The 57,671-nt window shown below is 27.8% G+C and carries 57 protein-coding genes, 1 tRNA gene and 1 rRNA gene (2 of these 59 running past the window's edge); 26 read left to right on the forward strand and 33 right to left on the reverse strand.

Annotated elements, in window-relative coordinates; genetic code table 4:
- The 8 genes in view from tsaB to rsmD are tightly spaced (at most 39 nt apart) and all read right to left on the reverse strand, a layout consistent with a single transcriptional unit that may run on beyond the window.
- Positions 1 to 227: the 5' portion of a tRNA (adenosine(37)-N6)-threonylcarbamoyltransferase complex dimerization subunit type 1 TsaB gene (gene tsaB, locus JV175_RS00535; protein ID WP_205498273.1), read on the reverse strand. It extends 310 nt beyond the left edge of the window; 227 of the gene's 537 nt are visible here — the first part of the coding sequence; its start codon is at positions 225 to 227; its stop codon lies off the left edge, out of view.
- Positions 227 to 613: a tRNA (adenosine(37)-N6)-threonylcarbamoyltransferase complex ATPase subunit type 1 TsaE gene (gene tsaE / locus JV175_RS00540; protein WP_205498274.1), complete on the reverse strand. Its 387-nt coding sequence runs from the start codon at positions 611 to 613 to the stop codon at positions 227 to 229. The genes tsaB and tsaE overlap by 1 nt, the downstream gene beginning before the upstream one ends.
- A 1-nt stretch (position 614) precedes the next feature.
- Positions 615 to 1,259, reverse strand: a complete 645-nt coding sequence (locus JV175_RS00545) for a ribulose-phosphate 3-epimerase (protein ID WP_205498275.1) — start codon at positions 1,257 to 1,259, stop codon at positions 615 to 617.
- Positions 1,259 to 2,101 (reverse strand): ribosome small subunit-dependent GTPase A, encoded by an 843-nt coding sequence (rsgA, locus tag JV175_RS00550; RefSeq protein WP_205498276.1) that lies wholly within the window; start codon positions 2,099 to 2,101, stop codon positions 1,259 to 1,261. Before rsgA ends, JV175_RS00545 begins: the two co-directional genes overlap by 1 nt.
- A complete protein-coding gene (locus JV175_RS00555; RefSeq protein ID WP_205498277.1) occupies positions 2,101 to 3,084 on the reverse strand; it encodes a serine/threonine-protein kinase in 984 nt (327 codons plus the stop codon). Before JV175_RS00555 ends, rsgA begins: the two co-directional genes overlap by 1 nt.
- Positions 3,084 to 3,836, reverse strand: a complete 753-nt coding sequence (locus tag JV175_RS00560) for a PP2C family protein-serine/threonine phosphatase (protein ID WP_205498279.1) — start codon at positions 3,834 to 3,836, stop codon at positions 3,084 to 3,086. Before JV175_RS00560 ends, JV175_RS00555 begins: the two co-directional genes overlap by 1 nt.
- Positions 3,837 to 3,838: 2 nt before the next feature.
- Positions 3,839 to 4,435, reverse strand: coding sequence for a guanylate kinase (gene gmk, locus JV175_RS00565; protein ID WP_205498280.1), 597 nt, complete (start codon positions 4,433 to 4,435; stop codon positions 3,839 to 3,841).
- A 39-nt stretch (positions 4,436 to 4,474) separates the two neighbouring features.
- Complete coding sequence (gene rsmD / locus JV175_RS00570) at positions 4,475 to 5,026, reverse strand: 16S rRNA (guanine(966)-N(2))-methyltransferase RsmD (protein WP_205498283.1); 552 nt, start codon at positions 5,024 to 5,026, stop codon at positions 4,475 to 4,477.
- Between the two features lie 60 nt (positions 5,027 to 5,086).
- Between rsmD and def the strand changes: the two genes are divergently transcribed.
- From def to secA, 3 genes are all read left to right on the forward strand, one after another.
- On the forward strand, positions 5,087 to 5,638 hold the full coding sequence (gene def / locus JV175_RS00575; RefSeq protein ID WP_205498285.1) for a peptide deformylase: 552 nt from the start codon (positions 5,087 to 5,089) through the stop codon (positions 5,636 to 5,638).
- 12 nt (positions 5,639 to 5,650) lie between these two features.
- A complete protein-coding gene (locus JV175_RS00580) occupies positions 5,651 to 8,149 on the forward strand; it encodes a hypothetical protein (RefSeq protein ID WP_205498287.1) in 2,499 nt (832 codons plus the stop codon).
- 211 nt (positions 8,150 to 8,360) lie between these two features.
- Complete coding sequence (gene secA / locus JV175_RS00585; RefSeq protein ID WP_240337599.1) at positions 8,361 to 10,844, forward strand: preprotein translocase subunit SecA; 2,484 nt, start codon at positions 8,361 to 8,363, stop codon at positions 10,842 to 10,844.
- Between the two features lie 37 nt (positions 10,845 to 10,881).
- Here secA and JV175_RS00590 read toward each other — a convergent pair whose 3' ends face one another.
- The 15 genes from JV175_RS00590 to JV175_RS00660 all read right to left on the reverse strand — a co-directional run bounded on the left by JV175_RS00590 (position 10,882) and on the right by JV175_RS00660 (position 24,057).
- Positions 10,882 to 12,036 (reverse strand): restriction endonuclease subunit S domain-containing protein, encoded by a 1,155-nt coding sequence (locus tag JV175_RS00590; protein ID WP_205498291.1) that lies wholly within the window; start codon positions 12,034 to 12,036, stop codon positions 10,882 to 10,884.
- A gap of 84 nt (positions 12,037 to 12,120) precedes the next feature.
- Entirely contained in the window at positions 12,121 to 12,867 is a 747-nt protein-coding gene (locus tag JV175_RS00595; RefSeq protein ID WP_205498293.1) for an aminoglycoside phosphotransferase family protein, read from the reverse strand.
- 66 nt (positions 12,868 to 12,933) lie between these two features.
- Positions 12,934 to 14,571, reverse strand: coding sequence for a type 2 periplasmic-binding domain-containing protein (locus JV175_RS00600; RefSeq protein ID WP_205498295.1), 1,638 nt, complete (start codon positions 14,569 to 14,571; stop codon positions 12,934 to 12,936).
- Positions 14,572 to 15,444: an ABC transporter permease gene (locus JV175_RS00605; protein WP_205498297.1), complete on the reverse strand. Its 873-nt coding sequence runs from the start codon at positions 15,442 to 15,444 to the stop codon at positions 14,572 to 14,574.
- The gene (locus JV175_RS00610) at positions 15,437 to 16,273 is read right to left on the reverse strand and encodes an ABC transporter permease (RefSeq protein WP_205498299.1); all 837 of its coding nucleotides are present in this window, start codon (positions 16,271 to 16,273) and stop codon (positions 15,437 to 15,439) included. The genes JV175_RS00605 and JV175_RS00610 overlap by 8 nt, the downstream gene beginning before the upstream one ends.
- Positions 16,273 to 17,637, reverse strand: coding sequence for an ABC transporter ATP-binding protein (locus tag JV175_RS00615; RefSeq protein ID WP_205498301.1), 1,365 nt, complete (start codon positions 17,635 to 17,637; stop codon positions 16,273 to 16,275). Before JV175_RS00615 ends, JV175_RS00610 begins: the two co-directional genes overlap by 1 nt.
- Before the next feature lie 280 nt (positions 17,638 to 17,917).
- Entirely contained in the window at positions 17,918 to 18,211 is a 294-nt protein-coding gene (locus JV175_RS00620) for a hypothetical protein (protein ID WP_205498304.1), read from the reverse strand.
- Positions 18,212 to 18,237: 26 nt separating this feature from the next.
- A complete protein-coding gene (locus tag JV175_RS00625; protein WP_205498306.1) occupies positions 18,238 to 19,473 on the reverse strand; it encodes a type 2 periplasmic-binding domain-containing protein in 1,236 nt (411 codons plus the stop codon).
- The gene (gene era / locus JV175_RS00630; protein WP_205498308.1) at positions 19,473 to 20,357 is read right to left on the reverse strand and encodes a GTPase Era; all 885 of its coding nucleotides are present in this window, start codon (positions 20,355 to 20,357) and stop codon (positions 19,473 to 19,475) included. Before era ends, JV175_RS00625 begins: the two co-directional genes overlap by 1 nt.
- Positions 20,357 to 20,812, reverse strand: a complete 456-nt coding sequence (ybeY, locus tag JV175_RS00635) for an rRNA maturation RNase YbeY (protein WP_205498310.1) — start codon at positions 20,810 to 20,812, stop codon at positions 20,357 to 20,359. The genes era and ybeY overlap by 1 nt, the downstream gene beginning before the upstream one ends.
- A 26-nt stretch (positions 20,813 to 20,838) precedes the next feature.
- Positions 20,839 to 21,210 carry a hypothetical protein gene (locus tag JV175_RS00640; RefSeq protein WP_205498312.1) on the reverse strand — a complete coding sequence of 124 codons (372 nt, stop codon included), beginning with the start codon at positions 21,208 to 21,210 and terminating at the stop codon, positions 20,839 to 20,841.
- Positions 21,211 to 21,302: 92 nt separating this feature from the next.
- Positions 21,303 to 22,850 carry an ATP-binding cassette domain-containing protein gene (locus tag JV175_RS04275; protein WP_205498314.1) on the reverse strand — a complete coding sequence of 516 codons (1,548 nt, stop codon included), beginning with the start codon at positions 22,848 to 22,850 and terminating at the stop codon, positions 21,303 to 21,305.
- Between the two features lie 2 nt (positions 22,851 to 22,852).
- Complete coding sequence (locus tag JV175_RS00650; protein WP_205498316.1) at positions 22,853 to 23,239, reverse strand: cysteine peptidase family C39 domain-containing protein; 387 nt, start codon at positions 23,237 to 23,239, stop codon at positions 22,853 to 22,855.
- 71 nt (positions 23,240 to 23,310) lie between these two features.
- Entirely contained in the window at positions 23,311 to 23,907 is a 597-nt protein-coding gene (locus JV175_RS00655; RefSeq protein ID WP_205498318.1) for an FMN-dependent NADH-azoreductase, read from the reverse strand.
- A 76-nt stretch (positions 23,908 to 23,983) separates the two neighbouring features.
- A tRNA-Gly gene (locus JV175_RS00660) sits at positions 23,984 to 24,057 on the reverse strand.
- Between the two features lie 142 nt (positions 24,058 to 24,199).
- Here JV175_RS00660 and JV175_RS04280 point away from each other — a divergent pair.
- Both JV175_RS04280 and glyA read left to right on the forward strand, forming a co-directional pair.
- Entirely contained in the window at positions 24,200 to 26,989 is a 2,790-nt protein-coding gene (locus tag JV175_RS04280) for an AAA family ATPase (RefSeq protein ID WP_205498320.1), read from the forward strand.
- A gap of 34 nt (positions 26,990 to 27,023) precedes the next feature.
- Entirely contained in the window at positions 27,024 to 28,268 is a 1,245-nt protein-coding gene (gene glyA, locus JV175_RS00670; RefSeq protein ID WP_205498322.1) for a serine hydroxymethyltransferase, read from the forward strand.
- A 60-nt stretch (positions 28,269 to 28,328) separates the two neighbouring features.
- Here glyA and JV175_RS00675 read toward each other — a convergent pair whose 3' ends face one another.
- The 5 genes from JV175_RS00675 to rpoE form a co-directional block, all read right to left on the reverse strand.
- Positions 28,329 to 28,469: a hypothetical protein gene (locus tag JV175_RS00675; protein ID WP_205498324.1), complete on the reverse strand. Its 141-nt coding sequence runs from the start codon at positions 28,467 to 28,469 to the stop codon at positions 28,329 to 28,331.
- A gap of 158 nt (positions 28,470 to 28,627) precedes the next feature.
- Positions 28,628 to 30,070, reverse strand: coding sequence for a hypothetical protein (locus JV175_RS00680; protein WP_205498326.1), 1,443 nt, complete (start codon positions 30,068 to 30,070; stop codon positions 28,628 to 28,630).
- Between the two features lie 39 nt (positions 30,071 to 30,109).
- Positions 30,110 to 30,319, reverse strand: coding sequence for a 50S ribosomal protein L31 (gene rpmE / locus JV175_RS00685; protein WP_205498328.1), 210 nt, complete (start codon positions 30,317 to 30,319; stop codon positions 30,110 to 30,112).
- 174 nt (positions 30,320 to 30,493) lie between these two features.
- Positions 30,494 to 31,081, reverse strand: a complete 588-nt coding sequence (locus JV175_RS00690; protein WP_205498330.1) for a thermonuclease family protein — start codon at positions 31,079 to 31,081, stop codon at positions 30,494 to 30,496.
- 83 nt (positions 31,082 to 31,164) lie between these two features.
- Positions 31,165 to 31,440, reverse strand: coding sequence for a DNA-directed RNA polymerase subunit delta (rpoE, locus tag JV175_RS00695; RefSeq protein WP_240337558.1), 276 nt, complete (start codon positions 31,438 to 31,440; stop codon positions 31,165 to 31,167).
- A 451-nt stretch (positions 31,441 to 31,891) separates the two neighbouring features.
- On the opposite strand from rpoE, the gene arcA reads away from it, so the two are divergent.
- From arcA to JV175_RS00720, 5 genes are all read left to right on the forward strand, one after another.
- Positions 31,892 to 33,112 (forward strand): arginine deiminase, encoded by a 1,221-nt coding sequence (gene arcA / locus JV175_RS00700; protein ID WP_205498332.1) that lies wholly within the window; start codon positions 31,892 to 31,894, stop codon positions 33,110 to 33,112.
- A gap of 157 nt (positions 33,113 to 33,269) precedes the next feature.
- Positions 33,270 to 35,045 (forward strand): APC family permease, encoded by a 1,776-nt coding sequence (locus tag JV175_RS00705; RefSeq protein WP_205498334.1) that lies wholly within the window; start codon positions 33,270 to 33,272, stop codon positions 35,043 to 35,045.
- Positions 35,046 to 35,211: 166 nt separating this feature from the next.
- Positions 35,212 to 36,258, forward strand: coding sequence for an ornithine carbamoyltransferase (argF, locus tag JV175_RS00710; protein WP_205498336.1), 1,047 nt, complete (start codon positions 35,212 to 35,214; stop codon positions 36,256 to 36,258).
- Positions 36,259 to 36,260: 2 nt separating this feature from the next.
- Positions 36,261 to 37,196, forward strand: a complete 936-nt coding sequence (gene arcC / locus JV175_RS00715) for a carbamate kinase (RefSeq protein ID WP_205498338.1) — start codon at positions 36,261 to 36,263, stop codon at positions 37,194 to 37,196.
- A gap of 121 nt (positions 37,197 to 37,317) precedes the next feature.
- On the forward strand, positions 37,318 to 38,328 hold the full coding sequence (locus JV175_RS00720; RefSeq protein WP_205498340.1) for a DUF6892 domain-containing protein: 1,011 nt from the start codon (positions 37,318 to 37,320) through the stop codon (positions 38,326 to 38,328).
- Positions 38,329 to 38,602: 274 nt separating this feature from the next.
- Here JV175_RS00720 and JV175_RS00725 read toward each other — a convergent pair whose 3' ends face one another.
- The 5 genes from JV175_RS00725 to rpsT form a co-directional block, all read right to left on the reverse strand.
- Positions 38,603 to 39,883 carry an HNH endonuclease signature motif containing protein gene (locus JV175_RS00725; RefSeq protein WP_205498342.1) on the reverse strand — a complete coding sequence of 427 codons (1,281 nt, stop codon included), beginning with the start codon at positions 39,881 to 39,883 and terminating at the stop codon, positions 38,603 to 38,605.
- Between the two features lies 1 nt (position 39,884).
- Positions 39,885 to 40,553, reverse strand: a complete 669-nt coding sequence (locus JV175_RS00730; RefSeq protein ID WP_205498344.1) for a methyltransferase — start codon at positions 40,551 to 40,553, stop codon at positions 39,885 to 39,887.
- A 16-nt stretch (positions 40,554 to 40,569) separates the two neighbouring features.
- A complete protein-coding gene (locus JV175_RS00735) occupies positions 40,570 to 41,658 on the reverse strand; it encodes a zinc-binding metallopeptidase family protein (protein ID WP_205498346.1) in 1,089 nt (362 codons plus the stop codon).
- A gap of 41 nt (positions 41,659 to 41,699) precedes the next feature.
- On the reverse strand, positions 41,700 to 42,248 hold the full coding sequence (locus JV175_RS00740) for an inorganic diphosphatase (protein WP_205498348.1): 549 nt from the start codon (positions 42,246 to 42,248) through the stop codon (positions 41,700 to 41,702).
- A 124-nt stretch (positions 42,249 to 42,372) separates the two neighbouring features.
- Positions 42,373 to 42,645 (reverse strand): 30S ribosomal protein S20, encoded by a 273-nt coding sequence (gene rpsT, locus JV175_RS00745; protein WP_205498350.1) that lies wholly within the window; start codon positions 42,643 to 42,645, stop codon positions 42,373 to 42,375.
- 79 nt (positions 42,646 to 42,724) lie between these two features.
- On the opposite strand from rpsT, the gene JV175_RS00750 reads away from it, so the two are divergent.
- The 16 genes from JV175_RS00750 to JV175_RS00825 all read left to right on the forward strand — a co-directional run.
- Positions 42,725 to 43,531, forward strand: a complete 807-nt coding sequence (locus JV175_RS00750; RefSeq protein ID WP_205498352.1) for a M48 metallopeptidase family protein — start codon at positions 42,725 to 42,727, stop codon at positions 43,529 to 43,531.
- 3 nt (positions 43,532 to 43,534) lie between these two features.
- On the forward strand, positions 43,535 to 44,248 hold the full coding sequence (locus tag JV175_RS00755; protein WP_205498354.1) for a nuclease-related domain-containing protein: 714 nt from the start codon (positions 43,535 to 43,537) through the stop codon (positions 44,246 to 44,248).
- A gap of 144 nt (positions 44,249 to 44,392) precedes the next feature.
- Complete coding sequence (locus JV175_RS00760) at positions 44,393 to 44,902, forward strand: hypothetical protein (protein WP_205498356.1); 510 nt, start codon at positions 44,393 to 44,395, stop codon at positions 44,900 to 44,902.
- A gap of 76 nt (positions 44,903 to 44,978) precedes the next feature.
- On the forward strand, positions 44,979 to 46,193 hold the full coding sequence (locus JV175_RS04170) for a replication-associated recombination protein A (RefSeq protein ID WP_205498358.1): 1,215 nt from the start codon (positions 44,979 to 44,981) through the stop codon (positions 46,191 to 46,193).
- Positions 46,183 to 47,127, forward strand: a complete 945-nt coding sequence (gene pheS, locus JV175_RS00770; protein ID WP_205498360.1) for a phenylalanine--tRNA ligase subunit alpha — start codon at positions 46,183 to 46,185, stop codon at positions 47,125 to 47,127. Before JV175_RS04170 ends, pheS begins: the two co-directional genes overlap by 11 nt.
- 10 nt (positions 47,128 to 47,137) lie before the next feature.
- Positions 47,138 to 49,306: a phenylalanine--tRNA ligase subunit beta gene (locus tag JV175_RS00775; RefSeq protein ID WP_205498362.1), complete on the forward strand. Its 2,169-nt coding sequence runs from the start codon at positions 47,138 to 47,140 to the stop codon at positions 49,304 to 49,306.
- 65 nt (positions 49,307 to 49,371) lie between these two features.
- Positions 49,372 to 50,364: a recombinase RecA gene (recA, locus tag JV175_RS00780; protein WP_205498364.1), complete on the forward strand. Its 993-nt coding sequence runs from the start codon at positions 49,372 to 49,374 to the stop codon at positions 50,362 to 50,364.
- Positions 50,365 to 50,410: 46 nt separating this feature from the next.
- Entirely contained in the window at positions 50,411 to 51,220 is an 810-nt protein-coding gene (locus JV175_RS00785; protein ID WP_205498366.1) for a TIGR00282 family metallophosphoesterase, read from the forward strand.
- 18 nt (positions 51,221 to 51,238) lie between these two features.
- On the forward strand, positions 51,239 to 51,670 hold the full coding sequence (locus tag JV175_RS00790; protein WP_205498368.1) for a transcription antitermination protein NusB: 432 nt from the start codon (positions 51,239 to 51,241) through the stop codon (positions 51,668 to 51,670).
- A 2-nt stretch (positions 51,671 to 51,672) separates the two neighbouring features.
- A complete protein-coding gene (locus tag JV175_RS00795; protein WP_205498370.1) occupies positions 51,673 to 52,167 on the forward strand; it encodes a hypothetical protein in 495 nt (164 codons plus the stop codon).
- The gene (locus JV175_RS00800) at positions 52,155 to 52,892 is read left to right on the forward strand and encodes a TlyA family RNA methyltransferase (protein ID WP_205498372.1); all 738 of its coding nucleotides are present in this window, start codon (positions 52,155 to 52,157) and stop codon (positions 52,890 to 52,892) included. The genes JV175_RS00795 and JV175_RS00800 overlap by 13 nt, the downstream gene beginning before the upstream one ends.
- 27 nt (positions 52,893 to 52,919) lie before the next feature.
- Entirely contained in the window at positions 52,920 to 54,077 is a 1,158-nt protein-coding gene (locus JV175_RS00805; protein WP_205498374.1) for a cysteine desulfurase, read from the forward strand.
- On the forward strand, positions 54,064 to 54,492 hold the full coding sequence (gene sufU / locus JV175_RS00810) for a Fe-S cluster assembly sulfur transfer protein SufU (RefSeq protein ID WP_205498376.1): 429 nt from the start codon (positions 54,064 to 54,066) through the stop codon (positions 54,490 to 54,492). Before JV175_RS00805 ends, sufU begins: the two co-directional genes overlap by 14 nt.
- The gene (locus JV175_RS00815) at positions 54,482 to 55,735 is read left to right on the forward strand and encodes a Y-family DNA polymerase (protein WP_205498378.1); all 1,254 of its coding nucleotides are present in this window, start codon (positions 54,482 to 54,484) and stop codon (positions 55,733 to 55,735) included. Before sufU ends, JV175_RS00815 begins: the two co-directional genes overlap by 11 nt.
- A 13-nt stretch (positions 55,736 to 55,748) precedes the next feature.
- Positions 55,749 to 56,834: a nicotinate-nucleotide adenylyltransferase gene (locus tag JV175_RS00820; protein WP_205498380.1), complete on the forward strand. Its 1,086-nt coding sequence runs from the start codon at positions 55,749 to 55,751 to the stop codon at positions 56,832 to 56,834.
- A gap of 243 nt (positions 56,835 to 57,077) precedes the next feature.
- Positions 57,078 to 57,671: ribosomal RNA gene (locus JV175_RS00825) — 16S ribosomal RNA — on the forward strand; it runs 925 nt beyond the window's last position.

Raw genomic sequence — 57,671 nt, forward strand, 5'->3', positions numbered from 1 at the left:
ACGGCTATTCTTGAACCAGTAAAAGACCCGGGACCACGATTTATTCATAGTGATTCAATTTCATTCATGCTTAGATTGTATTTTTTAAGTAAATCTTTAATAGCAAATGGAGTGTCATCAACTTTTTTTGTTAGTGATTTGATAATTTTATAATCAAGTAGTTGATTTTCTTTATCCAGTAAAGCAACAACAAAATCATCTAAACACATATCAATATAAAATTTCATTATTCTTTAACCTCAATTTCAAAAACGTGTTTGTCATTATCTAAATAAGCATTTAAAATCACATAACAACTAAAGGGGTGGGAAATGTTTTGTGATCATTCAATAACAACTAAATTATCTTCAAAAAAATCTTCATAAGCGGTCAAATCACCTTTTAACTTGTAGGCATCAATATGAACTAAACCGTCATAAATTAAAATTGTGTTAAATGTTGGTGAAACAATATTGTCGCGAATTCCTAGCTCTTTTGCAATTGCTTTAGTTAGGGTTGTTTTGCCGGCCCCTAATTCACCGTCCATTAAAATAGCTTCAACATTAAGATTAACTAAAAACTTTGCTAATTCTTCAAGCGATTGATTATGGTTAAAAGTAAAAGTTTTTTGCATTTTATTTTAATAAGTCCGCAATGGTTTCTTGAGAAAAGTTTTTAACAAGATAAGAACCAACAACAGCTAAATTACATCCGTGTTCAAAAACATTTTTAATGTTAAAATCTTTGATTCCACCATCCATTTGAATGATAGTATCAAGATTATTATCTTTAATATATTGGGCGATTTCTTGAGTTTTTTGCAATGTTGATTCAATAAAAGATTGTCCACCGAAACCAGGTTCAACACTCATAACTAAGATTAGTTTAAAGTGTTTAATGATATCTTTAATTTGGCTTACATCAGTACCTGGTTTAATTGCTAAACCTAATTTTTTTGTTGATGAATATTTGGTAATAATTGCTTCTAATCTTTGTTTTGACACAGCTTCATAGTGAAATGTAACAATGTTTGCAAATTTTAAAAATTTTTCAAGGTTAGTTTCCACATCCTCAACCATTAAGTGAATATCCATAGTGTGAGGTTTGGTATTTTGATATATTTTTTCAATTGTTTCATAACTTAAAGCAGTGTTAGGAACAAATTTGTTGTCCATAACATCATAGTGAACATTTGTAACATTTCAATCAATTAATTGGTTTACATATTCAACATAATTATCTTTATTAACATCTAGAATTGAAGGTGCGATTTTTTTCATTATTTATTTTCCTTTGCTTGATTTAAAAAGTTTAAGTAATTTTCGTAGCGTTCTTTCTTGATAATTCCCTGTTCAACAAGTCTTTTTATTTCACAATCTTTAACGCTTTCGTGATTGTGAAAACAAGATCTGAATTTACATTTAACAGCATTTTCACGGAAAGTTTTAAAAGCAATTGGCATATCCTCATAAGTGATATCAAACTCAATTGAAGAAAAACCAGGTGTGTCAATAATTTCACCACCATTAAAATTTATTAAACTTACTTCACGGGTGGTATGTTTTCCACGGTTTAAAGCTTTTGAAATTGCCTGAGTTTCAAAATTTGTTTTAGCAAGGTGATTGATTAAAGTTGTTTTACCCACACCAGTTTGACCAACAAAAAAGCTGGTTTTATCTTTAAAAATATTTTCAAGACCTTCGAAAGAAATTGGTTGTGAGTAGTCAATTTCAAAAACAGTATAACCTTGTTTTTTGTAGAAATGGATTTTTGAATCATTAGTCAGATCTTTTTTTGTCAAAACAATAACAGGCTCCACCGATTTGGCTTCAATTATCATTAAAAATTTATCAATTAATGAGTAAGAAAACTCAGGTTCAACCAGTGACATAACAACAATTGCTTGATCAACATTTGCGATTTTTGGTCGAATAAAAAGATTTTTTCTTTCATAAATTTTGTGAATTAAACCATCAGGAATGAAATCTACTCAATCTCCAACAGTGGGTTTAATATCTAAAAGTCTTAATTTTCCACTTCCCCTAGTTCTATAAACGGTCCCATCTTTAGTTTTAATGTCGTAAAAACCAGCAAGCGATTTAATAATTTTTCCGTATAACATTATTTTTTTCCACTTACTTCAATAATTAGCATAATTAAAGCTGTAACAAGGATAATGGCGCTAACACTAATAATGGCGATTCAAAATTTCTTACTGTTTATTTTTGAAATTTTTGAACCTTTATTTTTTTTGTTGTAATCTACTGGTTTTTCAAAGACTTTTTCCGGGTTAAGACAAGTTGAAAGATCTTGATAAAGAGCATATGCATCTTCATAACGATCTGTGGGGTTTTTTGCACAACATTTATTGATAATATTTTGCACACTTTGTGGAACAGTAACATTTATTCTTGTTAATTTAGGAATTTCGTCATTTGAATGACTTAGAAGTTGAGCTTTTACTCCTCCACTAAAAGGGCTTGTACCTTCGAGCATTTCATAAAGCAAGATTCCAAAAGAATAAATATCACTTTGAGCTGAAGGTCCAGCAGTTTTATTAATTAATTCTGGGGCAATATATTCAGGGGTGCCAATAACTTTACCAGTTTGAGTATAACGAGGAGTAACTTCATCTAGGGCAATACCAAAATCAATAATTTTGATATTTGAATTATCTGAAACAATAATGTTTGAACTTTTTAAATCACGATGAACAATTCCGGCACGATGAATATCAACAAGACCTTGCACAATCATTTTTGCAAAATTAATTGCTAATTCAGTTTGTAAGTAACCATTTTTTTTAATCATGCGTTTTAGAACGCTACCTTGAACATATTCCATTGCAATTCAACGTTCATCTTCTTCAAATTCGGCTTCATAGTATTTGACAACATACTGTGAATTGATTGAACGCATTGCCTTTACTTCATTTCGAAAACGTAATTTTTCAACCTCAGTACAACCAGTTTTAATGATTTTAATTGCAACATCTTTATCGTCACTTAAACGTTTACAGTGGTGCACCGAACCCATTCCACCATCACCTAATTTCGCAATAATGCGATATTTTTTATTTAATTTTTCAAGTGATTGATTTTCCATTATTCAATCTCCATAATTAAACAAGTTAGATTGTCATTTGATTTATTAATCATTGCATAATCAATTAAATGATCACATTTTTGTTCAAGGTTGTAGTTGGAGTTTTGTAATATTTGCTCAAAAGCAGGTTTAGAAATGAAATCATGAATTCCATCGGTTGTTAAGATAAACATGCGTGGGTTTGAGTCTTTATGAATTAAAAAGATATCAGCATTTTTTGATTTATTTGGTCCTAAAGCTGATGTAAGTCGATCTCAACCTTTTGCTTTTTTTGCTTCTTCTGGTTTTCAGCTTTCAACATCAATTAAGTAATTTAGAATATTTTGATCTTTTGTTACTTGATGTAAAAAACCATTGTAAAGATATGTTCTTGAATCGCCGATATTAAAAATATATGTGCTTTTAGTTTTTTCAAAATATAAGAACATTGTAAGAGTTGTTCCCATGTCAGAATTAGTTGCATTTTCTTCAACTAAAGCACGCATTTTTTGATCAACAATTGTCAGTCCTTTATAAAATCATTTTTGAATTGCATTTTTGTTTTGATCACTAATCAATGAAAAGTCAGTTTCTTCAAAATATTTTTTGAATTCTGTTACTGCTGTTTTAGAAGCAAGAAGACCGTTGTAATGTCCTCCCATTCCATCGCATAAAATTCCCAGTGCAACATTGTTTTTATAAGCATAAGAAACAAAATCTTGATTTTCAGAACGAACTAAACCGATATCACTTTTTGCTGCAAATTTAAGCATAATTAAAGATTGAATTCCTTTTCAATTATTCCTTTAACTTGTTGGTATGTTCCTTCAACACTATCATTTGTTACAACATAATCAAATACTGTTGAGTAACGAATTTCTTCAAAAGCTTTTTCCATTCTTTTTTTAATTGTTTCTTCTGTTTCTGAACCACGTTCAATAATACGACGTTTAAGTTCTTCAAATGAAGGTGGTAAAACAAAGATTGATACAATTTTATTTTCCAGTCCTAATTTTTTATATTGTTCAAGAATTTGAAGTGCTCCGTTTGTTTCAATTTCTAGGAAGGGAATATAACCTTCTGAAGAAATTCTTTTTAAATCACTAAAAAGAGTTCCGTAGTAATTGTCGAAGTGTTGTGATCATTCCAATAGATCACCATTAGCAATATGTTTTTCAAATTCTTCTTTTGAAATAAAGTAGTAGTGAACGCCTTCTTCTTCGCCTACTCTTGGCTTTCTTGTAGTTGCTGATACAGAAAGTTTTAGTTTTAAAGCAACATCTTTAAAAAGTTGTTTTTCAATAGTACCTTTTCCTACTCCTGAAGGACCAGTGAAAATGATAATTTTTTTGTTAAATACTGTTTCTTGCATTATTACCCCTTTTATTATTTAAAATTATATTTTAAATTTCTATTTTTTAAAGACAGGAATTAAAAAAAAGATATATGAAATCCCATATTTTTTGGTTTTAACAATTTCGTAATTATTGCCACAATTAAAAGTTTCATTATCGGTTTCTACAATAATCATTGTATCTTGATTAATTCAGTCATTTTGAAAAAGAAGTTGCAGTGATTTTGTATATAAATCACTCATTTTATAAGGCGGATCAACAAAGACGAAATCAAAAGTTTTTGTAGCTTTATTTGTTAAAAATTTGATTGCGTCTTTATTGTGTATTTCGATGTCTTCAGCACTGAATTTTGCCTTGTTTTGTTTAATGGTTTTAAAAGCTAAAAAGTTTTTTTCAACAATAGTTGCAGACTTGATTCCGCGACTAATTGCTTCAAAACAAAAAGCCCCTGAGCCCCCAAATAAATCAAGAAATGTTTTACCTTCAATGTCAAATTGAAGAGAAGAAAAAATTGCTTCACGCAATTTTTCGCTTGATGCACGAGTAATTTCTTTAGGAGGTTGTTCTAAACGAGTGTTTTTATATTTTCCTGCGACGATTCTTAACATTTCTAATAATTATAACAAACTGCAAAAAAATGCTATTTATGTAATGGTATAATAATTATTATGTTTGATGTTAAATTAGTAAAATTACCGAATAAAGTTTTAAGACAAAAATCACAAGATGTACCATTACCACTAACAGAAGAAGATGATTTATTAATTCAGAAAATGATTTATCACATTGACGACTCACAAAAAGAAGGTTCAAAATTTAGAGCAGGAGTTGGAGTCGCTGCAGTGCAATATGGGATTTTAAAAAATATTTTCTATATCATGATTCAAGATGAAGATGGTGAATATATTTTTCGAGATGCACTAGTAAATCCAGTGATGATTGGTCATTCTGAATATAAACAGTCACTTGCAGAAGGTGAAGGGTGTTTAAGCGTATCCGAATCTTGACCAAAACAAGAAGGATATGTTCCAAGGTATAAACGTGTAAAAGTTAAAGCTTATTCATATTTTGAAAAAAAAGAAAAAATTTACGACGTAAGTGGTTATGTTGCTATTGTTATGCAACATGAATATGACCACTTGCAAGGAAAATTATTTTTAGATAGAATAAATCAAAAAAATCCTTGAAAAGATGATCCAAAAATGGATTTATTAGGATAAAAGAAGGCAAAAGTGAAAGCATTTTTAGACTCAATGTTGAACAGTTCAAGTTCGCTTTGAATTGTAGGGTTAATAGTAACTCTTGTAGTTTCAATCTTGTTAGGATTTATCTTAGGTTGAATAAAGGGTTGAATTTGATCATTAGTTATTTTTATCATTCAGTTTTTAATACTGATTGCATGTGCATTTGGAAGTGATGCACTTGCCAAAACAATTGATGTTGATAGTAAATTAGGAGAGTTTGGACTGACGGTGTCAGATGTTAGTTCGTATACTATCCCAATCATGCAATTGTTAATTTTATTAATATTCAATATTATTTCTTTCATTATTTTCTTAATAGCAATTATTTTTGTTGTCAAAAAAAGAAGATCAAGAAAAATAAATTTAGGTAAAAAAAGAAGTTTAATTGGTAAAATTGCAGGTTCAGTGCTAACAATTGGTTATCTGCTTCCATTTGGTCTTTTAGTTTCAAACGTAACTTCAATCACAAGTGAAAATAAAACCTACTTGGAAAAAATTATTCAACCTTCAGTAAAAGCATTAAGCTTTGGTAAAGGTGATTCAATTGGTTATGATGGTCAAGCAGTCAAAATGATAGTTCAGCTGTTTGTAATTCATGAAGAAGAAGGTAATCAAGTCGTTGATGATATTCAAAAAATATTTTCATCTTTAGTAGATGGAACAAAAAATACACCACTCGAATTAAATGAAAAAACAAAACCATTTTTAAAAACAATTTTGGAATCAAGTCAAAAATTCAATTCAATAATTGAAAAAGTTTTTAATAAAATGGCAGATCAAACAGCGCTAATCAGTAAAGAAAATATCGAAGACTTTAAACGTCTTCCAGACGGCTTTTTATCAATGCGTGCTAAATTGTTAGATGTAAAAATTGATTTAAACACTGTTGGAAAAACTAATCTTGAAAAATTAATTCGCAATTCATTGACCTCAAAATCATTAAAAGAAGAAATTAAAAATAATCAAGAATTATCAACAGATTACAACAGATTTGTTTCTGAATTAGTTAAAGCCCTTACAATTACACAAGAAGCTCCAGATTTTGATAGTAATGAAGCTGAACTCGTTTCAAAAATTGCTTTAAATCCTGAATACCAAACAAGACTTTCGCATAACTTACAATCAGTATTTGAAGACTTAAGCAATGGCTCAATAACTGAATCAAAACCTCAATATCAAGATATTAAAAACGATTTAAGTACAATTTTATCAAGCGACATAACTATGGATTTATTTGTAAGAAATAAAGATGAAATAGGTGCTGAAAATATTGCATATTCAGATATTGAACAAATTGATACTTTACCTAATGATTTTTTAGCAATAAGAACAAGATTATTGGGTTTAGATATGACACTAAATCAAAAACAAAAAGAAAATTTAGACAAACTTTTAAATGTTTTTATCCTTAATGAAGGATTAAAAAAAGAAATTGAAAATAATGCAATTAAATCTCAAAAAGTTAATAATCTAATTACTAGCTTAAAAAATGCTTTTGATTCGGAGTCTGAAATTTCAGTAAAAAATCATGATGAACAGTTAAAAATTTCTAATTTCTTCTTAGTAGAGTCAAAACGTAATGAATATATTAATGCTGTCTCACAAATAACTCAAGCGCTTGTTGATGGTAAACAAAAATCACCAAGTACAGCAATAAATCAAGCAAAACAAAAAGCATTAGAAATGCTTAAAAACGACATGATTATGTCATTTATTATTAATCCAAAAACTGTCGCTCAATATGCAACTAAGGTTGATTACATCTCAGTTCAAGATTTACAAGACTATAATATGGTTCCAGAAAGATTTTTTGACATAAGAGTAAGTCTTCTTGATTTGAGTTTAAATTTAAATTCTAAACAAACTGAAAATTTTGAAAGATTTTTAAAATCATATATTCTAACTCCACAAACCAAGAACAATGTTGAAAATAATTCGAAACTAGCATCTTTATTTAATAAGATGACACATGACATTGCTCATTCGTTATCAAGTCAACAAGAAACTAATTTTAGTCGTGATGAATTAAGATTAACATCAGATTTCATCTTAGATGATGCTTACAGAATGAAATTCTTAACTCAAGCATCACATTATTTAGAACAAACATTTGATCTTAATTCACAACAACGAATTACAGTTAGTGAAGACTTTAAAAGAGATCTTTCAACTCTTCTAAACAGTAAATATATTAGCGAACAATTACTTGAAGATAAATTTAATGATTTAATTTCAATGGAACATTTTGTTAATGAAGACTTAATTAATAAATTGAGTGAAAACCCAAATAGTGAAACTCTTCATAATTTATTTGTCAAAAAAAATGCAACTCTAAATTTAAAAAACCAAGGTATTGATTCAATTAAAAAATTAATTGAAAATCATGCTTTGACATTTGATTTAGAAAACAAGGCTAAAACTGATCAAAACACAAAACAAAAAATCACTTTAGTTCTATTGCTTATTTCACAAGCCGTTTCAATATAAATCAGTACCGGTAAAATAATTCCGGTACTTTTTGTTATCAATAATAATAAGAATAATATATGACTATATTTAGTATATAATTAATTAATCTATGAAAAAGCTTTTAAAACAAGATAATATTGAACAAAAAACTGAAAATGAGAACTATGTAATTCCAGTTCGTAAGCCAGAAAAATCAAAATTTTTAATTCCAAAACCACAGAGTGCTGAAATGCGCATCGCTTATAATACTCTTAATGAAATAAATCGCTGAGAAAGCATTATATCACCTCTAACTGATGAGCAATTAAAGGCAAAAACTGATGAATTCAAAATGCGTTTAAAAAACGGTGAAACAACTGAAGATATTCGCTCAGAAGTTTTTGCTGTCTCAAGGGAAGCTACTAAACGTGTTTTAGGCAAAAGACCTTATGATGTGCAAATGCTTGGGGGGATTATTCTTGACTTAGGTTCTGTTGCAGAAATGAAGACAGGAGAAGGAAAAACTATTACTTCGATCGCCCCTGTTTATCTAAATGCTTTGACTGGCGAAAATGTTATTGTTTCAACTGTTAATGAATATCTAGCAGAACGGGATGCAACTGAAATGGGTGAAGTATTCCAATGATTAGGTATGAGTGTTGGAATTAACAAAGCACAAATGGCTACTGATTTAAAACGTCAAGCATACAATTGTGACATCACTTATTCAATTCACTCAGAGTTAGGTTTTGACTATCTTCGTGACAATATGGTTTTAAGAAAAGAAGAAAAAGTTCAAAGAGGACTTAACTTTATTTTACTTGATGAAGTTGACTCGATCTTAATTGATGAAGCTAAAACCCCGTTAATTATTTCCGGAGGAGATAATTCAGAAAGTTATTTATATAACACAGCTGATCTTTTTGTAAGAACTTTAAATGAAGAAGATTTTTATATTGACGAAGAAACAAAATCTGTTTATTTAACTGATGAAGGTATTGATAAAGCTAACTTATACTTTGGATTTAATAATCTTTATGATATTGAAAATTCAGAACTAGTACACCGAATTCAAAATTCGCTAAGAGCTCACAAAGTTATGAAAATTGACGTTGAATACATTGTTAGAGACGATAAAATTGAGTTGGTTGATTCATTTACAGGGCGGATTATGGAAGGCCGTGCTTATTCAGAAGGATTACAACAAGCAATTCAAGCTAAAGAGCAAATTGAAATTGAACCAGAAAATAAAACATTGGCAACAATTACTTATCAAAACTTTTTTAGATTATTTAAAAAACTAAGTGGTATGACTGGTACTGCTAAAACTGAAGAAAAAGAATTCATTGATATTTACAATATGCGTGTTAATGTTGTTCCAACTAACCGTCCACTTCAAAGATATGATGATCAAGATGTAATTTACGTTGATATGCACTCCAAATATATGGGTATTGTTGAAGAAGTTAAAAAAGTTTATGCTCGCAAACAACCTATTTTAATTGGTACTGCACAAGTTGAAGACTCAGAAAGATTACATGAATATCTAGTTCAAGCCAATATTCCTCATACTGTCTTAAATGCTAAACAAAACGCTGAAGAAGCTGATATTATCGCTAATGCCGGACAACTGGGAGCAGTAACAATTGCAACTAACATGGCTGGACGGGGAACTGACATTAAACCTTCGGAAGAAGCTAAAGCAGTTGGTGGTTTATACGTTCTTGGTACTGATCGTGCAGAATCTCGTCGGATTGATAATCAATTAATTGGACGTTCAGGTCGTCAAGGTGATGTTGGTTATTCAAAATTCTTTTTAAGTCTTGATGATCAATTAATTTTACGTTTTAGTGTTCAAGATAAATGGAAAGAAATGTTTAAAAACTATGGTTCAAAACCCATCGAAGGAAAATCTATTCAACAAGCCTTCCAAAGAGCTCAGAAGAAAATCGAAGGATTCAATTACGATAACCGTAAAAGCGTTTTAAATTACGATGACGTTATTCGTCAACAACGTGACTTAATTTACCAACAACGTGACTGAATTCTGGATCGTGATGATCTCGGTGGAATAATCAATAAAATGATTGTATCTACTGCTAAACAAGTAGTATCTAATAGTTTTTTCATGTTAAAAAATAATGCTATTGATTATGAAAAATTCACAAAATACTTAAATGATAACTGATTAAAAAACTCTGACTTTAAATTTGATATTGACGAATTATCAAAATATGAAAAACAAGAATTAATTGACTATATTGCCACAAATTTAAACGAAGAATACGAAAAAATGCGTGAAGTAATTATTGATAAATTTGGTATCGGAGCTTTAATTGATTCAGAAAGAACAATCATTTTAAAAGTTTTTGACCAAGCATGACAAGATCACATTAACATCATGGATAAACTTCGTCAATCATCTAACTTGGTTCAATATTCGCAAAAAAATCCTTATCAAGTTTATACTCAAGAAGGTTCTAAACGCTTCAATGAATTAACAGATCGAATTGCAATTGAAAGTAGTGTTAACTTAATGAACAACCCTGAAGCTCAACAATCTTCATCACAAACAATTAATCCAGAAGATTTACAAAATAAATTCGGAATCATTGAACAAGTGTTAACTCAACACACTATTTCTTTAAGAAACGATGGATACTCAGAAGAAGAAATTCAAAAAACTATTTCTTCAATGCGCGAAATTCTTAAAGAACAATTAGGATTAAAATAATCGTACAAAAAAAGACATCGTTATAAACGGTGTCTTTTTAAATAAACATTTTTTCGAGTAAAGCTTTTTTGATTGCTTCTTGCTTTTGTTGTTTAATCTCATAAAGTTGAATTAATCTGTCTAGTTTTTGGAAGAATGAACCAATTTTTTGCTGCTCATTATATTTTGGTATTTTACAAAAAGAAGGTTGAATTACAGAAATTCAGTGTCTACCATGTAAAAGTGTATCGGTTTTAATTGTAAACAGCAATGAGTGCAAAAACTCTAAAACAAACTCTTTAGGATTTGAAGAAGTAAGAATTTTTATAGCTGATGATTTCACCATATATTCAAAATTGACATATTTAAAATCTTTTGTAAAATCATCAAAAATTATTGAATCATTTTTATAAGTTCTATTTTCAAATGTATATCCAAGTATAAATGATTTATTAGCTGTTAAAACTGGGGTTTTTGTTTTATTAATTTCTATTTCATTTTTTACTATATAATTGTCAGGTCTTTCAAAACTAAAAATATCTTTAATGGTTTTTTTGTGCCACTCTTCACTAAACCCCTTAAATCTAATTTCTGGGATTTTTTTATTATTTTCGGGAAACATTTTTTGCAGTAAAAAATTCTTTACTGATTGTATTTTTTGAGTCTTTTGCTCAGTATTTTTTAGTAAGATATCAATATTTTGAAATAGTGAACCAATTTTTTGTTGCTCTGTTACATGTGAATAACAGTAATAAATATCAGACAAGGAAGAATATTTTAAACCTAGACGCACTCCTCCTTGTAAATTTTTGGACATTATTTTATTAAATAAATTGCTTTTTAATCACATTAAAAATAAATTTTTATCAAAATCATAATTGATAGAAAAAGTTTCATAAAAAGGACTGATTAATATTTCTTCGTCTTTATTTCAAAATGAAATTGAACCCACATTTATTCTTGAAGGATTATAAGCAAAAATACCATTTACTATTTTATTTGATTTCGATTTATCTCCATTAACGGCTTTGCCCCCATTTTCAAAAAGTTTATTTTGTAAAACAAAACCTTTTTTATTCGTTACAGAATAACTTTTCAGAGTTCCATTATTTTCCTTATTTATATTTACATATTTTTGAGTAAAATTACCTATTTTATTTTTTATCCATTCTTCACTAAATCCTTTAAATCTTATTTTTGGTTTATTATTCATCCCTACTCCTATAAATTAAAATTATAAGTTATTTTGATCTATATAAATATTAAAAAAACTCTGCAAATTGCAGAGAATTAAATATTAATTTTTGAATAAATTATTTTGTTTTTTGTAATGATAGTTATTTCATTCATCGTTAATGCGTTTAAGTCAGTAATTAATATCAATAGGCATTTTGTCAAGAGAGTAAGCTCAAATAATAATGAAGTAACAAATAACCATTTTGTATTTTGTGTATTGTTCTTCTGAATAGTCTTGATATTCATCTAAGAATCATTTTTCTCTTTCTTCATTATGAATACTTGCAACAATGAAGAAAGCAAGATCAAAGTGTTTATCACCCATTGTTGCATATTCTCAATCTACAAAATAGATTTTATTATCAACTGATGTCATTACGTTTGAACCGTATAAATCATTGTGTACAGGTCATAGGTCTCGAGCATTATTTAAAATATCATTAACTCTATCTTTAAATTCTCAAACTTCTTTAGTGTCAATACCCTTTTCTTTTAAAATTCTACGATAATTTTCATAACGTTGAGTAAGATTTTTGGGAGGTAGTTGTAATTTGGAATTATGGAATTTTTTTAAATTTTTTGCAACTTCGCGAATTGTATATTCATCTCAAACATTTTTTTTGTTGTCAATTCACTGTCAACTGACTGAGTTTGGGGTATTTTCAATTAATTTAGGAATAAAATCCAAATCTTTAAAAATTGTGTAATCAATTTGGTGATTTCAACCATTGTGTTTCTTTTCTTGGTAGAAAACATTATTGTCTCGATATGATGTATTGGTATATCCGTCTTTGATTTTTTCTTTCATTTTAACTCCTTAATGCTAATTAAAATTTTAACAAATTAAATAAAAAAATACTGAATAAACAGTATTTTATGATTTGGTTAGTTCGTAGTAATATTTACTAATTTTTGTTCTTAGTTTACTATCGATGATTTGGTATAGATGTGTTTTATATTCAGTACTTGGTTCAGGTTGTTCAAACAACTGAATAGCAAATTCATCTGAACCAAAATATCATTTTTTAATAAAGTCATAAACTTCTTTGATTATAGGAGTGTAATTAATGTAGTCAAAGTTAATGATTTGACTATTTTCTGAATCGAAGAAAATTTCTGAAAGATACTCACTAATTTCATCTTCATTATCCATGTACAGTTGATAGAATTGATCAATTAATTTTTGAATTTCAGTGTCATCTTGAGTTTGAAGAATTTGAGTTGTTCAAGAGTTAATTGAGTTTTGCAATTCAGTATTTTTTGACTCAAAACCATTTTCTTTAAAGTAATTTGCAACTTCAAGAATAAATCCTTTTTCAAGATTGAAGTATCTTTTTTGGTAAGGATTTTTAACACTTATATTTGGATAAATGTTTTCAGCAATGACTTTAGTAAATTCAAGACTTTGTTGGTCGGTTAACTCTTTTGTTTGAATTCATCCATCCATTAATAAGAAATTATTTTTAGGACGAATAAATCTAATGTAACCATCTGGTGCGTTTGCGAAGTTGTCGCTTGAATAATAAGCATCAATTGCATCACCGTTATACATGACTGCAACATCAGCACGTTCTAAACGTGGTTCGATGACTGAATTCGCTAATTCTAGTCCATCACCGATTAAGAAATTACGTTTTGTATTTTTTAAATCAAAACCAGTTTCATCTTTAACAAATGATTCAAAACCTTTAATAGCAGATTCATAATTTTGTTCATCAAAAGGTTTAAGATTTTGATTTTTATCCAGTCAAGAACCAGGCTTTTTATAATCATTATAAAAAGCACCAATCATCATATTGTCATAATAAGCATTATTTCAAGCAAAAACACGGTAGTTGTGTTGTTTTAAGGTTTTAATGATTGTTTCTCAACTGTTATCCTTAAATTCGATACCGTTTTCAATTTCATCTTCTGTTAATTTTAAATAAGGACGAAATTCTTTGTTAACGTTATAAGCAATAACTTTGTCTTGAATATAATAAGGGATAATGTATTCTCAGAAATGATCAGGTTTTTTATCACCGTCAATATCATATTCAGTATTATTTAACAATTTATCTGGATATTGTTTTTTAATAATATTTAGAATTTTGTTGTCGTATTCCTGTAAATGAGTAATGACATTAGGTAGATAAATTTGTTTAAGTTGGTCAATTAAATTTGTGTTTTTATCAGTATCAAAAAGAGTTGTAAAGTCAAACTTTTTAAGTTTATCTTCAATGATAAGTTGAGCGGTTTGAAAATCACTTCCAACCCCTCCTACAGTTTTTTTATTGTTGATAGCAACACTAAATTCGTTGATATCGTTAAAAACTTTGTAGTTGTAATTTGTTTTGATTTTTTGAATTATTTTTGGACTTAAGTAAGAACCATAATTATAGACACTAGGTTTAAAACCATGATTAGATTTAAAAGTAAAAGCCAATAAAACTAATAAGCCAACAAATAAACAAACTAATAAGCTTATTAGAACAGATTTCAATCTTTTTAAAAAGTCGATGAGCTTTTTCAATTACATCTTTTCCTTTTTTTGTTTATTTTTTTGTTCTTGAAATCTGTTTTTTAATGGTTTTAAGCATTTTAAATTTAATAATGTTGAAACTTTTACTTGAGTTAGGATATAGACAATATTTGCAACAATAACAATTAATAAACAAATTGCTCCTAAAGCAAGCGATCATGCTTGGAATTGTCCTTCATATAATTTTGTTCCTAATGTTTCAGTATTTGAAACAATTCTAGTAACGATAAAGTCATCGAAACTTAGTACCATTGAAACAACAAAGACAAAACCAATTGATCCTAACATATAAATGAAGTATGTTTTAAATCAAGTACGAATTTTTGAATATCCAAGATCTTGACTAGCTTCAAAAATATTTTTTGAAAATTTGTCACTTTTTGGAAGCATAATCATAATTCCGTAAGGAAGAATAACAACAGTATGAGAAATAATTACCCGTACAAATCCTTCGTTTGTGGCTTTTAAAACCCCGAAGAAAGTAGTAAGAACAATTGTTAATGTTAAGGCAGTAATAATTTCTGAGTTAATCATTGGAATATTAACACTACCTTGAACGAATTGACGGGTTCTTTTTTGCTTTTGTTTTCAAAGACCATAAACAGTAATTAAAGAAATAGCAATTACTAAAAGTGAAGCACAAACTCCAATTAAAAATGAGTTAATAAATGCTGAAAATTGGTTTTGTGAAAATAATTCTGCATAAGCTTTGTATGTGAATTTATTTCAAGTTGTAACACTGAATACTCCCTTATCACTTGGCGCGTTAAATGAATAAATGGTTCCAAAAATGATTGGGATATAGAAAAGAATAATGATAATTCCGATATAAGATTTTTTAATAAAACTTCAAAGTCTATTCATCTTTTCCCCCTTTGAAACGATATTTGTTTAATAGATAAGGAATTAAATAAACAATACCATAAAGAGTCATTAAGATTCCTAGTGTTAGTAGAACAAGAGTTGAAGCATTAGCTAAATCAAATGGATTAGAAGCATTAGCGAAGTGGTTGATAATATTTCCAATAAGTTGGTGTTGACTTCCGTTTGGTAACATTCTGTCACTAATAATGATTGAAGTTGCAGTAATTAAGAAAACAACACTAAATCCACTTAAGATTGCTTTTAAACAGTATGGAACAACAACTTTAAAAATTGTTTTTGTTTTTGAATATCCAAGATCTTGACTAGCTTCAATAATATTTTTTGGCATGTCTTTTAAGACTTGATAAATTGGCATAATAACAAAAGGTAGGTAAAGATACACAACCCCTAAAATCATAAAAGCTTCATTATTTAAAGAGTTTTCGTCAAAGATAGCACTGAAGAATCCTCTTAAACTTAAAGCTTTAGAGATGGTAAAAATGAATAAAGGTGAAAATATTAAACTTAGACCAACATTTTTAGCAACTTTTGATTTTGACATACAAACAATATAAGTGTATGGAAAACCAATTAAAACACAAAACATTCCCCCTAAAGCACCAACCCATATTGAACGTCACATAATTGTTCATGTTGATTTTGACGCTGCAATTTGTCAGTTGTTAAGTTGTCCTTCAAGTGGTGTAAAAGCCTTAATTATTACTAAAATAAGGGGTAAAATAATGAAAAGTAATGCAAAGATAACGTAAGGAATAACTAAAGAAAGTCTTAAGTTTCATCCAAGCTTTTTGTTAATTTTTTCTAACATTATTCTTCGTTTGGATTTTCTTTAGGATCTTTTTTCATTAAGTGAATTGCATCAACATCTCATGTTAAGTAAACTGTTGTTCCAGGTTCATATTTATTGGTTGTTTCAACAAAGACAATTCTGCCATCGACTTCAACGTCGATAAAGTAGTAGCTACCTTTATAAACAATTTTGGAAACAACTCCAGTAAGTTTTGCAGTAGATTTATTTCTAGAAATATTAATATCTTCAGGACGAATTAAAGCATCTAATTTTTGTCCTGGTTCAAATTCTTTGTGGATTGTCATAAAGTTTTTACCCATGAATGAAACCATTCTTTTTTGAACATAAGTAGCTTCAAAAAAGTTTGAGTCTCCAATAAAATTAGCAACTCATTTATTAACTGGATAATCATAAAGTTCTACAGGTGTTGTAAATTGTTCAACTTGCCCGTTTCTGATAACAGCGATTCTGTCACTTAATTGAAGTGCTTCATCACGGTCATGAGTAACAAAAATAAATGTTAGGCCAAGTTTTTGTTGGATACTTCTTAAAAGAATTTGCATTTTTTCACGGATTTTTGCATCAAGAGCACTAAGTGGTTCATCTAATAGAAGTATTTCAGGGTCAATAATTAAAGAACGCGCAAGAGCAACTCTTTGACGCATCCCCCCACTAAGTGAATTAATCGGCTTTGACGCATTTCCTTCAAGCCCAACTAGTTTAATCATTTCTTGAACTTCTTCATCCATTTCTTTAGCAGTAATTTTTCTGGTTGTGTGATTTTTTTCATATGATTCTGTTTTTAAGTCAACATAGTTTTCTCAGTATGAATAGTTAAAATCACTGTCATCAATTCAAGATTGTAGTTTTTTACGTTTTTTTGAACTAATTTTTTCTTTTTGTAGTTCTTTTTTGTATTCAATCATCTGATTGTCAAGTTTTTTCATTTGACTATCAGCATAAGCTTTTCATTTTTGTTTTAAAACTTCAAGTTTTTTGAAAACAGCAGGATTGACATTATCTTTTGGTTTTCTTTTTAAACGAAGACCATATTTAATATTATTTTCAACATTTAAATGTGGGAATAAAGCATAGTCTTGAAAAATAGTTGAAACATTTCTTTTGTGAGGTGAAAGGTCTTTGATGTCTTTTCCGTCAAATTTTAATTCTCCCCGTGTTGTTCATTCAAAACCAGCAATAATTCTTAAAATAGTTGTTTTTCCACTACCTGAAGGTCCAAGTAATGAAATAAATTCTCCCCGATTAATTTTTAGATTAACGTTATCAAGAACAATTCTTTGATCGTATTCTTTAGTAACATCAACTAATTCGATAACAGGAAAATTCTTTTTATCTTTTTTTGTATTTTCTGTATTATTCATCGTGATTCCTTTACATTTGAATTTAAAAATAGTTAACCAAACTGGAATGTAAATCACTTAATAGTAATTTAATTCCGACTAAAGGAGGGCAAGATCATAAGCGTTTTCAGAATACTCTTCAACGCAACATTCTAAAGTGCAAAAAGTTAAATAAAAAAATTCAATGAAGAAAATTCATTTAATTAGGTTTTTAAGTTTTAATTTTTCGCTTTTTAACATAGTAAATATTTTAACAAGTTTTTATACCAAAGGTATAAAAAAAGCTACTTTTTTTGTAGCTTTATGAATTAATCTTTTCAAGATAATTTCGATTTAATTGTGAACGAACTTTATTATCAAGAGGAACATAAAAGGCGTGGGTAATATTTTGGGGAATTTCATAAATATCCAATGCCTTTGTATCGTTTGTTTTTTCTTGTGTAAGGAAGTAATATTTTTTAATAAAATTATAGACGTTTTTTTGTGCTGGTGTGTAATTAATTGCATCAAAATTTTCGATAGAATTATTAAAATCTCAGTTATTTTTAAAATCTTCGTAATATTTGCTGTAAGTTTCTTCAGTGATTTGACTCAAACTTGTAACACCATTTAATTCTTTAGCTAATTCAGGATTTTTCAGTTTAAATAACTTAAGAATTCTTTTTCTATATCTATATTTTCTGCGGAAAATAAATTATCTCTTAAGAATTTTTGTAGTTTTTGAGCATCTTTTTTTTCAACATTTTTAGAAATTATTCAACCATCAAGTAGCAATAAGTTTAATTGTGGTCGAACAAAGTTAATGTTTTCACCATCATTTAATTCAGAAAAATTGTCATGTGAATAGTATGAATCCAAAACATCTCCATTGTACATGAGTCCAACATCTAGCTTATTAGGATTTGGATCAATTAAATCATTAACAAGTTCTAAACCGTTAGTGATTAGACGATTATGTCTTGTGTCCTTGATGCTTCAAGAAGTTGTATTTTTCACAAAATCAGTAAACCCATTAGTTATTTGATCAATTTCTTTTGTTAAATTTGTACTTTCCTTTGAAAGATTCATAAATTTTTGAATTGATTCATTTTTAATTTGATTAACAGTTTCATTTGATTTGTTATTGCTATAAAATTGACCAATCATTAAATTATCCAGAAAAGAATTTGTTCACCCAAATGTATGATAATTATTTTGTTTTAATGTTTTATAAATATTTTGTCAACTTAAATCATTGTTGAAGTTTTCGTCAAAGGGTTTTATATAATTACGATATTTTTTATTAATGTTATATGCAACGATTTTATCTTGTATAAAGTAAGGAATCATGTATTGGTAGAATCTATCTGCTACACCATCTCCATCAACATCATATTCAGAATCACTCAGGATTTTACTTTTAGAACCTTTTGAAGATTGAATTTTTTGATAAATTCAGTTATCAAAATTTTTCATATGTTGTCAAGTGATATCAGTAAAGTGATTTTTAATTTTTTCTTCTTTTTGATCTTCATTTGCTAAAGCAACATCATTAAAAATCAAGCTATAATCAATTTTTTGTAATTTATTTTCGTAAATTAAGGTAGCAATTTGGTAATCGCTTCCCACTCCACCAACAGTTTTACCTTGGTCAATTGCACGAGTAAACTGATTAATTTCGCTAAATAAACGGTATGAATATTGCTTATTAATTTTTTGGATAATTGGTTTTGCTAAGTATGATTCATAGTTATAAATACTTACTCGATAGGGAGAAGATACTTTTAAACCAATAGCTATGCAAGTAAACGCTCCAATAAGAACAAATAATAGTGCCAAAAGAAATTTTTTAAGCTTTTTCAATTTTAATTTCTTCATTAATAACCCATTTTTTTAATTTGTTTTTCATCATCAACTCAATCTTGATTAACTTTAACTCTTAATTCTAAAACGATTGGATGTTGAAATTGATTAGCAATTTTGTGTCTTGAATTCATTGAAATTTTTTTAATCATAGAACCACCTTTACCAACAACAATACCTTTTTGTGATTCTCTTTTAACAAAGATTGTTGCTCTTATTACATAAGGAGCATCTTCGTTTTCTTCAAAATCATCAACAACAACAGCTATTGAGTGTGGTAGTTCTTCTTTTAAATAATTTATTGCAGTTTCACGAATTGTTTCTTTTGCAATAAAGCGCATTGAAACGTCAGTAATTAATTCAGGATCGTAAAAAGGTTCTTCATTCTCTTCTAATTTATCAGCATATTCGTGCTTAATGATGCTAATTAAATCTTCGTATGTTTGATTCAAGGTTAATCCAACACCAACGACAGTATTAAAACCAAGATTTTTAAGCTCTGATGCTTTTTGATTGGCTGCTTCTATTTCTCCTAAATCCATTTTAGTGATAACAGCAATTTTATTGTCAAAATCTTTAAGTTTTTCAATTATAAATTTATCTCCACGACCAATTTCTTCGTTGATTGGTTGCAAAAATAAAATAAGATCGGCTTCTTCGAGAGAATCATAAGAAGATTTATTTAATTTTTCATTAAGTAGGTGGTTAGCTTTATGAATTCCTGGTGTGTCAATAAAAATTAGCTGATATTCATCATCAGTATAAATTCCGCGAATTTGATCTCTTGTAGTTTGTGGGGTATTGGTAATAATTGATAAATCATAACCAATGATATTGTTAAGTAATGTTGATTTTCCTGTGTTAGGTCTACCGATAAGTGCAATGTTACAAATTTTCATTATTCTCTTGTTATCCCTAAATTATTCATTATTTGATCAACATAACTATTCATTTCTTTTTCTTCTTCTTCTGTTTGGTGATCAAAACCAAAAAGGTGAGCAATACCATGAGCAAAAATATAGCTAAACTCTCTTTTTATTGAGTGCCCATACTCTACAGCTTGTGATTCAATTTTTTCTCAAGACATAATTATTTGTCCCAGAGGTCTGACATCAAGAATTTTAATTAATTCGTCTTCTTCAAAAGGGAAAGAAAGTATATCAGTTGGGTAGTCTTTCTTACGATATTTTTTATTGAATTTTTGCATTTTTTCGTTGTTTGTTAGCAATAAGTCAACACTTAAGTTTTTCTTTGAATTAAAAACCTTTTGTGCTTCATCTAAAATTTGATTAAATAGTTCTAAAAACTGAAAATCATATTTTGTCTGATTTGTAAAAATAATTTCGTTTTTCATAGAACAAAATTATAAAGTAATAAATGTTATTTATTAAAGAAAAATCAGAAATAATTTTGAGATAGATTTTTATCAATAATTTTGAACTGATTTTCGTTATAAAAATTTATTTTTTCAAAAAAATGAAGCTTTAAACTATACGTTACAAAATCATTTGTTTTAATTCAAATTATTTTTGCTTTTTGATTTTGATTATTAACGAAAACGTTGATTATTTCATTGTTTTGAAATTTAACTTCATCATTAACTTTAAACTCAAAAATCATTTCCTTTTGATTGATTAACTTTAACTCAATTTTATTATCATATTTTGAATTATAGAAAAACAAAAGATAAAAAATAACTGAAAACAAAATGATGCAAATAACAGTCAAAAAAATTATTTTTTTACTATTCATAAATAAAATTATTAAAATCAACTTTTTGAGATTCAAAAATATATTTTTTTGAGTGCGAAATTTCAATAACTATTTTATTTTCAAGATATTTTCTAATAATATTTTTTATTTTTTCAAATACAATTGAATCAAAATTTTCAAAAGCTTCGTCAAAAATAATTAATGCATTTGGTGAAGAAAAAATTTTTTAAAATATTGACAAGTTGTTTTTGTCCTGAAGAAAGATTTTGACCGTTGGCAGAAATCTTGTCGGTAAGTGATAGATTGAAATATTTTAAAACATCTTCTAAATGTAAATATTCATAATTGTTTTTAAAAATAGAAGCAAAATAATCATCGCGGAAACAAATATTTTCAAAAACACTTCCTTCAAAAAGATTCACTTCATTCGAAACATAATTTACTTTATATCTTAGTTCTTCAATATTGAAATTTTTAAGTTCTATATTATTTAATTGAACACTTCCATTGTAATCATAAAGATTAGTAAAAATTTTTAAAAAAGTGGATTTTCCAATTCCGTTTTTGCCTTCAATAATTATTTTTTTATCAATTTCCAAATCCCTTATTTTTAAAAGTATTTTCGACGGAACGTAACCAAAACTAAAATCTTTAATTTTTATTTTTTTAATATCACTAATTTGATTAAAAGGTTGATTAATATTTTCATTTTCAATTTCAAAGAAATAATTCAATTTATTAATATTTTTTGTGTAGTTTGAATAGTTTGAAATAATATAACTAATATTTTTTGTTGGCGGAATGAGATAGTTAAAAAATGTTGTAAAAAGCATAATATCACCAATCTGAAAATTGCTTTGTTCGGTTTTGTGCAACGATAAGTAAATAATTAAAATAGGAGATAATTGCAACATAAAATTTATGATTTCTTCAAAAATTGATATTTTTTCAAAAATATTATTTTGTTGATCAAAGATAGTTATGTTTTCTTGTTGAAATTTTGAATGTCAAAAGTTTTTCAAGCCACCCAATCGATTAGTTTTAAAATTATTAACAATATTTATAATAGACAAGTTAAAATTCTCAGAGTTTTTTAATATTTGTTCATATTTTTTTGAATAGTAATAATTTGAGGCTAAAGAAACTAAAAAGATGACTATTACTGAAAATACAACAATAAAAGTAATATTTTTGTTCAAATAAAATAAATAACTAAAACAAGCTACAAAACAAAATGCTTGCGAATATAAAGAGCAAAAAATCAGTGATTGATAAGAAGAAACTGCATGAATAATTTGGAATCTTGCAAAAATATCTCCCTTGGAAAGTTTTTCAATTTGACTTACTTTACCGTTGAATAATTTATTCACCATTATTGAATTTATATTTTTAAAAATAGTTGTTTCAATTTTATTTTTTATGAAATTATTCGTGTAATTAAATAAAGATTTTGTAAAAACAATCCATATAAAGAATAATGACAAAAATTCTAAATCACTAAAGTTTTTGTCTAATGTTATTTCATTAAAAATTGTTTTGATTATTTGCGAGCAAATAATGCTAAAGACAAAAATTGTTATTGACAAAAAAATTGAAAGAATCACCGTTTTTGGTTTTTGCAGAATATAAGAACTAGTATTGCGGATTTTGTCAATAATTTCGTTTTGAGATTTTGTCACTTTTATAACAATATTAGTGTATTTTTTTCGAATTCAGAAATTGTTTCTGTTATTTTGCCTTTTTGAGGATCCGTGTATGTTATAAATTTGTCGTCTTTATTTTCCAAAATTACATAATGAAAAATATTGTTATTATTTAATAACAAAATCATTTTTTGGTCAATTTTTCAATTTAAAAAACTTTGAAAATCTCCTTGTAAAATTTGTAATTTTATTCCATATTTGTTTGCTAAGTTTTTAAGTTCAACAAGATTTAAACCATTTTCAGAAAAGTTAGCATTTTTTCTTAATTCATTAATGGAAATTCATTGTTTATAAAAATAATAGAAAAAACCTTGTAAACAAACCAAGCCACAATCTTTTTGTTCTTGTTGTTTTTTTATTCTCATACTATTTTAAGTATGAAAATTAGTCACTAATTAAAAAAAACATTCCCTATTTTTGGGAATGTTAAACTAAATTAAAAACTTTTAACAGCTTCTTTAATTTCTTTGATGTGTTTTTCAACGAAATCAGCTGGACTTAATTCAGCATTTTCTTTTAATTTGGTTCCATCAATAAGAATAGATTTATTGATTTTTGCACCAACAAACTCAAAAGTACCTTCTAGATATTTAACGTGATTTCCCCATAGGTATCATCCATATGGAGCACCTTGAGTTGCAAGAATTTGCACTTTAAGGTGATCTAGTAAACCAATTGCGTCTCCTTTTTTAGAATATTTATATGAAAATGTTTTGTTTGCAACTAAAACATGATCTAAATAATTTTTTAATGTTGCAGGAACATTAAAATTGTACATTGGTGCAGAAACGATAACTTTATCAACATTTTTCAATTGATTAATATATTTATCGCTATCTTCTTCATTGAAGAAGCCACTAAAATTTTGGCTTGATAAAGTTGTGTTAGACATTTTTAAGTCATTAACATTTAAAAATTCAAATTCTGCTTCATGATCTTGTGAGTATAGTTCAACAAAAGTTTTTGCTAATTTTGTTGAAATTGATTTTTCTTCTGGATTTATAGAAGAAATAATAACTAAGATTTTTTCCATTTTTTTCTCCTTAAACATTCAAAAATTATAACAAAAAAACAGCAAATGCTGTTTATTTGAGGTCAATTTCTTGAAATGGTGCAAGCGAAGGGAATCGAACCCTCACAGTCAGCTTGGAAGGCTGAAGTTCTACCATTAAACTACACTCGCATTTATTTGTTGCTTTAATATTATACACAATTTTTTATTTTGTGAAAATATTTTTTTATTTTTTGTTTTTAGTTCTCAAAAGAACAAAAAAATTATATAAGAAATCATAAAAGGAGTCAATAAATTAATTTAAAATTTTATTATGGAAAACTTTTATTTAAATCAAATGACTTTTGAACAAGAAAATATTGTTAAAGCTGTCCAAAAACATAATCTTATTGTTCAAGCTTATGCTGGCAGTGGGAAAACAACCACTATTTTACATATAGCTAAAAATTATCCTAATTTAAAAATCTTGATTTTAACTTATAATAAACGTCTTCAAAACGAAACTAAGACAAAACTGGAATACTTAAAAATTACAAATTCAGAAATTTATACAATTCATGGTTTTGCTTCAAAAGTTTTTAAAAAAATTATCAATGATGATCAAAAAATGATTAAGTCGCTTGAAAATGTTACTGAAATTACAAACTTTAACTACGACTTAATTATTGTTGATGAAGCTCAAGATTTAAATAAAGAATATTTGGAACTTATTAGTGTAATAAGTAAAAAAAATTGTGTTCAAGATTATCGAATTATCTTTTTCGGCGATAAATTTCAAACTATTTATCAATATTTAGGTTCAAGCTCAAAATTTTTCTTAAGTGCAGATGAAATTTTTAAAAATAATTTTAGTTGAAAAACTATGAGTTTAACAACATCATTTCGTTTGTCTCAAAATATCAGCGATTTTGTTAATAATTATATGTTTGGCAAGCAATTGATTGTTGCTAATCCCAAAGTAGATTCAACAATTAATTATCAACTAGTTTCTATTGATGATAATGAATCAATAGCTTCTGAAATAATTAAATGTGCGAAAAAATATGGGCCGCAAAATGTTTTTGTAATCGCACCAAGTGTTAGAGGTCTTAAATCACCAATTCGTAATATTGCAAATTTAGTGTCTGAATACAGTGATTTTTTAATTCACATTTCAAAAAAAGACGATGATGAATTAAATGAAGATGAAATTAAGAACAAAATTGTATTTTGTTCATTTCATCAAACAAAGGGACTAGAAAGAGATGCAGTCTTTCTCTTTAATTTTGATGATTCTTATTTTATGTATAACAACAAAGGTGGCGACAGAAAAGAATTTAGTAATATTTACTATGTTGCTTTAACACGTGCTAAAAAAGTTTTAAATATTTTTCATAACGATAATTATGATTTTTTAGATTTTTTAAAAAATCAAGACAATCTAGTCAAAACATTCCTTCCCAATTTAAATTTAAAAGCATTTAAAGAAATTGTTTTAAAAGATGAAGCTTTTGATTCATATGAAAAAGCAGTTACACAATTAATACGGAATATTTCGCCCTCATTGCTTTTTAAAATTGATAAGATGATTGAAAAATCAGTTATAAATGAAACTGAAGATATTATTAAAGCTAACTCAAAGATTGCATTAAAAACTGATAAGGGTACTGAATATACTGAAAATGTCAGTGCCATTTCTGGTCAAGCCGTTGTTTTAAAATATGCTCTAGAAAACAGTATTGTTAAAGATTCAACATTACAAAATATGCAACTGTTTTTAGAAAACAACATTTTATATTTAAATTCAAAATTATTTTTAACAATGAAAGCTCAGCTTTTAAGAATGAAAAAAACCGAAGAATTTAGTGTTAATAAAATATTGCAAATCGCTAATAATTGAAATAGTTGTTTAAGTAATTCTTTAAGTGATTATCAACAAGTTGATCGTTCAAAATATGACTGAATGGAAGAAGAAGAAATTTCTAAAATTAAACCAAGAATACAAAACTATTTAAATGAACAATCCTTATTTGAGTTACCACTCGAAACCAAATTTTTAAAGAGCCATAATGAAGAAATCAAAGTGATTGGTTCAATTGATTGTGTTGATTTTAACTCACATTCAATTGTTGAATTTAAATTTGTCGATGAAATTAAAGTTGAGTATTTTTTACAGCTCATTGTCTACAAATGACTGATTTTACACTGCAATGACTCAGATTTAGAGACATGATTTAAACCAAAACAAATTCAACAATTAAGGGATTTTCAACTTTGTTTGCATAATTTAAAAGATAATCAAAAAATATTACTACACTTAACTAATGAAAAAATTGATGAAATTTTTAAAATTATTGTTGATGCTTCAAAACAAATTAATGAAGAGCAAGAATTTTTAGAATTTCAAAAAATTGATTTACAAAATATGAAAAAAATTCAAAAAATTAACTCTGAAACGGAAAAGCACAGTCTTAAAAATAATCTTTTGATTTCTGATAACAAACCTTCTTTATTGGACAAAAGTAAACGTGTTTTAATTATTGACTTTGAAACATTTACAAATCACAATTTAAGTGCATTTAGTTTAGCTTGTATCTTAATTGAAAACAACCAAATTATTGCAAAAAAGCGTTGAATGTTTAAACCTTATCGAACAATGTCAGAAAACGAGAATATTTACTTTTATATTCATAGAACAACAGCTGCAGAATTCAATGATTTGCCGCAATTTGATTACTATTGAAATAGCGATATTAAACCAAATTTTTTCGATCAAGCATCAGTAGTGGTTGCTCATAATGTTCCCTTTGATATTACACGAATTTTATGTGCTTTAGTTTATTATTATAAGCTTGAGATAAATAATTTTAATTACGCGGACTCATTATATATTTTTAAAAAAGAGAATAATTTATTATCAGCAAGCTTGGATAATATTGCAAAAATTGTCAATAAAAATTTTATTCACCATGATCCTGAAGAAGATGCATTAATGACTAACGAAGGCTTTAAATATTTTTTTGGTGGAACAAATGATTTTTTTGCTTCCCAAAATGCCAAAAAATATCTTAAAGATTTTAAACAGAAATACAACAAAAGAATTGAAGAAGGTAAAATAATTTAAAAATAAAAAGTATAATTTTAGGAAAGGAGCTTTTATGTACAAAAAAATCGAATTAAAAGATACAGAAATTGCTAATTTAATTAATAAAGAACTAGTAAGACAGGGTGAAAATATTGAACTGATCGCTTCTGAAAATTATGTTTCAGAAGATGTTATGAAAGCCGCTGGTTCATGTCTTACAAATAAATATGCTGAAGGATATCCAAAAGCAAGATATTATGATGGTTGTGAATATGTTGATCAAATTGAACAACTAGCAATTGATCGTGCTTGTCAATTATTTAACTGTGCTTATGCAAATGTTCAACCTTACTCAGGTTCAGTAGCTAATGCTGCAATTTATATGGCTTTATTAGAACCAAATGATACAGTTTTAGGACTAAAGCTGGAATCAGGTGGACATTTAACTCATGGATTTTCAGTTTCATTTAGTGGGAAATTTTATAATTCAAAATTTTATACCGTTAATGAAGACGGTATTTTAGACTATGATGAAATCGAAAGAATTGCTTTAGAAGTAAAACCAAAAATGATTATTACTGGTTATAGTGCATATTCACAAATTATTGACTTTAAACGTTTTAGAGAAATAGCTGATAAAGTAGGAGCATACCTGTTCGCTGATGTGTCACACATTTCGGGGTTAATTATTGGTGAGCAACACCCATCGCCATTCCCTTATGCACATGTAGTAATGACAACAACTCATAAAACATTAAGAGGAACAAGAGGCGCTATTATTCTAACTAATAGTGAAGAAATCATTAAAAAAGTTAATAAAGCTGTTTTCCCCGGTTATCAAGGTGGACCACTTGTGCACCAAATTGCTGCTAAAGCAGTAAGTTTTTACGAAGCATTAAATCCTAACTTTAAAAAATATGCAGCACAAGTAGTTTTAAACTCAAATGTTTTCTGTCGCACTTTTATGCAAAAGGGTGTAAAAATTATTTCCGGATTAACACAAAATCATTTATTTATTATTGATGTTAAAACTTCTTATGGACTTACTGGAAAACGAGCTGCTGAAATTTTAAGTTCAGTTGCAATTACAGTTAATAAAAATACTATTCCATTTGATACTGAAAAACCAACAATGGCTTCTGGCATAAGAGTTGGAACAGCAGCAATGACAACTAGAGGATTTACTGAAAATCAATTTGTTATTATTGCAAACTTAATTCACAAAGCATTAAGTGAACCTGATAATATTGCGCTGCATATGATCATTAAAAAAGAAATTTTAAAGCTTTCAGCAGAGTATCCAATTAAAAAACTTTAATCTAAATAAAAAAAACATCCCTAATGGGGTGCTTTTTTAATAACAAATTTCAAAAATTGTTTATTTTTTATTGTTTTGAATTTGTCTACTGTGATTGTCTTGATTGTTTTTGTAAGTAGAGTTATTGTGATTCAAAGTTGTGTTATTGCTATTGTTAGCGTTTGATTTTTGATTATTTGAATTATTATTATTTTTATTCATATTTTTCCTTTTTGAAATTTGTTATTACAAAATAATGATACAAAAAAAAAAAAAAAACACAAAAAAAAAAAAAAAAACAAGTCTATGGTTATATTATTAATTCTAAAAAACATTTTTATAACAAAAATCAATAAAAAAACAGTCAAAAGACTGATTTTTTATTGATTTAGTAAATAAGTATTAAGTGAAGAAGAAAATTCGAAATCTTTACCATCGATACTAATATAGATAGTATAAAACATTTCAATATCCATTCTTCTTTGGTCTTCATCAACTTGTTTTATATGAATTGAATCAAAAGTAATATTTAAATATTTAATTTGAAACTCATTATTTAACAGACCATCATCACTATTGAACTTTTCGAAGAATCTGTGGTGTTTGTAGTAGAATAATAAACTTTTTTTATCAGTTGTAGTAATTTTTGTATCACTATCTTCGTATGATTTTATAACGGGTCAATCAGAAATAAAAATTAATTTATAAAATTCATCTTTGTTTCAAATCTTTTTATTATTGGCCTTTTGATAATTTGTAAACGCTTTTTTAGAATTATGTTTAAATTCAGCAGAAACTGTAACTAACAAGTTTTGTTGCAATTCTAGGGGATTGATTTGTTTGAAACCAGTAATTTTAAAGGTTTTAGTTGTTGAAAATTGTCTTTGATCATATTTATCTTCATTAAAAACCTGAGCAATTATTTCTAAACTTCCATCAATGTCGTTAGCAAACATTTTTGAAGAAAGAAAGTAACGTAAGCCATCTTTTAATTCGTAATTTTCATCAAGAGTTAAGAAATTGTATACTAAATCAACATTCACTCTATTTTTATTATTACGAGCTTCAAAAAATGAAGCAAATTGTTCAGAATTGTCAGTATTTTTAATCGAAATTTTATTTTGAAGTAAATAATTTAGATATTCTTCTTCGGTATAAACATTTTTTAAATTTATTTGCGATTTATGAAAAATCTCTTTTTCAATTACTTCGTTACTACTATTTAAAACTTTTTGGGTTGCTGATAAGAAAAGAAAAACTTGATTTTGATTATTTTTAGTAATTTGAAACTTTTTGATATTGATTGTTTTAGAATTCTTTGTTCAATTAGCAATCTCATTTCCATTAAAATCAACGAAGTTAATGGATTTTACATATTTTAAAACGTCTTCTAAATTTTGGTTTTCTAAAGAACCGACGCTTATTTTTTTATTCATCATTTCTTGAACATTAAAAGTAATATTAACATTTCTAGCTTGTTTAAAATTTTGTTCATTAATATAGATAACTTTTGCATTATCTGTGATTGTGGTTCAAAGAATTGAATGTTTTTCTTTTTTTACTGATGAACCGTTGTTATCGGAAACGTCAGAATTATTGTTTTGTTCTGCATTTGGATTTTCTTTTTTTGTTTGTGAACTTGAAGGATTAGAATTATCGTTTTCTTCATTATTGACATTTGAAATACCGGGTTTTTGTGGTGAAGCTTCATCTGTTTTTTTATGATTTTGTTGAACGTTATTGCACGAAATACTTAATAATGGCAAAAAACAGAGACTAGAAGCCATAAAAATCGGCAATTTTTTTAAAAATTTGTTTTTCATTTTATCCTTAGGTAATAAAAAAAGCGATTAGCTCGCTTATTATTTTGCTTGTTTTCCGAATCTTCGGTTGAATTTTTCAACTTGACCTGTAGCTTTAGCACTGGTACGGTTTCCTGTATAGAAGGCATGACAACTTGAGCAAACATCTAGAGAGATTTTACTTGCAGTTGTTCCGAATTCGTGTTCTGCACCACATGATGAGCAAGTTACTTTAATTGATTGATATTGTGGATGGATATCTTTTTTCATAATTCTGTTGCTCCTTATTGTTGTTATTTGCAAAAATATTTTATCATAAAAATAATTTTTTTCAATAATTACCCGTAGCAGAGTTAAAAAACTGCTAAGAATAAAAATAATTATACCTAATATTTATAAAATATGGTAATGAATAAATCCTTATTTTTAAGCATATTTACTTAGTTAATGATGTTTTGGGAATATTATTGCGACATTTTGAAGATTTCAAAAACCTCTTTTATTAACTCTTGCTTCTAATTGGGCATTTTGAAGTAAAAGGTAAAAATCAACATCTTTTGTATAGTAGATATTTTTGGGGTTTAAAGAAATGTAGTATTGTAATGCTAGACCATTTTTTACAAGTTCAACATTAAGCATTTTTTGTCTTTTATCGTCAAGATAAATTTTGGCAAGCGATCGACCATATTTATCTTGTTTTAAATCTGTATCAACAAAAAATACAAAATTATTTTCTTTTAGCCGTTGAAGGGTAAAATTTTTGGCTTTAGTTGCAAAGTTTTTTTCAATTCCAGTAGTTTCAATTCAAGTGTCATTAACTTTTTTTCTTGACTCAGGAGTGTCAATACCTAAAAAGCGGTACATAACATTGTTTTCATCAAGAATTGTGTCGCCATCAATTACGTTTTGTAATTTTCTTTGTACTAAATGACTTTGCTCATTATTTTTACAACTTTGCGCACTTAAAAAAACCGGACTAATCGCCAAGCTTCCTATTAATAATAGTTTTAAGAATCTAAAATATTTTTTCATTAATTCAATTTTAGTTTTAAAAAAACATATTTTAATAAAAATGAAACAAAAATGGGAATAAAAAAATCAAGCATATCGCTTGATTAATTATTTGAAATTTCTGTTGGGCGATTATTTGTTCATCTACCATCAGCTAAACGGAAGAAACCACCATCAATTGTTAGTAATTTATATAGTTCTCCACGTTTGTTTTGATATAGTAAGTCTAAATCGTAATCTTCGGGTTTTGAATTTTTTCAATCTTCGTCGAAACGATCTCTTACGTAATTAAAGATTTCTTCAAATGTAAGCTTATCTTTATGTAATGCATCAAATGATTGTAGTGACACTGAAAGCATTGTTTCATTTAGATTTTTCATAAAATGCTCCTTTTTCATATTTAGCTATTCTATTATTTTAAAACAAAATCAATTTAGGATCTTAAAAAAGTCAAACTATATTAATTAGAATTATTAAATAAATATATTAAGAAAGAATGAGAAAAGTTTTTTAAATGAAGAGAAAAAAGATTTATATTTAATTAGAGAAAAATCAAAGACTTTTTTATCCTTTAAAATTGAATGTTTTCCATAAAGTTTTATAATATAAAATGTATAAAAGAACATGTTAAAAAAATGAATTCTTTTTATTTTTATAATCGCTTTTTGGTTTTTATAGACATTGTATTAAAACAGTCAAATAAAAACATAATTATTCTAACATAAAAAAATATAAAAGCAAGAAAAAAATGAAAATTCATTAAATGTCTCTCTTTATACAAACAAATAATATTAATTTTTAAACCAATAAATATATATTGAAAGGCAAAAAATGTCAGTATTTAATGAAAAATTCAACGGTATTCACGTTTACAGTGAAGTCGGAGAATTAGAATCAGTTTTAGTACACAAACCAGGTCGAGAAATCGATTATATTACACCAGCTAGATTAGATGAACTTTTATTCTCAGCTGTTTTAGAAAACAACGATGCTCGTAAAGAACACGAAGGATTCACAAAATCACTAAAAGATTTAGGTATTAATGTTGTAGAACTAACAGACTTAGTTACAGAAACATATGACCTAGCTTCAAAAGAAGAACAAGAAAAATTAGTTGAAGACTTTATTGAAGATTCTTCTCCTGTATTATCAGAAGAACACAAAGCTCTTGTTAGAAAATTCTTAAAATCATTACCAACAAGACAAATGGTTGAATACATGATGTCAGGAATTACAAAATATGATTTAGGAATTGAATCAGAATCAGAATTGATCGTTGACCCAATGCCTAATTTATACTTTACAAGAGATCCATTTGCATCAGTAGGTAACGGGGTAACAATTCACTATATGCGTTACAAAGTACGTCAAAGAGAAACATTATTCGCATTATTTGTATTTAAAAACCACCCAAAACTTGCAAAAACACCAGTTTACTATGAACCATCTCTAAAATTATCAATTGAAGGTGGAGACGTATTCGTATATAACGAAAAAACATTAGTTGTTGGGGTTTCAGAAAGAACAGACCTTGAAACAATTACATTATTAGCAAAAAATATCAAAGCTAATAAAGAATGTAAATTCGAACGTATCGTTGCAGTAAACGTTCCAAAATGAACAAATTTAATGCACCTAGATACATGATTAACAATGCTAGATACAGATAAATTCTTATACTCACCAATTTTATTAGACGTATTAAAATTCTGAGATTACGATCTTAAAGAAGAAAACCCACAACCTAAACCAAATGACGCTTCACTATCAGATTTATTAGAATCAATCATTGGTAAAAAACCAATTTTAATTCCAATCGCTGGAGAAGGTGCAACACACATGGAAATTGAACGTGAAACACACTTCGATGGAACAAACTACTTAGCAGTTAAACCAGGAGTTGTTGTTGGATATTCACGTAACGAAAAAACAAACGCAGCTTTAGCTAAAGCAGGAATTAAAGTTCTTCCATTCCACGGAAACCAATTATCACTAGGAATGGGAAATGCACGTTGTATGTCAATGCCTTTATCACGTAAAGACGTTAAATAACAACAAAAATTAATATATTTGTATTTGTAAACTATCTTTTATGTAAAAATTCCTAAAAAAACACTTAAAAAAACATTTTTAAAATAAAACTAGGAGTAAAATTTTAATAAGTAATAGTTAAACTATTACACAAAAATACATTTTAGAAAGGAAAAGTATGTCTGAAGAACAATTAGTAGTAACATCTGACAAAAAGAAAAAAATTACTTTCTTTTCAGCTATTTTAATTGTTATCGGTTCATCAGTCGGAGCAGGAATTTTCCTACGTTCATCAGGTGTTCTTGAAGAATCTCAAGGTAACATCTTTTGATCAATTTTCGCTTGATTATTAGCCGCATTTGCTGTTGTTACAATGGCAATAGCTCTAGTCGAAGTTGCTTCAGGTCGTAATGACAACTTAGGTATGATTGGTTGAAACAAAGCTTTCAACGGATTATATATCTATAAAGCATGTAAATGATTTATGACTTTCTTATATCTACCATTTACATACTACTTCATGCCACTTTACGTTATTATCCAAATGCAAGATGCTGCAAGTGGATTCCATGACGGAGCAGGTAATTTAATTAATAACGGTCTTGGAAACAAAGACTGAATCATTATGATGGTGTTAGCAATTGGAATCTCATTATGATTCTTCCTAACATCAGGACTAAGCTCATACGCAGGAAACATTCAAAACTGAGTAGTTACAGTAGTTAAATTTATTCCTTTAATTGCTGTTGTTATTCTAGGAATGTTATTTGCAGGACAAACACTTTCAGAAACACCAGATGGTAGCTCTGTTAGTGTTGGTAAACAAATGACTCAAATCACATGATGAAATAAAGAATCAACAAGTTTAGCAACATTATCACCTATTTTTGGTATCTTTACATCTATGGCTGCTATCTTCTTTGCATATGATGGATTCTATGTAACAGCTGGAGTTCAATCAGAAATGGCAGAACCTAAAAAAACACCTCTTGCTTTAATCATTGGATTATCAACAGTTACAGCTATTTACTTAATCGTTGCTGTATCTATGACAGTAGGAGCCGCAAAAGGTGGATTCTACGGATTCGCTGATTTATTATCAGGAGCAAAAGCCGGATGATTATTCGGATTAATTAACATGTGTATTTCAATTGGTATTCTTGGAATTATCAATGGATTTACAATGTGAGCAACAAGATTCGTTGAAGACTTAATCAAAGAAGGAGAACTTTGAGTTCCATTAAAAGCATATAAATACATGCAAAACTCAAAAGCTCCAGTTGTTGGAATGGTATTTTCAATGATTCTAACATTACCAGTTGTTTTATTATTCAACGTTGTTGGATCATTAGCTTACTTCCCAGGTGGTTATGATGGTCTATATGGATCACATGAATTCAACTCAAACTTAAACTTTGCAGATTTAATGGCAAACTGAATGGCAGTTATTGCATTCGCATTCATCGTTATGTCAATTATTGGAGCAATCAAAAACAGAAAACAACACTTCATTAAAGTTGAAGAAGGAAAACACACAATTTGAGCTGGAATTACAGGATCTGTATTAGTTGCTTTAGCATTAGTAATTTATGCTTTAAACCCTTATGTTTCATTAGGATTAATTAAATCACAACAAGATGCTCAACAAGCAGCTTTAGCAGCAATGCAACCAGGTGCTCAATACATCACACCAGATCAATGAAATGAAGTTAACGATAAAATAGAATCATTAAATTACGAATTTATCGGAAGACTTGTAACATCAATCTTATTACCAGTGTTTGCAATCTTCATGTTCGCAATGGTTCCAGTTGAAAAACTAATCGTTTACAAAAAACAAAGAAAATACGAAATGTTATTATCAGAAAACATTGATGCTGAACAAAAACAAAAATTATTAGAACTTCAAGCATTTAACAACGCAAGAATTCAATCATTTGTTACAGCTCGTTAATATTTGTTACTAGGAGTATATAATACTCCTAGTTTTTTATATTTTTTTAGTCATTTTAATTGTCGAAGCTTACAAAAGTAGTAAAATAAAAGATATTTATATATTCTTTATAAATATGTTAAAAATTCATTTATTTATATTACAAATTAAAAACAAGGAGCAAAAAATGCCTATGAATTTAAAAGGTCGTAGTTTAGATACAGCTCTAAACTTAACAACCGACCAAGTTAACTATGTTTTAGATTTATCAATCGACTTAAAAAAATCAAAACAACAAGGACTACACGTTAACTCACGTCCTTTAACAGGAAAAAATATTGTTATTTTATTCCAAAAAGACTCAACAAGAACACGTTGTGCTTTCGAAGTTGCAGCAGCTGATTTAGGAGCAAGTTGTACATACATCGGGCCTTCAGGTTCAAACTTCGGTAAAAAAGAATCAGTTGAAGATACAGCTATGGTTCTAGGACAAATGTATGATGGAATTGAATTCCGTGGATTCAAACAATCAGATGTTGATGCATTAGTTAAATACTCAGGAGTTCCGGTTTGAAATGGACTAACAGATGCAGAACACCCAACACAAATGTTTGCAGACTACATGACAATGAAAGAATTCAAAGGAGACTTAAAAGGTAAAAAACTTGTTTTTGCAGGAGACATCAAAAACAACGTTGCTCGTTCATTAATGATCGGTGCTGCTTTCTTTGGAGTAAACATCGTTTTATGTGGACCAAAAGCACAATGAGATATCGTTAAAAACGGAGCTGATGGACACAAAGAAGTTTATGACAAATGTCAAGAACTATTTGCACGTAATGGTGGATCAGTTTCATTCAGCGACAATAAATTAGAAGCTGCTAAAGATGCTGATGCAATTTACACAGACGTTTGAGTATCACTAGGAGAAGACTTCTCATTATTTGAATCACGTATTCAAGAATTAGGAGCGTTCCAAGTTGACATGGATATGATTAAAGCTGCTAAAGAAGATGTTATCTTCCTACACTGCTTACCAGCATTCCACGATGACCACACATTATTCTCATCAGAAATTAAAGCTCAATTAGGAGCAAAATACCCAGTAGTTGCTACAGGAGCAATGGAAGTAACTGACGAAGTATTCCAATCAAAATACAACAAATCAATTCAACAAGCTGGAAACAGAATGCACACAATTAAAGCTATCATTCTAGCTACATTAGGATACTAATTATGGCAAGAATCGTTATTGCATTAGGTGGAAATGCTTTAGGTAATAACCCAGCAGAACAAAAAGAATTAGTAAAAATTCCTGCTAAAAAAATTGCTGACTTAGTTAAAGCTGGACACCAAGTAATTATTGGACACGGAAATGGTCCACAAGTTGGGATGATTTTCAATGGATTTGTTTCAGCAAATTCAGTTAACGCTAAATCACCTTTAATTCCTTTACCAGAATCAGGAGCAATGTCACAAGGTTACATTGGATACCACATGGTAAATGCTATTACTAATGAATTTACAAAACAAGGTGTTGAAGGACACGAACCTCTATATATTCTTACCCAAACACTAGTTGATGCTAAAGACCCAGCTTTTAAAAATCCAACAAAACCAATCGGTCCTTTCTATGAATCAGAGGCTGCTGCTAAAGAAGCAAACCCAGGATCTGTAATTAAAGAGGATGCTGGACGTGGATTTAGAAAAGTTGTTGCTTCTCCATTACCAATTAACTTCGTTGGATTTAGCAAAATGCAAAAAGCTATTGAATCAGGAGCTACAGTTATTGTTGGTGGTGGTGGGGGAATTCCTACAATCACACACGAAGATGGTTCAATCGAAGGTGTTGATGGAGTTATTGATAAAGATTTCGCACTTGCAAAATTAGCTTCACTTGCTAAAGCTGACTACTTCGTTGTTTTAACAGCTATTGATAACGTTATGGTAAATTACAACAAACCAGATCAAAAAGCTTTAACACACGTAAATAAAGCTCAATTAGAAGAATACATTGAACAAAAACAATTTGCACCAGGAAGTATGCTTCCAAAAGTACAAGCTGCTATTAAATTCGTTGAAGAAGGTGGGAAAGCTGCCTTTATCGGTGATTTAAAAGATTTAGAAGATATTATCAACGAAAAAACTGGTACAAAAATTACTTTAAACTAATATTTAACTTAAAACCAAGGCGAGCCCTTGGTTTTTAATTGCTTTTTATTGAATTTATTATAAAACATTTATTTTACTAAATGTGAAATTGAAACGGTAATATAATTAAAAAAAGGTTATTATGTCAATTTTAAAGAACAAAGAATCTAATTATAAATTTGAAATATTCGAAGATAAATTAATAATTAATCAAAATGCTCTAAATTTACCTGCTTCAGTTTTAGAAATTGAAGATATTTTTGGTAAACCATCAAGAATTATTAAAATAAATGATCAATATACAAAATATATTTATGATAAATTAGGTATTGTTTTTATGGCGGAATTAGGTATTGACAATTATTTCAAAAACCTTGGACATTGTATTGATAAAGATCACAATATAAGAATTATGTATTTATATTTTGGTAAAAAAGTTCAACCCAGAATTGATGAAAATAAGCAAGAATTGCCAACAAAACCATGTTGTTTTGACTTAATTCTTAATGGTCAAAAAAATGCCTTGGATTTTAAGGACTCAGAAGTAATGAATCAGCTAGTAAAAATCAAATATATTGGAAACTTTTATTGTACTATTTGGCCAAATATTAATAATAGTAAAGAAGAAATTGAAGACGTTGAATGTCCTTTATCTATAGTTTTTTCTCTTCCTATTAAAAATGAAAATGAACAGAAAAAGAATGTTTATAAAATTAATAAAAATACTGAGAATATTTTACATTTTGAAAATTTGAATTTTAAATTAGCTGTAATTCAAGTTCTAATGTATGAATTAAAAGTTCTTGAACCTTATTTTGATATTTATGATTTTGCTAATCAATATACAGGTAAAGAAATCGATACTGAAAGTGAAAAAATTATTCGTCCTGCTCTTAATTTTTTTAAAAAGCTTCCAATTCCAAAAGAATTAGCTAGCGAAGTAAAAGAAATTTATATGGACGGAGGCAATGAAATATATGCAAATATTATCCCGCTTTGAGATGGCGAAAGTGATGTATTTGATGTAAATGATTTAAATATATCCGAACTGCAACAATTTCCAAATTTAAAAAAGATTACGTTAATGACAAATAATTATGAAAACATTAAAGAAAAATTAAAGGAATTAGAAATCGAAATTGACAGACTTTAAACTTCTAAAAAGTAAATTATTTTTTTTATTGTTGATATATGTATTTTAATAATACTTGTTAGCAAAATTTTTAAACAAACAAATATAAAAAAAGAACTTTAAGCAAGAACACAAGAAGACACATTAAATTATCGAATTTTTCATTCTTGTTTATGCATACATGATTATTTTTATTTTTTAACCGTAATATTACTCTAAAGATATTTATTGATTCATAAAATAAAAACACACTCCTTTCGGAATATGTCTACAAATTTTTCTGCGTCTCGTGAGTTTATATATTGTTTTTTGTTCTTATTGTGTGTTTTTGCACACAATAAACAAAGTTTTTTTCTTTATTTTTTAAAAAACTCTTATTTTTTAGTGTTTTTTGAATATAAGTAGCAATATCCTTATTTTTTTCATAAAACATTTTTGACACTTTGAAATTCATTTCTTTTAAATCAAAAAAAATTGAACCATTTTCAAATTCTCTATCATGATTAGGGCAAAGCAAAAAACCATTATTGCCAGAATTAATTATTTCAGTATTTAAAATAACATTAATATTTTGATTTATTTCACTTTCTATATCAGCAACTCTGTGAATGTGTGATTTTATTAAATTATTATAATTAGGGTAATCACAAGCAAAACAGCTTAAACAATTCTTAACACCATATTTTTCGATAATATTTTTTAGAAAAAGGGCTTGATTTCTTAAGGTTTTTCTTTCTTTAGTGTAATTAATATTATCAAAGTCTGCATTTTTTCAATGTCCATTTAATAAAATTTCAAAATCATAAGTTTTTAATAAGTCAGTCAACTTGTTGATTAATTTCTTATTTTCTGTATTTAAAATTATTATTTTTTCATAGTTTTCTTTATTTAAAGTATCTCATAATAAATTTGTAATTAAGATATCTAAATAAGTCCTTGCAAAGTTAGCGCCATCTATTTTAGAATAAAAATATATTGTTTTATTATAGGAATTCACAGTTATATACGAAGGGCTATTATTTTTATTTTTTAAAATATTTTTGATTTTGGTATTTTGAAACAAGTGAAAATTAGAAATCTGATTATTTGATTCTTGTAAAGAATTTTGATTTAGTTTACTATGCAAAATATCATTAATTGATTTGTTAATATTTAAACCTAAAACTTTAGAAGAAATTAGTATATAAAGAATAATTGTCTTAGCAAACTTTATGTTTTCAAAAGCTGTATCTAATGGATTTAGCGAAACAAAAAAATATTTATATTTATCTTTTAATTTTATATAAAGAGATACAAAATTTTGTTCAAAAAAAGTGTTACGTGATTTTGGTGTATTTGTTTTAAAATCCATTGCTTGTGTAAAATAAACAACAGATTGTCCTAAACATATGCCTTGGAATTTTTCATTGCTAATTTTTCATAAAATATTTTCATATTTTTCATTTAATAATATTTTATCTTCGTTGAGTCTTAGGAAAATCATTTTTAAAATGTCATCTTTAGTATAATTTCAATTACGATTTTTAGTTTCCTTTTGCAAAGCATTTATTAAACTTTGCGATATAACTATATTCATTTTAACTAAATTCCTTGTTTATTTTTTTATAATTTATACCTTCTCAAACTTGTATATCTTTTTTTAATAAATCATTACAGATTCACATACTTGCAAAAGAAGGTCTTTGTAAGTTTTGTATATCGTAATTTATATGATCTTTGGTAAAACACATTCTTCGTTTTAAATGCACATATTGAACTCTTTTTAACGATTGAAGTTCATTGCAAAACTTTTCGCTATTTAGTGCTTGAATTCCGAAAATTAAAGCAAATTTTTTGTTTTGCCCTAATTGAATAATTCTTTCAATTAGTTTATGTTTATTTCTAAAAGGTGGATTAGAAACAATTATGTCTCATTTTTCATTTGGTACATATTCATAAAAGTCTTGTCCATACAATATATGAGAATAGATAACTTTATATCCATTTTTTTTAAATGCTTTTACAAAATTAGATGTTTCTAAATCAAAAGGACATCAAACAACTCAATCTTTTGGTATTTTTGCATTTTGAATAAAAAATTCTACATCTTCGTAGGTTGTATATCATTCGTCATCATTTGCATATCTAAACGCTTTTGTAATGTCGTTTTTTTGTCTAGACTTTTTTGTTTCTATTTGTTCATTTAAATATTTAGTGACATTTTGAATTGAATATTCTTCATCGTTAATTTTTATTTTTTCCTTCATAAAAACCTTTCCTATCTTATTTATAAGCTAATTTTTCTTGATAGCTTTGGGCTGAAAGTTCTTTTAAAAATTCAGTAATTAAATCCCCAGCAGCCATTAAATCGTTAATGTCACAAACACCAATTGGTGAGTGAAGATATCTTTGTGGTAGTGAAATTGTAATTGTTGCAACTCCACCTTTTCCAAATTGAAGTTCTGCTGCATCTGTGCCACCCCCAGCAGCAACAAATTTATAAGCTTTGATATTTTTGTCACGGCTAAGTTGTGCTAATCATTCTACTAAACCAGGATCCATCATAGTTCCACGATCATAAACTCTTAAAGCGGCTCCAGCACTTAATTTAGTATTACCAGGAATAATTCCATAAGTATCGTGAGCGGTTGTTGTATCTAGTGCGATTGCAACATTTGGTTCAATTAGACTAACGCTAGCTTTTGCTCCACGTGTTCCAACTTCTTCTTGAACACTACCCACAAGGTATAAATCACAGTCTAAATCAATGTCATTTACTGCATGAGCAATGTATTCTAGAGTAGTAACACCGGCACGGTTATCCATTGCTTTACCGCCGATCAAATCAGGGTTTGCAAAGTTAATGGTTTCACCTGACATATAAACTCTATCACCAACTTCAACACCGTTATCATGAGCATCTTGTTCACTGATAAATCCGAAATCGGCAAATATTTGGTTATTTGTCATTGCATTTTTTACTTGATCATTGGTCATGACATGGATTGAAGTGTGACCAAATACTCCAGTAAAACTTTTATTGTCTTTATTTATTACTAGTGTTGCTTTAGTTCCGATTGCTACACTTGGTCAAATTCCTCCAATTGGAGCTAATAATAATTGACCACTTTTATCAATAATTCTTACAATATATCCAACTTCGTCCATGTGAGCTGAAATCATAATTTTTGGTGCATTAGGTTTTGATGATTTTTTAAACATGATTAGTGAACCTAAACCATCGCGACTAAAGCTGAAATTTGAATTTTTTAGATTGTTTTTTAACTGATTTACAACTGGTTCTTCATAACGACTCATGGCATTTATTTCCATGTAGCTTATCAGTAATTTTTTAAATTCTTCTTTTGTCATCATTACTCCTTAATAATAAAAATCAGTACTAATGTACTGAATTATAAGTATTTTTCTGGATGTTCTTTTTTCATTTTTTCAATGAATTCATCTTTATCCATTGAACCATATTTATTCATTAATTCAACACATTCATTGTATTCTTTTTCTGCTCATTGAATGTCTTCGAATCCAGTAACTTTAGTAACACCTTCACCTTTGAAGTTTTTGTATGTACTAAAGAAATTTTTTACGCTTTGTAATCACATTTGATCAACATCCTCAAGTGATTTAATGTGGTCTAAACGATAGTCGTCAGCGTGAACTGCAATTAGTTTTGTGTCTGTTTCACCAGCATCGATCATTTTCATTGCTCCAACAACTCTTGCTTCTAATGAAACTCCTGGCATAAATTGCTCTTGTGAGTAAACTAAAACGTCTAATTCATCTCCATCTCAGTCTAATGCTTCAGCAATGTATCCATAGTTTGCAGGATATTTAAAATCACCTCTTAAAATTCTATCAACTGCAATTTTTCCTGTTTTACGATTATATTCGTATTTAATTGAACTTCCTTTTTGGATTTCGATATTTACTGTAATATTTTTCATATTTAATATTTTACCATTAAACCCTAAAAAAGACTGATAACGGAAATTAAAACACTAAAAATTTAATGATTTTTTATTTTATTAAAAAGTAATAAAAAAAGACCAACTTTGGTCTTTTTGAAAATTATTGTGCTTGAGCTTGAGCTTTAGCAACGAAAGCATCTAAACGAGCAGCTTTACGTGATCCATTGTTTTTGTGTAGAACACCTTTTGAAACAGCTTTATCAATTTCGTGGTGAGCATTTTTTAATAATTCAGCAACTTGTGCATCACCATTTGTAGCAGCGATTTTAGTTTTTTTAATAGCTGTACGTACTCTTGATTTAATTGCAGCGTTTCTTACTCTAGCTTTTTCGTTTGAGATAATCGCTTTCATTTTTGATTTAATATTTGCCATTTGCATCTCCTCGTTTATTTGATAAAAAAAATTATACTAGAAAATTCGTTTTTTCCAATTAAAAATATAAAATAAGTATATGAATTTATCAAGCTTAAAAAAGTTTACTCTTACCATCGAAAATTATAACATCGATATTTACGTTTTTGAAAATAAACAAAAAAGTGTTCGTTTGAAGCTAATTGATGGTAATTGAATTTTGTTTAAGCCAAGTAAAATAAAATTGGATGATGTTAAAAATTCAGCGTATGAATTCATAATCAAAAACAAAAAACGAATTTTAATTCAAGATTTTCAATCAAAACAATTACTTTCACCGCCAAATGAAATTAAAAAATATATTTTTGGCAACATAATAAGTTTTTATTTTGTTTTTGATGATTGTCTTTTTTTGTGGAATCAGATTACTAACCAAAAAGAATTTCTGACAAATTCTAAAAATTTAAAAAAACTTCAAAAACTTGATGTTAACAATGGTTTATATATAGAAAGAATTCTTAATTCAAAATTAAATAATGATATTAATATTCAAAAAATGACAAAAAATATTGAAAAGTATCAAAAACAAGTTCTTCTTAATTATGTTATTAAACGTCAAGAAGAACTAAAAAGCCTAATGGGTTTAGATGTTGAAATTAAAGAAACCAAAATAACAAAGGCAAATGGATATTTTGGCAAAAATATTCGTTCAAAACAAGCAATTTGATATAGTTTACAATTGCTAAGTTATAGTAAAGAAATTATTGATTATGTAATAGTTCATGAGCTTGCACATTTTATTGAGTTCAATCATAGTGCCAAATTTTATAAAATCATTGCAAAAGTAATACCTAATTATAAAGAAGTATTATATTATTTAAAAAATGGGATTTTTAATAAGGAGTAAATCATGATAACTTTATATGAATTAAATTCAGCAACAAGCGAAGCAACTTCAGAAGCGATTAGAAAAACAATTAAAGGTGGTTTAATTGCTTCGATGACAATGCTTTTAATTATTTTTATTGCTTTAATTGTCTTTTGAATTTATAAAAAACGTAAAAACCGTTCATTAGGAAGAGGTTCAGATTTTGAAAATGAAGTAGCAAGAAGAATTGAAAATTGATCAGCAAAACAAAATTTCTTTTTTTTCGGTCCTTCAATTTATAAATATGAAAAAAATATGTTTGAAGTAGATGGGTTGCTTTTATCTTCACGCGGATTAATTGTCATTGAAGTAAAATCAAGAAACGGTGATATTGAAGGTGATTATGAGTTAGCAACATGATGAAAAATAAATGGCCCTTCACGTTATGAACAACCAAATCACTTAAGACAAAACGATAAACATATAGCACATTTTAAAAAAATTCTTGGTGATAAAATTGACATGTATTCATTTTTAATCTACGAAGATTTTAACAATCAAATCAATATCAAAAATGTTCCAGACTGAGCTGTTGTTTTTAAAGAAAATGAATTTGAAGAAAAAATGACTTATTTTAAAGAAGCAGTATTTGAAAAATACAGTGAAAAAGAAATTGCTGAGATTTATGAAAAAATTAAAAAGTCTTCAACAAATTCAGTAAAGGATAGACTGAAATTTAACTCATATTTTAAATAATAATTATTAAACAAGCACCCAAAAAGACTGAATCAGTAAAAAAACAGTCTTTTTGGGTGCTTTATCAGTTATTTTTTTAAAAAATGTGATAAACTTTTATAAAAATATTTCAAAAAAGCAAATATTTTATATGAAAGGAAAGACATGGCAGTAAAAACAAGATTTTACATCATCGAAAAACGTGATGAAAACGAAAATTTAACATGACAATTAAAAAGAGCTAAACAAGATAATTACTACACATTTGATAATTTCTCAGATAGTTTAAAAAAATTCATTTCAATCGCTGAAACACTAGAAGGGGATTCAAGAGTTTGATTCCACCAAAATGGAGCATTCCGTGGAAGCATGGGATACCAAGCAGCATTGCAAAGTGTTAAAGAACTTGAAGAAAACAATGTTGAATCACACAAAGCAACAGATTATTTAATTGAAAAAAACTTAATTGAAGCAAGTGCTTCATCATCTAAAGATGAAGAAAAAACTCAAGAAGTGGAACAAACAGAAGAACTTGTAGCAGTTGAAGAAAATCCAGCAGCACAAGTTGTGATTTCTGAAAAACTTCCAAAATCATTCTACTTACTAGTAAGTTTCCTAATTTTACTAATTATTGTATGTATCGTTTTAGTAGCAATTGGTTTATCAAGAATGTAATTTAATAATAAATGCCATTTGGCATTTTTTTATTGCTTTTTTTAATATAATTATTTATATTAAATTGAAGGAAAACATGGATTTAGCTATAGATTTACGACCACGACAACTAAATGATTTTATTTGTAGTTCAAAACAAAAAGATCTTTTTGAGCGCATTATTAAAAATCAAGATTTAAGATCATTTATTTTTTATGGATCGCCAGGCAGTGGTAAAACAACAATAAGTTTTATTTTAGCAAATTCCTTAAACCAAAAATTTGATTATTTTAATGCTGCAGTAGATAATAAACAAAGCTTGATTGAAAAAATCGCAAATAACAAAATTTTAATCATTGATGAAATTCACCGTTTAAACAAAGACAAGCAAGATATTTTATTGCCACATCTTGAATCAAAAGAAATAACAATTTATGCAACAACCACCGAAAATCCCTTTTTTAAAGTCAATCCCGCATTACGTTCACGTTGCAACATCATTGAAATTTTTAAGCCTACACTGATTGAGATGAGTGAATATTTACAAAAAATTAACGAAGAAAATAATTTTTTTGTTGTTGAAAACAAAAAAGTATATGAGTTTATTGCTAAGTATTCAAATCTTGATTTTAGAATTGCTTTAAATAATTTGGATTTATTATCTAAAAATTATCGAAACGAAAAAATTGATCCTGAAAATATTCGTGATATTTTACCAGGATTTAATATTTCTATTGATCAAGATGGTGATGAATTTTATAACTATTTAAGTGCTTTTCATAAATCATTAAGAGGTAGTGACGTTGATGCGGCTTTATACTGAGGCTTTTTACTATATCAATCACAAAATTTTGATGCCATGTTTCGACGGATGATTTGTGCAAGCTACGAAGATGTTGGTCTTGCAAATCCTTATCTTGCAACTTTTGTGCATAATGCAATTAGTGATTTTGAAAGATTGGGTTTTGCTGAAGGCTATTTGCCAATTGCTTTTGCGATTATAAATATTGCTTTAAGCCCAAAATCTAACAGCGTTTATAATGCACACAATCAAGTAATGCAAGCAATTCAAGATGGCAACAATTTTGAAGTGCCCAATCATCTAAAAGATGCACATTATAAATCGGCTCAAAAATTAGGTCGGGGTGTTGATTATGTATATCCACACAATTTTAAAAACAACTGATATCAACAGCAATATTTACCAGACCAAATTAAAAATACACATTTTTTTGAGTATGGAAAAAACTCATACGAACAGAAAATTTTAAATTACTGACAAAAAATTAAAGGAGAAAAGAATGAAATTTAATTTAGATTTAATCAAAAATTTAGAAGATTTAAAACAATTAAAAGCTAAGTTTAATGGACCTGAGTCTGAACTTGCAAAGTTAATGAGTGAAATTAAAACAGCAACTAAAGAACAAAAAGCTATTATCGGACAAAAAATTAAAGATTTAAAACAACAAGCTGAAGACTTTTTTGAACAAGCAAAACAAAAAATTGAAAAAATTGAAATTGAAAACAAAATTGCAAGCGAATGAGTTGACGTTAGTGAACCCGTTATCAAACAAGGTGGAATTCACCCAATTAACTTAATTATTAAAAGAATGCAAGAGTGATTTAATTCAAATGGATATTTTGAAATCAAAGCTAGTGAAATTGAAACTGATGAATACAATTTTGAAAGATTAAATATTTTAAAATCACACCCAGCAAGAGATATGCAAGATTCTTTATTTATTGATGAAAATTTATTGTTAAGAACTCATAATACTGGAATTAGTGCGCGTGCATTAGAAAAACACAAAAATCAAGCATTTAGCCAGTATGCAATCGGTAAAGTTTATCGTAATGACGAAGAAGATATGACTCACTCACATCAATTCACCCAATTAGATTTTGTTTCAGTAGGACACACAAGTTTTGGAAATTTAATGTGAACTTTAAAAAGCTTACTTTCATATGTTCTTGAAGAAGAAGTTGAAATTCGTTTAAGACCTTCATATTTTCCATTTACTGAACCAAGTGTTGAAGTTGATATTTTCTATAAAAACCGTTGAATTGAAGTTTTAGGTGCTGGTATGTTACATGAAAACGTTTTAAAAATGGCAGGATACACAAATGATATGAATGGTTTTGCAGCAGGAATTGGAATTGAAAGAATTGCAATGATTAAATATTCAATTAATGACATCCGTGAATTTTATGCAAATGATGAAAGATTTTTAAAACAATTTAGATAGGAGTAAAAGAATGTTATTTTCATATTTAAAATTAAAAAAACTTGCTAATTTAGACAAAAGCGTCACTGTTGAAGATATTGTTAAGGCAATTAATTCAATCGGTTTTGAAGTTGAAGGCTACGAAAAATTCAGTGATTTAGATGGAATTAAATTTGGAAAAGTTTTAAAAACTTATAAAAATCCTAATGCTGACCGTTTAACTGTTTGTGAAATTCAATTTGCTGATCAAAATCGTGTTATTCAAACAAATGCAACTAACGTTAAAGAAGGACATTATTTAATGGCCTTTGTTCCAGGTTCACGTTCAAAAAACATAACTTTTGGTGCTAAAGAAATGAAGGGTATTGTTAGTGAAGGAATGTTGGTTAGTCTTGAAGAAATTGGTTTTAATTTAGATTATGTAACTAGTCAAAATATGTGAAACGATGGTATTTTTGTTTTTGATCAAGAAGTTGACTTAACTTTAAATCCAATTGATTTCTTTGAACTTGATGATTACATAATTGATGTATCAATTCTTTCCAATCGTGCTGATGCAAATTCATATTTAATCATGGCTCGTGAATTGGCTGCTTATTTCTTGAGCCAAATTACCGAAATCACTGCAAAACCAAACGAAGAATTTCGCAGTGATTTCAAGATTGCTAGTTTAGAAAATACTCACTACTTTACTTTAAGAGAAGCTAAAACAAGTGATATTAATATAGATATTCGTGACCAATTATTTTTAATGAAAAACAATGTAAAAACAATTTCAAAACCAGTTGATTTATCTAACTTGGTACTTCTTTATGCTGGTGTGCCTACTCATGCTTATGATGTTAATAAATTAGCTTCAAAATCATTTGAAGTTCAAAATTACACAGGACAAGTAGAGCTTTTAGGTAAAAACGTTGTTAATCTTGACAAAGCACTTTGTGTTGTAAATGAAAAACCAGTCTCAGTTGCTGCTGTTATGGGGTTAGAAAATTCAAGTTGCTCTGAAAACACTGAAAATATCATCTTTGAAATCGCTTCATTTAATATCAAATCAGTACGTGAAGCTAAAAAACAAGTTAAACTTGAGACTGCTTCAGCTTCAAGAGCATCGAAGGAAATTTCGCTAGGTTCAATTCATTTAGCACACAAATATCTAGCTTCAAAATTATTAAAAGCAAGTCAAATTATTAATTTAGTCGCTACTGAAGAAAAATCTTTTGATTTTGATAATAAATATCTTGATAACTACGCTGGTTTTGAAATTACAGCTACTGAAAAATACCAACAAGTGCTAAAACAATTAGCAATTTTGGGCATTAAAATCCAAAACCAAAAAGTAGTTGTTCCTTCTTATCGTTATGATCTAAATTCTATGCAAGATTTTGTTGAAGAGGTTTTTAGATTTTATGGATATGATAACTTTGTTGCCATTCAGCCAGAAATTAAACAAATAGAAAATATTACTTATAAAGATTACAATTCTTTATTGAAAGCTGCTAAATATCAAAATGTGCGTACTTTTAGTTTAACAAGTCCTAAAAATAATATTTTTGATCCTTTCGCATTCAAGAAAGCAATTAAATTACAGACATTTGCTTCAAACGAAAGAACCGAATTGCGTTTTTCAATGGCTTATGCATTTTGAGAAATTTTAGATTTTAATGCGAAAAGAAAAATTGAAAAAATGTCAATTTTTGAAGTAGGAATGATTCATGATAAAGAAAATGTTTTAGCGCTTGCTTCAAATCAAAAATCATTTAACGAATTAAAAGAAGATATTGTTAATCTTTTAGATTGTGAGGTTGAATTTAAACGTGCTTTTGATTCGCGATTTCATCCAAATGTTGCGGCTTGAATTTTTAAAGCCGATAAAAAAATTGGATATCTTGCGAAAATCCATCCTGAAATTATTAATAGCGATGCAATTTTTGCCGAAATATTTTTAGATGAAGATTCTGCAAAACCAAAAGCATTTGCAAATTACAAACACGATCCTTTAAAATCAAGAGACATTACAATTACTTTAAAAGATAATCAAGATGTTGATGAAATTTTAGAAAAAACTAAGAATCTTAAAGGAATCTATCAAGTTAAAGTTATTGATAAATATTATAAAAACAATGGTGAAGTTAATGTAACCTTCAATTTCTTAGTGGAAGACTGAGCAATTAAAAAATTAGAAAGCGTTTTTGGTGTTTAACCACGCTTTTTTAATATTTTTTAAATTCGAGCGTAAAAATCTTACTTAAGATAGTAGGAGGAACAATGGAAGAAAAAAAATTAAATAGTATTCTTTCTTCAACATTAAAAGAAATTGAAAAAAAATTTGGAAAAGAAGCTATTATGCTATTAGGCAATAAACCTGATACTGAATATGAGACATTTTCAAGTGGTTCTATCGCCATTGACAATGCTCTAGGAATAAATGGATGACCGAAAGGAAGAGTGATTGAAATTTTCGGTCCAGAAAGCAGCGGAAAAACAACGCTTTCATTGCATGCGATTGCTGAGGTGCAAAAACAAGACGGGATTGCAGCATTTATTGATGCCGAACATTCGATTGACACAGCTTATGCAAAGGCGCTTGGTGTCGACATTTCGAATTTGATTTTATCGCAACCAGATAGTGGTGAACAAGCATTAGAAATTGCTGATATGTTAATAAAAACAGGATCAGTTGATTTAATTGTTGTTGATTCAGTTGCGGCACTGGTTCCTGAAGCTGAATTAAATGGAGAAATGAAGGATCAAACTATTGGTTCTCAAGCTCGGCTAATGTCAAAAGCTTTAAGAAAAATTACAGCCTCGCTTGCAAAACACAAAACAACAATTATTTTCATTAATCAAATTCGGGAAAAAGTTGGAATTATCTTTGGAAATCCGGAAACGACGCCAGGTGGTAAAGCCTTAAAATTCTATTCATCAATTAGGGCTGAAGTAAGAAAAGTTCAAAATATTACCGAAAATAATGAAATTAGTGGAAATTTAATTAAGGTAAAAATTGTTAAAAATAAACTTTCAGCACCTTATAAAGTTGCTAATGTAGAGATTGTTTTTGGTTACGGAATTGATAAAATAACAGAAATAATTGATTTGGCAGAACAAAATAAAATTTTGGATAAAAAAGCCTCATGATATGCATATAAAGGCGAAAATATAGCCCAAGGAAGAACAAAATTAAGAGAGTATTTAATTAAAAACGAAAATATTTACGAAGAAATTAAAAATCAAGTTATTGAAATTCAAAAAAGCAAATAATATTATTTATAAAATTGTGAATTGTTTTATAATCTTATAATATATTATGAGTACTATAGACAACGAAATAAATGTTTTATTTTTTGGTGATATTTTTGGTGATCCGGGAATCGAATTTGTAACCAAAAAAATTAATGATTTAAAAAAAGAATATAATATTGATTTTTGCATTGCTCAAGCCGAAAACGTTTCGGGAAGAAAAGGGTTTCGCCCTGAAGAATATAAAAAATTAAAATCAATCGGAATCGATGTCTTTACATTAGGTAATCATGTTTGAGCAAAAAGTGAAATTATTGACATAATTGAAAACAATGATGTTATTCGCCCATCAAATATTGAAAACCATTATCCAGGACATGGTTATGCTGAGTTTGAAGTAAAAAATCAAAAAATTGGTGTTTGTTCTTTAATGGGTAGACAATTTAATACATTATTGATGCCTTGAAAAGAAGAACAGGCTAATTGTTTTTTTGATGAATTTGATAATTTATATCAACAAAACAATCCGGTTTACTTTATTGTTGATTTTCATGGCGAAACAACAAGTGAAAAAAATGTTTTTTCACTATATGTTGATGGAAAAGCCAGTGCAGTTTTAGGGACACATACACATGTACAAACTAATGATGCACGAATTTTACCGAATGGAACTTATTATTGTACTGATGTCGGAATGTGTGGTCCTTCAAATGCTGCAATTGGGGCCAATTACACAGAAGTATACGAAAAAATGCGTTACAATGCACGAGTACCATTTCAAGTTAGTCCCAACAAATGTCAAATAAATGCAATTGTTTTTAAACTAACAAAAAACAAGGATAATCGTTTTATTAAATTAATTAATATCAACGAATAAAAAAGTTAATGGAGTTTTATGGAAAATATTGAAGAAAAAAAGAAAAATTATTTACTAGAAAAAAAAGTTAAATTTATATTAAATTTAATGCAAAGACGAATGAAAATTATTTCAATAATTTACCAATCGCAATTATTCGACAAACCATTAAATTCTAGTGAAATTTTTGAAAATGAAAATCTTAGTGATACTCAAATTAAAATGTTGGAAGCAATCGAAAAGAGATTACCAAGCATCGAAAGTATTATTAAAACCCATTTATCTTCAAATTGACCATGAAAAAGAATTAGTCCACTAACAAGAGCAATCTTAATTTATGGTGTTTTTGAATTACAATTAAATGAACATAAAATTGTCATTAATGAAATGGTAAATATTGCTAAAGTTTACGGAGCAGATTATAAATTTATTAATGCCATTTTAGATAACATTGCAAAACTTTTAAAATAAATATGCAAAATGAATTTTTGAAATGCAAAAAGATCATTCATAAAATTACTCTTATATTACTAAAAGAAAATAAATTAATTAAATATAAAAATCTTTTCAAAAATAAACAAATGCAATTTTTGGTAAGTAAAATTTTAATTTTATTTGGTACAGACTTTGATGCCAATAAATTAGCTAATGTTGAAATAGAATTAATGAATTCTAATTTTCAAAGAAATATGTTTGTTAATATTTTATTAAATCATATTGATAGTGTAGAAGAAAAATACCGAAATTGTAACTGAAAGTCATTAGGAAAATATTTATATTATATTTTCAAAACATCAACTTATTATAGTGATTTAAGACATCAAGTTCCGAATATCTTCGACATTATCGGAGTTGATGCTGCAAATGAAAAAAAACGTGAAGCTTTAAATGATTTTTATCTTTCTTTAGAAAAAGTTGATAAAAATTATAATCATTTTGTAAGGCAGATTTTATTATGGACAAAATAAAAAAACAACGTTTAGATGAAATTATCAGCGATAAATTCGAATTAGATCTTAAAGAAGCTCAGTCTTTAATAAGAATAGGAAAAGTATTAGTTGATAGTGAAAAAATTATTTTGCCAAGTTTAAAGTTTAGTCCTAATTGCAATTTTGAGCTATTGGAGCAAAAACGTTATGTGTCGCGTGGTGCTTATAAATTATTAAAGGCGATTCAAGAATTTAAAATTGATATTAATGATAAAGTTTGTGTTGATATTGGTGCCAGTACAGGTGGTTTTGTACAGGTATTATTGGAACATAAAGCGCAAAAGATTTATGCAGTGGATGTTGGAACAAATCAGCTTGATTATTCACTACAAATTGACAAAAGAGTTAAAAATTACGAAAAGACAAATTTAAAATCTTTAGATAATACTTATTTCGATGAAGACATTGACATAATTACAACTGATGTAAGTTTTATTTCATTAAAATATGTATTCATTGTTGCAAAAGATATTTTAAAACCACAAAAATTTCTTGTTGCTTTGATTAAGCCACAATTTGAAGCATCTTCAAAATATGTTTCTGCAGGTGGTTATGTTGAAGAACAATATCATGATTTTTTAATTAAAAGAGTCGAAGAATATGCAAACGAAAGCGGTTTCAAACTGCTGAAAATTACAAAAAGTCCAATTTTGGGACAAAAATCAAAAAATATTGAATATATTTCATTATTTATTAAAGAATAAAATAAAAATTAAGGAGAAAATTACAAAATGTCGTATCGAAATCGTTTTCCAATGCTTTTAAATAATGATATTGTTTATTTAGATAATGCTGCATTGTCGCAAAAACCAGATATTGTTTGCCAAGCAGGAAATGATTTTTATACAAAATATTGTATTTCGACCCGAACTAAAGACTCTAAACTAGGTTATCAAATTAGCGAAGTTGTAGAACAAACTAGAAAAAAGATTGCTTCATTATTAGATGCAAATTATAAAAATGTGATTTTTTATTCAGGAACAACAGAAGCTCTAAATCAATGTGCTATGATGATTAGTGATTTGATAGAAGATGGAGATGAAATTTTAATTTCGGTTTATAATCACGCAAGTAACATTCTCCCTTATTTTTATTTTTTTGAAAAAATTAAAGATGTAAAAATTACTTACTTTGATTCACAACAAGATTTGATGAACAAAATAAGTTCTAAAACAAGAGTTATTGCTTTGTCACAAGTAACCAATAATGTTAATGAACATTATGACATGGAACAAATTTATCAAAAATGTTTAAAAAACGACATTATTTTAGTTAATGATGCTGCTCAAGCTATTACACATAAAAAAGTAACAATAAAAAATTCTGATTTTATTGCTTTTAGTGCCAATAAATTATATGGTCCTACAGGATTGGGAAGTTTAGTAATAAGTGATAGAGTTTTTCAAAAAATACGTCCTAAAAAATTTGGAGGAGGTTCAGCTAAATCTTTTCGTAATGAAAATTACGATTTTGATTATTCAGCATACGAATCGGGTACTCTTAATTTAGCTGGAATTTATCAATTTAATAAATCACTAGATTTTATCGAAGAAATTTCATTAGAAGCAATCGAAAAAGAAGTTAATGAACTTTCTTATTATTTACATGATGAAATTGCAAAAGTGCAAAATGTTATTGTGTATTCGAAACCGGGAGATGCAATTTGTCTTTTTAATGTAAAAAATGTTGCTAGTCAAGATGTTGCATCATATCTAGGAAACAATGATATTTATGTTCGCTCAGGAACATTTTGTGGTTACTTATTAACTGAGACAAAATATAATGGAACAATGGTACGAGCTTCACTTTCGTTTTATAATTCAAAGGAAGATATTGACAAACTTTGTCATGCTTTAAAAAAAGGTGGTGATTTTCTTGACTTCTTATAGTAATGATCAAAAAAGAGAAATTATTTATTCACATTATTTAGAACCTAAGTTCAAAAGTGATAAAAATCTTCCCTTAAAAGCTTTTGCATATTCAAGAAGTGGTTGTGCCGACAACTTAGAGCTTAGTGTTGAAATAAAGGATAATAAAGTTGTTGATGCAAACTTTATTGGTGAAGGTTGTTCAATTTTTGTTGCTTCGACTGACATTATGCTTGAAACCATAGTTGGTAAAAGTCTTGATGAAGTAAAAGAAATTATTTTAAATTTTCAAAAAATGATTAACAAAGAAGATCACGATAAAAAAAATCTTGAAAAATTAGTTGTATTTGAAAATGTAAAAACTCATATGAATCGGGTAGAATGCGCATCATTAATAATAAGAACTATCGAAGAAGTAATCCATAATGAAAAATAAGATTTTTTTTCATATAGACATGGATTCTTTTTTTGTATCTTGTGAGCGTATTCGAAGAAAAGATTTAATTGGAAAACCCGTTGGTATTTCTCGAAATTTAAAGCGATCAATAGTAACAGCATTATCTTCGGAAGCAAAACAAAAAGGCGCTAAAGTTGGCGAACCAATTCATTTATTAAAACAGAAAGTTCCTGATATTGTTATAGTTAAACCCGACTTAGAGTTTTATCATTTAACAAGCATAAGAATTTTTAATTTTATCGCCACTAATTTTTGTGCAAATATTGAAATTTATTCTGTTGATGAATGTTATATTGATGTCACTGATTTAATTAATGAAGACCAAGCGCTTGAATTTGCGCAAGAGATTCAAAGTGCAATAATGACAAATATTGGGGTTCCGTGTTCAATAGGAATAAGTTACAACAAGTTTTTAGCCAAAATGTCAACAAATCTTGCAAAACCTCATGGGATAAAAAAAACAAATAAAGAAGACATTGCAAAGAATTTTTATCCTTTACAAATTGACAAATTTTTTATGGTTGGTAAGGCTTCAGTTCCGAAATTAAAAAAATTAGGAATAAATACGATTGGTGATTTTGTAAACAAATATCCTTTGCTAAAGGAAGAAGAAGTATTAGGAAACAATCTTCGTAACTTAATGTTGATGATTTCGGGGCGTAATGTTGAAAAAATTGAGAAAAAAAATAGCGATATAAAAGGGATTAGTAATTCTCTTACTTTTATGGAAGAAGATATTGCAGATGAAGAAATACTTTTGAATTATTTAGAGTTTTTGTGCAAAAAAATATCTTATCGTTTGCAAAATCACAATTATGAAGCTTCAACAATCGTTTTATTAATAAGAAGCGCAGAAAAAAAATGAATATCTTACCAAACTAATTTAAAAAATTTTCTTTGAAATTATTCTGATATTTTTTCAGTTGTTAAAAACCTATTTTTAGTTAATTGATCAAAGGAACGAATAAGAGGTTTGGGAATAAGGGTAACAAATTTTAATATACAAAGTAATAGGATAGAAAATTTTTCATTATATAATAATGGTAATAGAGAAAAGGTGATGAAAATAAATGCCATCGTTAATGATGTAAATTTTAATTTTGTTAATAGACATTTAAAAAAAGCTCAAGAAAAATATAAGATTGAACAATTTAAAGTCAAAAAAAATCAATTTACAGTTGATGATTATCCGAAAATCAAAAAAATAAAAATTAAAATCTAAAAAGGAGCAAAAAATGAAAATAGGTTTATTTGGGGGGACATTCGACCCAATACACAAAGGACATATACAAATTGCTATCTCTGCACTTAAAGAGTTAAATTTAGATAAAATAATTTTTATACCCAATAATCAAAATCCATTCAAAAAAAATCAACCAAGTGCAAGTGCCTACCACCGTTTTATGATGGTAAAAATTGCTATAAGTAATTATAAAAAAATGGATGTAAGTGATTTTGAAATTAAACAAAATGGCCCTTCTCATACAATAGATACAATTAATTATTTTTCTAATAAATTTAAAGATGATGAACTTTTCTTTATTATTGGTTCTGACAATATTGAAAAAATTAATAAATGAAGAGGTATTGACGAAATTTCTAGAAAAACTCAAATTGTTGCTTTCGAAAGAAAAGGAAGCACTAAAAATAAAAAAAATATTAAAAGTTTTAATATTATTTTTTTGAAAGAAAAAATTTTAGATGTTTCTGCAACCGATTACCGTAATGGTAATCTAAAAGTGGTAGTTCCAGAAGTTCAGGAATATATTGGACAACATTTTTTATATGTAAAAAACTATTTACTTAATAACTTAAGCGTTGATAGAAGTAAACATTGTTTTCTAACCGCTAAATACGCAAATGAATTGGCAAAAAAACTTAACTATAATTCTAAAACAGCTTACTATTGTGGATTACTTCATGATATTACTAAGGAATGAAGCGTTGAAGAACATCGTCAATACTTGAGAAAGTGTGGAGTTAATGAAAAAAAACTTTTTGACTATGAGCTTCATCAAGAAACAGCTTACTTTTTTTTAAAGAATGAATATATGATAAAAAATGAACCATTACTTGATGCTATCCGTCAACATACTACACTTTCACTATTTCCAAAAACACTTGATAAAATTATTTATGTTGCAGACAAAGTTGCTCCAGGTAGAAGATGAGAAGGAATTCAATCATTACGTAAATTAATCGAAGAAAACTTTGATAATGGATTCAAAAAATTAGTTTTTCTAACCTGAGAAAAATATGTATATGATAAAAAACATATCTCAAAAGAACAAGAAGATATATATTCAAAAAATTCAAAATAGAAAGTAAAAAAAATACTTTCTTTTTTTATAAAAATATGTATAATAATAAAAGTCTTTTCGGAGGCTCAAAAACAGAAATAACCTTAAACAAATTTAAATAAAAAAAATAAAAAAATGTTTGGTTATTTTTAAAAAATAGTATATAATATTATTTGTAACTTGAGCAGCAAACACAAAAAAACTCAAGTCGATAGTTCTTTGAAAACTGGATATAAATACCATAATCGTCAATTATTTATGAACATTTTTAAGAGTTTGATCCTGGCTCAGGATGAACGCTGGCTGTGTGCCTAATACATGCATGTCGAACGAAGTAGCTTGCTACTTAGTGGCGAATGGGTGAGTAACACGTGCTTAATCTACCTTCTAGATTGGGATAACAGTTGGAAACGATTGCTAATACCGGATAGGTGATTTCTCGCATGAGAAAAACATGAAAGAAGCGTTTGCTTCACTAGAAGATGAGAGTGCGCAACATTAGTTAGTTGGTAAGGTAATGGCTTACCAAGACTATGATGTTTAGCCGGGTTGAGAAACTGACCGGCCACACTGGGACTGAGATACGGCCCAGACTCCTACGGGAGGCAGCAGTAGGGAATATTCCACAATGAGCGAAAGCTTGATGGAGCGACACAGCGTGCACGATGACGGCCCTCGGGTTGTAAAGTGCTGTTATTAGGGAAGAACACTTGATAGAGGAAATGCTATCAAGCTGACGGTACCTGATCAGAAAGCGATGGCTAACTATGTGCCAGCAGCCGCGGTAATACATAGGTCGCAAGCGTTATCCGGAATTATTGGGCGTAAAGCGTTCGTAGGTTGTTTATTAAGTCTGAA

The organism is [Mycoplasma] gypis (genome assembly GCF_016924775.1).
In the GTDB taxonomy this organism is placed as follows: Bacteria; Bacillota_I; Bacilli_A; order Mycoplasmatales; family Metamycoplasmataceae; genus Metamycoplasma; species Metamycoplasma gypis.